Annotated in this window: 50 protein-coding genes, 1 other RNA gene and 2 pseudogenes (2 of these 53 running past the window's edge); 23 read left to right on the forward strand and 30 right to left on the reverse strand. The window is 71.2% G+C overall.

Translation table 11 applies throughout. The annotated features are described in order from the left end of the window. A protein-coding gene (locus SY2F82_RS01540) for a BTAD domain-containing putative transcriptional regulator (RefSeq protein ID WP_200417088.1) crosses the window boundary here: on the reverse strand, positions 1-311 show its start. The gene continues 2,971 nt to the left of window position 1, outside the view; only the first 311 of its 3,282 coding nucleotides appear in the window; the start codon lies at positions 309-311; its stop codon lies beyond the left edge, outside the window. 145 nt (positions 312-456) lie between these two features. Between SY2F82_RS01540 and SY2F82_RS01545 the strand changes: the two genes are divergently transcribed. Next, positions 457-1,257: a site-2 protease family protein gene (locus SY2F82_RS01545; protein WP_200417089.1), complete on the forward strand. Its 801-nt coding sequence runs from the start codon at positions 457-459 to the stop codon at positions 1,255-1,257. Here SY2F82_RS01545 and SY2F82_RS01550 read toward each other — a convergent pair. Next, positions 1,247-1,441 (reverse strand): hypothetical protein, encoded by a 195-nt coding sequence (locus tag SY2F82_RS01550; protein WP_200417090.1) that lies wholly within the window; start codon positions 1,439-1,441, stop codon positions 1,247-1,249. The genes SY2F82_RS01545 and SY2F82_RS01550 overlap by 11 nt on opposite strands. An 84-nt stretch (positions 1,442-1,525) precedes the next feature. After that, on the reverse strand, positions 1,526-2,230 hold the full coding sequence (npdG, locus tag SY2F82_RS01555; protein ID WP_200417091.1) for an NADPH-dependent F420 reductase: 705 nt from the start codon (positions 2,228-2,230) through the stop codon (positions 1,526-1,528). Between the two features lie 202 nt (positions 2,231-2,432). Here npdG and SY2F82_RS01560 point away from each other — a divergent pair, with 202 nt between their 5' ends. After that, positions 2,433-3,035, forward strand: a complete 603-nt coding sequence (locus tag SY2F82_RS01560) for a hypothetical protein (RefSeq protein WP_200417092.1) — start codon at positions 2,433-2,435, stop codon at positions 3,033-3,035. A 191-nt stretch (positions 3,036-3,226) separates the two neighbouring features. Here SY2F82_RS01560 and SY2F82_RS01565 read toward each other — a convergent pair whose 3' ends face one another. Further along, positions 3,227-3,457 (reverse strand): hypothetical protein, encoded by a 231-nt coding sequence (locus SY2F82_RS01565; RefSeq protein ID WP_200417093.1) that lies wholly within the window; start codon positions 3,455-3,457, stop codon positions 3,227-3,229. 60 nt (positions 3,458-3,517) lie between these two features. Here SY2F82_RS01565 and map point away from each other — a divergent pair, with 60 nt between their 5' ends. Beyond that, positions 3,518-4,375, forward strand: coding sequence for a type I methionyl aminopeptidase (gene map / locus SY2F82_RS01570; RefSeq protein WP_200417094.1), 858 nt, complete (start codon positions 3,518-3,520; stop codon positions 4,373-4,375). A gap of 115 nt (positions 4,376-4,490) precedes the next feature. Then, positions 4,491-5,159, forward strand: a complete 669-nt coding sequence (locus SY2F82_RS01575) for a heme oxygenase (biliverdin-producing) (protein ID WP_200417095.1) — start codon at positions 4,491-4,493, stop codon at positions 5,157-5,159. Between the two features lie 10 nt (positions 5,160-5,169). Here the strand turns inward: SY2F82_RS01575 and SY2F82_RS01580 are convergent, their stop codons facing one another. After that, positions 5,170-5,814, reverse strand: a complete 645-nt coding sequence (locus SY2F82_RS01580) for a PhzF family phenazine biosynthesis protein (protein WP_200417096.1) — start codon at positions 5,812-5,814, stop codon at positions 5,170-5,172. Between the two features lie 145 nt (positions 5,815-5,959). On the opposite strand from SY2F82_RS01580, the gene efeO reads away from it, so the two are divergent. From efeO to SY2F82_RS01600, 4 genes are read left to right on the forward strand one after another with little or no spacing between them, the layout of a single operon-like run. Then, entirely contained in the window at positions 5,960-7,102 is a 1,143-nt protein-coding gene (gene efeO / locus SY2F82_RS01585) for an iron uptake system protein EfeO (protein ID WP_200417097.1), read from the forward strand. A 16-nt stretch (positions 7,103-7,118) separates the two neighbouring features. Then, entirely contained in the window at positions 7,119-8,369 is a 1,251-nt protein-coding gene (efeB, locus tag SY2F82_RS01590) for an iron uptake transporter deferrochelatase/peroxidase subunit (RefSeq protein WP_200417098.1), read from the forward strand. 3 nt (positions 8,370-8,372) lie between these two features. Next, a complete protein-coding gene (efeU, locus tag SY2F82_RS01595; protein WP_200417099.1) occupies positions 8,373-9,248 on the forward strand; it encodes an iron uptake transporter permease EfeU in 876 nt (291 codons plus the stop codon). A 46-nt stretch (positions 9,249-9,294) separates the two neighbouring features. Continuing rightward, the gene (locus SY2F82_RS01600; protein ID WP_308437738.1) at positions 9,295-10,206 is read left to right on the forward strand and encodes a hypothetical protein; all 912 of its coding nucleotides are present in this window, start codon (positions 9,295-9,297) and stop codon (positions 10,204-10,206) included. Positions 10,207-10,280: 74 nt separating this feature from the next. On the opposite strand, the gene SY2F82_RS01605 is transcribed toward SY2F82_RS01600, so the two are convergent. Then, positions 10,281-11,012, reverse strand: a complete 732-nt coding sequence (locus tag SY2F82_RS01605; protein WP_200417101.1) for a bifunctional DNA primase/polymerase — start codon at positions 11,010-11,012, stop codon at positions 10,281-10,283. A 164-nt stretch (positions 11,013-11,176) separates the two neighbouring features. After that, positions 11,177-12,187, reverse strand: coding sequence for a small ribosomal subunit Rsm22 family protein (locus tag SY2F82_RS01610; protein ID WP_200417102.1), 1,011 nt, complete (start codon positions 12,185-12,187; stop codon positions 11,177-11,179). 133 nt (positions 12,188-12,320) lie between these two features. Here SY2F82_RS01610 and SY2F82_RS01615 point away from each other — a divergent pair, with 133 nt between their 5' ends. After that, positions 12,321-12,860 carry a L,D-transpeptidase gene (locus SY2F82_RS01615; protein WP_268980365.1) on the forward strand — a complete coding sequence of 180 codons (540 nt, stop codon included), beginning with the start codon at positions 12,321-12,323 and terminating at the stop codon, positions 12,858-12,860. Positions 12,861-12,945: 85 nt separating this feature from the next. Here the strand turns inward: SY2F82_RS01615 and SY2F82_RS01620 are convergent, their stop codons facing one another. Next, on the reverse strand, positions 12,946-14,199 hold the full coding sequence (locus SY2F82_RS01620) for a serine hydrolase domain-containing protein (RefSeq protein ID WP_374707109.1): 1,254 nt from the start codon (positions 14,197-14,199) through the stop codon (positions 12,946-12,948). Beyond that, the gene (locus tag SY2F82_RS01625) at positions 14,112-15,482 is read right to left on the reverse strand and encodes a multidrug effflux MFS transporter (RefSeq protein WP_200417104.1); all 1,371 of its coding nucleotides are present in this window, start codon (positions 15,480-15,482) and stop codon (positions 14,112-14,114) included. The genes SY2F82_RS01620 and SY2F82_RS01625 overlap by 88 nt, the downstream gene beginning before the upstream one ends. A 100-nt stretch (positions 15,483-15,582) precedes the next feature. Here SY2F82_RS01625 and SY2F82_RS01630 point away from each other — a divergent pair, with 100 nt between their 5' ends. Then, positions 15,583-16,341, forward strand: a complete 759-nt coding sequence (locus SY2F82_RS01630) for an SDR family oxidoreductase (RefSeq protein ID WP_200417105.1) — start codon at positions 15,583-15,585, stop codon at positions 16,339-16,341. Between the two features lie 257 nt (positions 16,342-16,598). Here the strand turns inward: SY2F82_RS01630 and SY2F82_RS01635 are convergent, their stop codons facing one another. Next, positions 16,599-17,789: a D-alanyl-D-alanine carboxypeptidase family protein gene (locus tag SY2F82_RS01635; protein ID WP_236041041.1), complete on the reverse strand. Its 1,191-nt coding sequence runs from the start codon at positions 17,787-17,789 to the stop codon at positions 16,599-16,601. A 275-nt stretch (positions 17,790-18,064) separates the two neighbouring features. Then, positions 18,065-19,060 (reverse strand): aldo/keto reductase, encoded by a 996-nt coding sequence (locus SY2F82_RS01640; protein WP_200417106.1) that lies wholly within the window; start codon positions 19,058-19,060, stop codon positions 18,065-18,067. A 165-nt stretch (positions 19,061-19,225) separates the two neighbouring features. On the opposite strand from SY2F82_RS01640, the gene SY2F82_RS01645 reads away from it, so the two are divergent. From SY2F82_RS01645 to SY2F82_RS01670, 6 genes are all read left to right on the forward strand, one after another. Then, positions 19,226-19,771 (forward strand): DoxX family protein, encoded by a 546-nt coding sequence (locus SY2F82_RS01645; protein WP_103840047.1) that lies wholly within the window; start codon positions 19,226-19,228, stop codon positions 19,769-19,771. 24 nt (positions 19,772-19,795) lie between these two features. After that, entirely contained in the window at positions 19,796-20,161 is a 366-nt protein-coding gene (locus SY2F82_RS01650) for a MazG-like family protein (protein ID WP_200417107.1), read from the forward strand. Between the two features lie 61 nt (positions 20,162-20,222). Further along, positions 20,223-21,050, forward strand: a complete 828-nt coding sequence (locus SY2F82_RS01655; RefSeq protein WP_200417761.1) for a PaaX family transcriptional regulator C-terminal domain-containing protein — start codon at positions 20,223-20,225, stop codon at positions 21,048-21,050. 192 nt (positions 21,051-21,242) lie between these two features. Continuing rightward, positions 21,243-22,646 carry a DUF6351 family protein gene (locus tag SY2F82_RS01660; RefSeq protein ID WP_200417108.1) on the forward strand — a complete coding sequence of 468 codons (1,404 nt, stop codon included), beginning with the start codon at positions 21,243-21,245 and terminating at the stop codon, positions 22,644-22,646. A gap of 66 nt (positions 22,647-22,712) precedes the next feature. After that, positions 22,713-24,326, forward strand: a complete 1,614-nt coding sequence (locus tag SY2F82_RS01665; RefSeq protein WP_200417109.1) for an MFS transporter — start codon at positions 22,713-22,715, stop codon at positions 24,324-24,326. Positions 24,327-24,448: 122 nt separating this feature from the next. Beyond that, positions 24,449-24,904, forward strand: a complete 456-nt coding sequence (locus tag SY2F82_RS01670) for an archease (RefSeq protein ID WP_200417762.1) — start codon at positions 24,449-24,451, stop codon at positions 24,902-24,904. A gap of 32 nt (positions 24,905-24,936) precedes the next feature. Here the strand turns inward: SY2F82_RS01670 and SY2F82_RS01675 are convergent, their stop codons facing one another. Both SY2F82_RS01675 and SY2F82_RS01680 read right to left on the reverse strand, forming a co-directional pair. After that, positions 24,937-26,349 (reverse strand): RtcB family protein, encoded by a 1,413-nt coding sequence (locus tag SY2F82_RS01675; RefSeq protein WP_200417110.1) that lies wholly within the window; start codon positions 26,347-26,349, stop codon positions 24,937-24,939. A 254-nt stretch (positions 26,350-26,603) separates the two neighbouring features. Beyond that, the gene (locus SY2F82_RS01680; protein WP_200417111.1) at positions 26,604-26,819 is read right to left on the reverse strand and encodes a hypothetical protein; all 216 of its coding nucleotides are present in this window, start codon (positions 26,817-26,819) and stop codon (positions 26,604-26,606) included. A gap of 520 nt (positions 26,820-27,339) precedes the next feature. Here SY2F82_RS01680 and SY2F82_RS01685 point away from each other — a divergent pair. Next, positions 27,340-29,115, forward strand: a complete 1,776-nt coding sequence (locus SY2F82_RS01685; protein ID WP_236041044.1) for a hypothetical protein — start codon at positions 27,340-27,342, stop codon at positions 29,113-29,115. Positions 29,116-29,176: 61 nt separating this feature from the next. Here the strand turns inward: SY2F82_RS01685 and SY2F82_RS01690 are convergent, their stop codons facing one another. After that, positions 29,177-29,848, reverse strand: a complete 672-nt coding sequence (locus tag SY2F82_RS01690; RefSeq protein WP_236041046.1) for an SMI1/KNR4 family protein — start codon at positions 29,846-29,848, stop codon at positions 29,177-29,179. 722 nt (positions 29,849-30,570) lie between these two features. Between SY2F82_RS01690 and SY2F82_RS01695 the strand changes: the two genes are divergently transcribed. Then, entirely contained in the window at positions 30,571-33,432 is a 2,862-nt protein-coding gene (locus tag SY2F82_RS01695) for a bifunctional glycosyltransferase family 2 protein/CDP-glycerol:glycerophosphate glycerophosphotransferase (protein ID WP_236041047.1), read from the forward strand. After that, positions 33,429-34,562: a glycosyltransferase family 4 protein gene (locus SY2F82_RS01700; RefSeq protein ID WP_200417115.1), complete on the forward strand. Its 1,134-nt coding sequence runs from the start codon at positions 33,429-33,431 to the stop codon at positions 34,560-34,562. Before SY2F82_RS01695 ends, SY2F82_RS01700 begins: the two co-directional genes overlap by 4 nt. A gap of 298 nt (positions 34,563-34,860) precedes the next feature. Here the strand turns inward: SY2F82_RS01700 and SY2F82_RS01705 are convergent. From SY2F82_RS01705 to SY2F82_RS01750, 10 genes and pseudogenes are all read right to left on the reverse strand, one after another. Next, positions 34,861-35,601 (reverse strand): annotated as a pseudogene (locus tag SY2F82_RS01705) (ATP-dependent helicase); the annotation flags it as partial. A 29-nt stretch (positions 35,602-35,630) separates the two neighbouring features. After that, positions 35,631-42,380: a DUF3320 domain-containing protein gene (locus SY2F82_RS01710; protein WP_200417116.1), complete on the reverse strand. Its 6,750-nt coding sequence runs from the start codon at positions 42,378-42,380 to the stop codon at positions 35,631-35,633. Positions 42,381-42,589: 209 nt separating this feature from the next. Next, positions 42,590-43,252: a hypothetical protein gene (locus tag SY2F82_RS01715; protein WP_200417117.1), complete on the reverse strand. Its 663-nt coding sequence runs from the start codon at positions 43,250-43,252 to the stop codon at positions 42,590-42,592. 37 nt (positions 43,253-43,289) lie between these two features. Beyond that, a complete protein-coding gene (locus tag SY2F82_RS01720) occupies positions 43,290-43,400 on the reverse strand; it encodes a hypothetical protein (RefSeq protein ID WP_200417118.1) in 111 nt (36 codons plus the stop codon). A 152-nt stretch (positions 43,401-43,552) separates the two neighbouring features. Continuing rightward, an RNA gene (gene rnpB / locus SY2F82_RS01725) (RNase P RNA component class A) lies at positions 43,553-43,961 on the reverse strand. Positions 43,962-44,091: 130 nt separating this feature from the next. Further along, a pseudogene (locus tag SY2F82_RS39780) lies at positions 44,092-44,871 on the reverse strand (DMT family transporter); the annotation flags it as partial. A gap of 22 nt (positions 44,872-44,893) precedes the next feature. Beyond that, positions 44,894-45,721, reverse strand: a complete 828-nt coding sequence (locus tag SY2F82_RS01735; protein WP_200417119.1) for an AraC family transcriptional regulator — start codon at positions 45,719-45,721, stop codon at positions 44,894-44,896. A 23-nt stretch (positions 45,722-45,744) separates the two neighbouring features. Next, positions 45,745-46,311 carry a Uma2 family endonuclease gene (locus tag SY2F82_RS01740; protein ID WP_200417120.1) on the reverse strand — a complete coding sequence of 189 codons (567 nt, stop codon included), beginning with the start codon at positions 46,309-46,311 and terminating at the stop codon, positions 45,745-45,747. A 101-nt stretch (positions 46,312-46,412) separates the two neighbouring features. Beyond that, a complete protein-coding gene (locus tag SY2F82_RS01745; RefSeq protein WP_200417763.1) occupies positions 46,413-46,922 on the reverse strand; it encodes a TetR/AcrR family transcriptional regulator in 510 nt (169 codons plus the stop codon). Between the two features lie 28 nt (positions 46,923-46,950). Beyond that, positions 46,951-47,364 carry a DUF4260 family protein gene (locus SY2F82_RS01750; RefSeq protein ID WP_200417121.1) on the reverse strand — a complete coding sequence of 138 codons (414 nt, stop codon included), beginning with the start codon at positions 47,362-47,364 and terminating at the stop codon, positions 46,951-46,953. Positions 47,365-47,516: 152 nt separating this feature from the next. Here SY2F82_RS01750 and yaaA point away from each other — a divergent pair, with 152 nt between their 5' ends. Together yaaA and eda are read left to right on the forward strand one after the other, a co-directional pair. Next, complete coding sequence (yaaA, locus tag SY2F82_RS01755; RefSeq protein WP_200417122.1) at positions 47,517-48,317, forward strand: peroxide stress protein YaaA; 801 nt, start codon at positions 47,517-47,519, stop codon at positions 48,315-48,317. 84 nt (positions 48,318-48,401) lie between these two features. Next, positions 48,402-49,094 (forward strand): bifunctional 4-hydroxy-2-oxoglutarate aldolase/2-dehydro-3-deoxy-phosphogluconate aldolase, encoded by a 693-nt coding sequence (gene eda, locus SY2F82_RS01760; RefSeq protein WP_200417123.1) that lies wholly within the window; start codon positions 48,402-48,404, stop codon positions 49,092-49,094. Here eda and SY2F82_RS01765 read toward each other — a convergent pair. From SY2F82_RS01765 to SY2F82_RS01775, 3 genes are read right to left on the reverse strand one after another with little or no spacing between them, the layout of a single operon-like run. Next, positions 49,069-50,274 (reverse strand): bifunctional RNase H/acid phosphatase, encoded by a 1,206-nt coding sequence (locus SY2F82_RS01765; protein ID WP_200417124.1) that lies wholly within the window; start codon positions 50,272-50,274, stop codon positions 49,069-49,071. The genes eda and SY2F82_RS01765 overlap by 26 nt on opposite strands. Positions 50,275-50,317: 43 nt before the next feature. Beyond that, complete coding sequence (locus tag SY2F82_RS01770; RefSeq protein WP_200417764.1) at positions 50,318-51,061, reverse strand: zinc ribbon domain-containing protein; 744 nt, start codon at positions 51,059-51,061, stop codon at positions 50,318-50,320. Next, a complete protein-coding gene (locus SY2F82_RS01775; protein WP_200417125.1) occupies positions 51,058-51,912 on the reverse strand; it encodes a Nif3-like dinuclear metal center hexameric protein in 855 nt (284 codons plus the stop codon). Before SY2F82_RS01775 ends, SY2F82_RS01770 begins: the two co-directional genes overlap by 4 nt. Positions 51,913-52,256: 344 nt before the next feature. On the opposite strand from SY2F82_RS01775, the gene SY2F82_RS01780 reads away from it, so the two are divergent. Continuing rightward, positions 52,257-53,573 carry a hypothetical protein gene (locus SY2F82_RS01780; RefSeq protein WP_200417765.1) on the forward strand — a complete coding sequence of 439 codons (1,317 nt, stop codon included), beginning with the start codon at positions 52,257-52,259 and terminating at the stop codon, positions 53,571-53,573. A gap of 50 nt (positions 53,574-53,623) precedes the next feature. Beyond that, positions 53,624-53,788, forward strand: a complete 165-nt coding sequence (locus tag SY2F82_RS01785; protein WP_200417126.1) for a hypothetical protein — start codon at positions 53,624-53,626, stop codon at positions 53,786-53,788. Between the two features lie 203 nt (positions 53,789-53,991). Here SY2F82_RS01785 and SY2F82_RS01790 read toward each other — a convergent pair whose 3' ends face one another. From SY2F82_RS01790 to SY2F82_RS01800, 3 genes are all read right to left on the reverse strand, one after another. After that, positions 53,992-54,987 carry a 3-oxoacyl-ACP reductase gene (locus SY2F82_RS01790; RefSeq protein WP_200417127.1) on the reverse strand — a complete coding sequence of 332 codons (996 nt, stop codon included), beginning with the start codon at positions 54,985-54,987 and terminating at the stop codon, positions 53,992-53,994. An 11-nt stretch (positions 54,988-54,998) separates the two neighbouring features. Continuing rightward, the gene (locus SY2F82_RS01795; RefSeq protein ID WP_200417128.1) at positions 54,999-56,075 is read right to left on the reverse strand and encodes a Zn-dependent alcohol dehydrogenase; all 1,077 of its coding nucleotides are present in this window, start codon (positions 56,073-56,075) and stop codon (positions 54,999-55,001) included. A gap of 136 nt (positions 56,076-56,211) precedes the next feature. Next, positions 56,212-56,903 carry the 3' portion of a MaoC/PaaZ C-terminal domain-containing protein gene (locus tag SY2F82_RS01800; protein ID WP_200417129.1) on the reverse strand. The gene runs 199 nt beyond the window's last position, so 692 of the gene's 891 nt are visible here — the last part of the coding sequence; its start codon lies beyond the right edge, outside the window; the stop codon is at positions 56,212-56,214.

A 56,903-nucleotide genomic window follows, 5' to 3' on the forward strand; every position in this document is an offset into this window, starting at 1 on the left:
TCGAACCGGTGCAGGTCGACGTCGTCCGGCGCGGCGGCCAGCCGGTAGCCGCCGTCCACGGACTCCACGGCCTCCGCACCGAGCGCCCGGCGCAGCCGCCCGACCAGCGCCTGCAGGGCGCCGGGGGCATCGGCGGGCGGGTCGCCGTCCCACACCTCGTCGACGAGCAGGGTGGCCGGCACGACCCGGCCGGCCCGCAGCGCGAGCACGGTCAGCAGGGCACGCAGCCGCGCCCCGCCGAGGGGCAGCGGCGTGCCGTCGGGGCGAAGTGCCTGGGTGGTACCGAGAAGGCGATAGCGCACGGGGTTCATTCTCTCCGCCACCGTCACCGCGGGTCACGGGGTTTCCGCGCGGCGCGGCGCGGGCACCGGAACTCGGCCCCCGTGGCGAGACGTTTTCCCGCTGCGCCCGGTACGGTCGGGCCGTCGCCGTATGTGTACGAGTTCAGGGAGACCCATGACCACCGCCGCCGCCCGGCGCAGTGACCGCAGGATCAGTCCCGTGTTCGTCGGGATTCTGGCCGTGACGGCGGTCACCGGCTGGGCCACCTGGAGCGGGTTCGCCGAGCAGCCTGGCGTCGCCGTGTTCCTGTTCGTGACGGCCGCCTGGGTGGTCTCCCTGTGCCTGCACGAGTACGCGCACGCCCGCACCGCCCTGCACAGCGGCGACATCTCGGTCGGCGCGAAGGGCTACCTCACGCTGAACCCGCTGAAGTACACGCACGCCCTGCTGAGCATCGTGCTGCCGGTGGTCTTCGTGATCATGGGCGGGATCGGTCTGCCGGGCGGCGCGGTGTTCATCGAGCGGGGCCGTATCCGGGGCCGCTGGCGGCACAGCCTGATCTCGGCGGCGGGCCCGCTGACGAACGTGGTGTTCGCGGCGCTCCTGACGGCCCCGTTCTGGCTGGGCGCGCTGGACGGGGTGCCGCGGGACTTCCGGTTCGCCCTGGCCTTCCTCGCCCTGCTGGAGGTCTCGGCGACGATCCTGAACTTCCTGCCGGTGCCCGGCCTGGACGGCTACGGCATCCTGGAGCCCTGGCTGCCGTACGGCGTCCGGCGCCAGGTGGAGCCGTTCGCGCCGTTCGGCCTGCTGTTCGTGTTCGCGCTGCTGTGGGTGCCGTCCGTCAACAACGCGTTCTTCGACGCGATCGACACCATCCTGAACGGCCTGGGCATCGGCGACTTCGACCGGTACTGCGGTCAGGAGCTGTACCGCTTCTGGCAGGGCACCAACGAGGGCTGCTCGGTCAGCCCGTGACGGACCTCGCCCCGTCCGACCGGCCCGCGCGGCCGCGCTTGAAGTAGTACCAGGTCATGTTGGACGACACGCCCGCGAGCAGGATCCACACGATGCCGAGCCAGCTGCCCTGGACGAAGGAGACGACGGCCGCGGCCACGGAGAGGACGCAGACGGCGAGGGCGTAGAGGGCTAGGCGGGGCATGGGTTCGGCTCTCCTGTCGGGGGACACTGCTCGGAATGCTCGCAATGCTCGGAACTGCTTCGCCGACCAGTGTCCCCCATCGGGTCACACGTCCGTGATCCGGAGACCGGCGTGTGCCTTGTACCGCCGGTTGACGGAGATCAGGTTCGCCACCAGCGACTCCACCTGGTGGGCGTTGCGCAGCCGGCCGGCGAAGATGCCGCGCATGCCGGGGATGCGTCCGGCCAGCGCCTGCACGATCTCGACATCGGCCCGCTCCTCACCGAGCACCATGACGTCCGTGTCGATCTGCTCGACCTCCGGGTCCTCCAGGAGGACGGCGGACAGGTGGTGGAAGGCGGCGGTGACCCGCGACTCGGGCAGCAGAGCGGCGGCCTGCTCGGCGGCGCTGCCCTCCTCCGGCTTCAGCGCGTAGGCGCCCTTCTTGTCGAAGCCGAGCGGGTTGACACAGTCGACGACGAGCTTGCCGGCCAGCTCCTCGCGCAGTGACTCGAGCAGCGGGCCGTGGCCCTCCCACGGCACGGCGACGATCACGATGTCGCTGCGCCGCGCGGTCTCGGCGTTGTCGGCGCCCTCGATGCCGTGGCCGATCTCCTGGGCGGCGTTCTGCGCGCGCTCCGCGGCACGGGAGCCGATGATCACCTTCTGGCCGGCCCGGGCGAGCCGGTAGGCGAGGCCCTTGCCCTGCGGCCCGGTGCCGCCGAGCACGCCGACGACGTGTCCGGAGACGTCGGGGAGGTCCCAGGGGTCCTTGGCGGGGGCCTTGGGTGCACTGTCGGTAGAGGTCATGGGCCGACTCTACGTGCGCCCCGGCCGGCCGCGCCGCTCAGGTGAGGGCCGTCCCGGGATCCGACGGACGGTGCCCTCCGGAGGGCCGGTGGCGGTGGGCGGTGGTGCGTCTGCGGCCGGTGGTCCTGACCCGTCCCCGGGTCGGGGGAATTCAGGGGGAACTCCCGCTTCCCAGGGGCCGTTTGCGGCAGGATACGTGCGTATGGACGCCGTACGGGTCGCCTTGCTGCGGGAAGTGCTCGCCGGGACCGAGTGGCCGGTCGCCACGCGGCGGTTCGCGGGGACGCTGCGCGGGTCCGTGGTGTCGCACGGGGGCGGGCTGCTGCTCGTGGGCACTCAGGACTACGAGCCGTGGCACCTGGCGGCGCACCTGGCCGACGAGGCGGCCTGGTCCGGGACGCCGGAGCTGTCCCCGACGCTGGTGCGGCACGCGGCGCGGGCCTCGGACCCGGCGCACCTGGCGGTGGGGCCGGGACGGCTGTCGGCGGCGCGGCGCGGGGAGACACTGCTGGTGGTGTCGCCCGCCGCGCCGGGGGCGGCGCTGCTGGAGCGGGTCCACGACGCGCGGCGGGCCGGGGCGACGGTGCTGGCGCTGGACGCCGGGGACCGGGACCTGACGGCTCTGGCACACGAGTCGCTGACGGTGCCCGAGGAGACGGATCTGGACCTGGACACGGTGCAGCACCTGGTGAGCGCGGCGGCCGGGGAGAACCGGCTGCCGGCTCCACGGGGCCGCCGCCGCTTCCGGGACCGTCTGTCCCGGCTGGCGGACCAGCTGACGGAGCCGCCGCCGGCGCGGTGGTAGCCGGCGGGAGACCCGGTTGCCCCGGGCGCCGGGCGGTGGGCACCCGCCCGCCCGGAAGGCGGACGGGTGGGGGGCCTCCTGTCTCCGCCGGGCAGCGGCGGAGGCGGTGCGTGAGCCCCGGCTCAGTCCTCCATCCGCTCTGCGCGAGCCCCTGGCTCAGTCCCGATGCCGCTCCGCGCAAGCCACACGGCTCAGTCCCCCTCCCGTTCCGCCGGAGGCGCGTCGTGCCAGCGCGGGTCCGTCTCCCACTCGACGTTCCGCTCCCGTGCCGTCTCCATCGCGTGTTCCGCCTCCTGGCGGGACGCGTACGGACCGAAACGGTCCTTCGCGGGGCAGTCCGGGCCCTCCTCGACCTTCTGGTGGACCAGGCAGTAGTACCACTCGCCCGGCTTGCCGACCGTACGCTTCCTGAACAGCGCCATCGCAGGAGCTCCTTTCGCCACGGCCATGGTCCCGCACGGCCGCTGGATAGACTCGCTGGCATGTCTGGCCAGTCGCTGCTCGTACCAGGAGAGCTCTCTCCCACCCGTTCCGTGCCCGGAAACATCCGCCGCCCCGAGTACGTCGGCAAACCGGCGCCGACCCCGTACACCGGGCCGGAGGTGCAGACCCCCGAGACCGTCGAGGCGATGCGCGTCGCCGGGCGGATCGCGGCGCGGGCGATGGCCGAGGCGGCGAAGATCATCGCCCCGGGCGTCACCACGGACGAGCTGGACCGCGTCGCGCACGAGTACATGTGCGACCACGGCGCCTACCCCTCCACCCTGGGCTACCGCGGGTTCCCCAAGTCGCTGTGCACCTCGATCAACGAGGTCATCTGCCACGGCATCCCGGACTCCACGGTCCTGCGCGACGGCGACATCATCAACCTCGACGTGACGGCGTACATCGGCGGCGTCCACGGCGACACCAACGCCACCTACCTGGTCGGCGACGTCGACGAGGACTCCCGGCTGCTCGTCGAGCGCACCCGCGAGTCCCTCAACCGTGCCGTCAAGGCCGTCAGGCCCGGCCGTCAGATCAACGTGATCGGCCGTGTCATCGAGTCGTACGCGAAGCGGTTCGGGTACGGGGTCGTGCGGGACTTCACCGGTCACGGGATCAACTCGTCGTTCCACTCCGGGCTGATCATCCCGCACTACGACAGCCCGCACGCGACCACGGTGATGCAGCCCGGCATGACCTTCACCATCGAGCCCATGCTCACCCTCGGCACGCACGAGTACGACATGTGGGACGACGGGTGGACGGTGGTCACGAAGGACCGCAAGCGGACCGCGCAGTTCGAGCACACGCTGGTCGTCACGGAGACGGGCGCGGAGATCCTCACGCTGCCGTAGCCACGCCGCACCCCCGGAGCCCGCTCTGTCCACAGAGCGGGCTCTTTCGCGTGGGCCGGGAGCGGATCGCGGGTAGGATTTTGCCGACAGGATGTCGGCAAACCGCGGAGGCCTCATGAACACCCCGGAGACGACCGGCACGGCCTTCTCGGCGCTCATCCGCGCCGCGTCACAGGACGGGCACCGGGAGGCGAACACCTCCGGGTTCATCACCGGACTGCTCGGCGGCAGGCTCGGCGTGGACGCGTACACGCGGTACACGGAGCAGCTGTGGTTCGTGTACGAGGCCCTGGAGTCCGCCGCCGCCCGGCTGGCGGGCGACCCGGTGGCCGGGCCGTTCGTGCGGCCGGAGCTGTTCCGGCTGACCGCGCTGGAGCGGGACCTGGCGCATCTGCGCGGACCCGAGTGGCGGGCGCACCTGGCGGCGCTGCCCGCGACGCGGACGTATGCGAACCGGGTGCGGGAGTGCGCCGAGCAGTGGCCCGGCGGATACGTCGCCCATCACTACACCCGCTACATGGGCGACCTCGCCGGCGGCCAGATCATCCGCGACATGGCCGAGAGGACATGGGGCTTCACCCGGAAGGGCGACGGGGTCCGGTTCTATGTGTTCGACGCGATCCCCAACCCGGCGGCGTTCAAGAGGACGTACCGGACCCTCCTGGACGGCATCCGGGTCGACGACCTGGAGAAGCAGCGGGTCATCGCCGAGTGCCGGCGGGCGTACACACTCAACACGGCCGTCTTCCGGGCGCTGGGCGAGGAGTTCCCACGCAGCGCCTAGGGTCAGCGTGTCAGCGTTCGAGAAACACCCTCCCCCCGACCTCCACCCACCCCTCCGGCTGCGGCGCCGTGAGGATCTGTGAGCCTGCTCCCTGGCGGATGTTGAGCGCGCGGCCGAGTCGGGCCGTGAGCAGGAGCGCTGCCGCCCCCGTCGCCTCGTCCTCCTCGATACCGTCGTCGCGCCCCGGGAAGGCCCGGGCGCGGATCCGGCCCGCCGACTCGTCCTCCCACGCCCAGGCGTAGATCCACTCCCCCGGCGGCGGGACGGCCAGGCCGTCCACCTCGGCGGCCGTCGCGTACTGCCGCAGCGTGCGCGGCGGCGCCCACTCCGGGCGGGCCTCGATCCAGCTGAACTCGCCGTCCTGGCGCGCCCCCGCCACACCGGCCGGAGTGACGAGTTCCGGCAGATCGAGCAGCCAGGCCGTGCCCACGCAGGGGTGCCCGGCGAACGGCAGCCGCAGCGTGGGCGTGTAGATGTCGATGATCCCGCGCTCGGGGTCGTCGACGAACACGGTCTCGCTGAACCCGAGTTTGGCGGCGAACGCCTGCCGCTCGTCCCTCCCGGGCATCAGCGAACCGTCCCGGACGACGCCGAGTTCGTTGCCGTAGCCGCCGCTGGGTCCGCAGAAGACGCGCAGCACGTCGTAGTCAGTCACCGGCGCATTCAAACATCACCCGGGGACGCAGGGCGGAGCCCCGAAGACCCCAGTGAGACCTGAATCACGGTCCGGGTGGGTATGGGGAAGGTAATGCTCAGTTAAATTAGGCAAGCCTCACCGAACCGTTCTTCCTGGAGCCTGCATGCGAGCCGTTCGACTCCCCGTCGTCACCGCCGCCGCCACCGCGGCGGCTCTGACCGCTCTCACCGGATGCACGGAGAAGAGCACCGCTGAGGGATCCGACCGCGCGATCCGGGTGACCGCCACCGACTCGAAGTGCGAGGTGTCCAAGAAGGAGTTCCCGGCCGGGCACGTCGAGGTGGCGGTCGAGAACAAGGGCGCCAAGGTGACCGAGGTGTACCTGCTGTTCCCGGACGACCGGATCGTCGCCGAGCGCGAGAACATCGGCCCCGGCACCAAGCAGACGGTCACCGCCGAGGTGAAGGCCGGCGACTACCAGATCGCCTGCAAGCCGGGCATGACGGGCAAGGGCATACGCCAGACCGTCACGGCCACCGGCGGCGGCAGCGTCGCCAAGCGTGACCCGCGCCTGGACCAGGCCGTGGCCGCCTACCGCGAGTACGCGCAAGCGCAGGCCGACGAGACGATGCCCAAGGTCAAGGTGTTCACCGACGCCGTGAAGGCCGGGGACTTGGAGGCGGCGAAGAAGGCGTACGCCCCCTCCCGTCTCGGCTGGGAGCGCACCGAGCCCGTCGCCGAGTCCTTCGGCGACATCGACCCGAAGGTCGACGTCCGCGAGGACGGCCTCGAGGGCGGCCAGAAGTGGACCGGCTGGCACCGTCTGGAGAAGGCCCTCTGGCAGGACAAGAAGATCGGCGCCGAGGAGAAGGCCCTCGCCGACCAGCTGGTGACCGACCTGAAGGAGTGGCAGGAGAAGGTCGGCACGGCCGAGATCACCCCGACCTCCATGGCCAACGGCGCCAAGGAACTCCTCGACGAGGTCGCCACCGGAAAGGTCACCGGTGAGGAGGAGCGCTACTCCCACACCGACCTGGTCGACTTCAAGGGCAACGTGGAGGGCGCGCAGAAGGCGTACGAGCTGCTCAAGCCGGTCGCGTCGAAGAACGACCCGGCGCTGGCCAAGGAGCTGGACAAGCAGTTCGCGGCGCTGAACGCCCTGCTGGACAAGTACCGCTCGGACAAGGCCTCGTACGAGTTCGTCTCCTACGACAAGGTCACCGAGGACCAGCAGAAGGAGCTCTCGGACGCGGTGAACGCCCTCGCCGAGCCGCTCTCCAAGCTCGCCGCCGCGGTCGTGAAGTAAGCAGGGGGGTAGGGCGATGACCGACATCCAGGGGAGCAGTCCGTCGCGCCGGGCGCTGATCGGCTGGACAGGCGCCGGGCTCGCGCTCGGTGCCGCCGTGGCCGGTGGCGCGGTGGCGGCTGCCAACGCGGGCAACGACGTGGATCCGGCCGCGGCGGAGGCCGGTGGCGCGGTGGAGTTCCACGGCGCCCACCAGGCGGGCGTCGCCACGCCCGTGCAGGACCGGCTGCACTTCGCCGCGTTCGACGTGAAGACCGACGACCGCGCCGAGTTCGTGCAGATGCTGAAGGACTGGACGGCCGCGGCCCGGCGGATGACGGCCGGGCAGGCCATCGGTGAGGGCGCGTACGGCGGGCTTGCCGAGGCGCCGCCGGACGACACCGGGGAGGCGCTGGGTCTCAAGCCCTCGCGGCTGACCCTGACGATCGGCTTCGGACCGTCGCTCTTCGACAAGTTCGGGCTGAGGGACAAGCGGCCCGAGGCGCTGGTCGACCTGCCGAAGTTCCCCGGCGACAACCTGGACAGGTCCCGCACGGGCGGCGATCTGTGCATCCAGGCCTGCGCGGACGACCCGCAGGTCGCCGTGCACGCGATCCGCAACCTGGCCCGCATCGGCTTCGGCAAGGTCGCCATCCGCTGGTCCCAGCTCGGCTTCGGCAAGACCTCCTCGACGACCCCGGACGCGCAGACGCCGCGCAACCTCTTCGGGTTCAAGGACGGCACCCGCAACATCGCGGGGACGGAAGAGGACCGGCTGAAGAAGTTCGTGTGGGTGGGCGACGGGGACGGGCCGGAATGGATGACCGGAGGCTCGTACCTGGTCGCCCGGCGGATTCGCATGAACGTCGAGACCTGGGACCGGACCTCGCTGCAGGAGCAGGAGGACGTCTTCGGCCGGGACAAGCGCGAGGGCGCGCCGGTCGGCAAGGCGAAGGAGCACGACGAGCCGTTCCTGAAGGCGATGAAGCCCGACGCGCACGTCCGGCTCGCACACCCCGATTCCAACGACGGCATCACCATCCTGCGCCGGGGCTACTCCTTCACCGACGGCACCGACGGCCTCGGCCGCCTGGACGCGGGCCTGTTCTTCCTGGCCTACCAGCGCGACGTGCGCAAGGGGTTCATCCCGCTCCAGCGCAGGCTGGCGGCGCACGACGCGCTCAACGAGTACATCCAGCACGTGGGTTCGGCCGTCTTCGCCATCCCGCCCGGCGTCCGGGACTCCGGCGACTGGTGGGGCCGCACCCTGCTGTCCGAGGAGGCGTAGCCCGTGTTCTCCAACTACCTGATCGGCCTGCGCGAGGGGCTGGAGGCCAGCCTCGTCGTCTGCATCCTGATCGCCTACCTGGTCAAGACCGGCCGTCGCGACGCCCTGAAGCCGATCTGGACCGGCATCGGCATCGCGGTCGCCATCGCGCTCGGCTTCGGCTGCGTCCTCGAGTTCGGCTCCCAGGAGCTGACGTTCCAGGCGCAGGAGGCGCTGGGCGGCTCCCTGTCGATCCTCGCCGTCGGTCTGGTGACGTGGATGGTCTTCTGGATGCGGCGCACCGCCCGGCATCTGAGGTCCGAACTGCACGGCAGGCTGGACGCGGCCCTGGCGATGGGCACGGGCGCGCTGGTCGCCACCGCGTTCCTCGCCGTGGGCCGCGAGGGGCTGGAGACCGCCCTGTTCGTGTGGGCGTCGGTGCACGCGGCGAGCGACGGCACCCCGCGCCCGCTCGTCGGCGTCGCCCTGGGCCTCGCCACGGCCGTCTTCCTGGGCTGGCTGTTCTACCGCGGCGCCCTGAAGATCAACCTGGCGAAGTTCTTCACCTGGACCGGCGGCATGCTGGTCGTCGTCGCCGCGGGCGTGCTCGCCTACGGCTTCCACGACCTGCAGGAGGCCGGCTGGGTCCCGGGCCTGACGAGCCTCGCCTTCGACATCAGCGACACCGTTCCGCCGGACAGCTGGTACGGCACGCTGCTGAAGGGCGTGTTCAACTTCCAGCCCGATCCGACGGTCCTTCAGGTCACGGTGTGGCTGCTGTACTTGATCCCGACGCTCACGCTTTTCCTGTCCCCGGTAGGGTTCGCCTCCGGAAAGGGGAAGGTGAAGGTCACTGATGAGCAGGGAGCGCGGGGATCGCAGCCCTCGAACGCTGCGTAGTCCAGGCCGGTTCGCCCTGGCAACGGCGGCGGTGACGGTTCTGTCCGTGACGGCGAGCGGCTGCGTCGTGGTGCACGGCGAGCGGGAGGTCGTACCGACGGCGACACGCGCCGAGGCGGCCCGCGCGCTGACGGACTTCCTCACCGCCTACAACAAGGCGGACAAGACTTACGACCGGTCCCAGGACGCGAGCCGGGTCACCGGTGCGCTCGGCGCCATCGACGGCGGCAAACTGGAGGCCGGCCACAAGACCGATCCGGGCGGCAACCCCGGCCATGTGCCGCTGAAGCTGACCGACGCCAAGTTCACGATCCCGAGGAAGGCCGGCTGGCCGCGCTGGTTCGTCGCCGACACCCGCGCCAACAAGGGCAGCGCGGACGCCCATTGGCTGCTCGTCTTCACCCGCTCCGATGCGAGCAAGGTGTGGGCGGTGTCGTACCTGACGATTCTCGCGCCCGGGGACGTACCGGCGTTCAAGACGGACAAGGACGGCTGGGCCGAACCCGTCACCGCGGACGACCCGGCGCTCGCCGTCCAGCCCCAAAAGCTCAGCACCGCGTACGCGACCTATCTGCGAAGCGGCGGGGACATGTTCGCGCCCGGCCCGCACACCTCGCAGTGGCGCGCCACCCGGCTGAAGAACGCGAGCCAGCCCGGGCTGGCCCGGCAGTACATCGACGAGCCGCTGACGAACGGCGACTACGCCCCGGTGGGGCTGCGCACCACGGACGGCGGGGCGCTGGTGTTCTTCGCCACCCACCACTACGAGAGGCAGACGGCCGCGCAGGGCGTGAACATCAACATCAGCGACCCGAACATCAAGGCCCTGCTGACCGGGGAGGTCAAGCAGTCCCTGACCCTGGAGTACGTGTCGAACCAGGCGGTGCTGGATCCGAGGAAGGGCCCGGTGAAGTTCGTGAGCCGGGTGGAGGGGCTCACGGGGGCCGAGGGGGAGTAAGCCGAGCGGGAGTAACGGGGCAACGGGAGCGGGAGCAAGGGGAGCGACGCGGTGACGGGGGTCTCCGCCGGGGCTCAGCCCCGGTGGGGCCAGCCCGCCAACTCGCTCTCCTCGCCCGCGTACCGCGCGCACGCGTCGGTGAGCACCTCGAGCAGGCTCAGCGGATCCGGCAGCGCGTGCTCGGGCCCCCGTACCCACTCCACGGTCAGCTCACCCGGCAACTGCGCCGGAGGCACCAGCACATACGACCCCCGGCAGTGCCACCGCAGTCCCGGGTGCTCGTCCATCGTCTCGGGGTGGCAGTCCAGTTCGCACGGCCACCATTCGTCCTCGTCCTCGGGCGTGCCGCGGGTCAGCGTGAAGAACAGCATGCGGCCGTCCCCGGTCGTGGCGACCGGACCCACCTCGACACCGGACGTGAGCAGCCGGTCCAGGGCCTTCTCGCCGGCCTCCCGCGGGACGTCGAGCACGTCGTGCACCATCCCGGTGGCGGTGATGAAGTTGGCCTGCGGCTGGTGCCGGGCCCATCGCTCGATCTGCGCGCGGTCCGTGGTGGACTGCGTCTGCCAGGCGAAGGAGACCGGGTGCCGGGCAGGCGTGGGACAGCCGACGCGGTCACAGGAACAGCGGTAGCCGACGGGGTGGGCGGCGGGCGCGAGCGGCAGCCCCGCGGCGGCGGCAGCCAGCAGCATCGCCTCACGGCCGCCGTCGCCGGCGTCCTCCTTGAGACGGGCGGGACGTCGTCCGCGCAGCCACTGGGAGATCCTGCCCTGCACGCTCGTGCGGCGGCCGAAGTCTGCGCTCATCTATCCCCTCGCCTCGCTGCTGTGTCTTGACAGCATGCCCTATGGTCCCACCATCCTGCGCGCCGGGTGACCGGAGCTGCCTGCCGGGACAGGCAGGGCGACGGGTAGGGCGACGGGTAGGGCGATGCCAACTGCGGTGCACCACCAGCAGACATCGCGGCAATTCATCCGGTCTGTCCGTGCGCATCGTCGCGGGGCGCGGGCCAGGCGTCGCCCCAATCCGCGTCGCGGGCGGCCCTGTAGAGAGGACCGTGGCGCTTGGTGACCGTGTCGCGGTGCAGGGACTCGTCCGGGCCGCACAGGTCGAGGAGCACCTGGCCCTTGCGGATCTGGGGGCGCCGGACCACTCGGGAGGCGGCGGGGCGCACCGGGAAACGGGCCGCGGCGACATAGCTGAACTTCTCGTCCTCGTACGCCAGCGAGCCGCCCTTGACCTGGCGGTGCAGTGAGGAACGGCTGACGCGGGCCGAGAAGTGGCACCAGTCCTCGCCGGGAACGATGGGGCAGGCGGCGCTGTGCGGGCAGGGGGCGGCGACGTGGAAGCCGGCGCGGATCAGGCGGTCGCGCGCCTCGATCACGCGGGCGTAGCCGTCGGGGGTGCCGGGCTCGACGATCACGACGGCCTGGGCGGCGGTGGCCGCGGCGTCGACGACGGCGGCGCGGTCGGCTTCGGTCAGCTCGCCGAGGACGTACGAGACCGTGACGAGATCAGTGCTCTCTATGTTGAGCGCCGATCCGATACGAGAGCGGCGCCACTCGGCGGTCTTGAGCGCCGGATGTGCGGCGGCGATCTCCCGGCCGAGCGCCAGCGCGGGCTCGGCCCAGTCGAGGACGGTCACCGGGCGCTCGCCGCCCCAGGTGGCGCTCACGGCCCAGGTCGCGGCGCCGGTACCGCCGCCGACGTCCACGTGGCTCGTGGGCACCCAGCCGGGGACGGCGTCCGCGAAGGCGCCGAGCGCCGCGGACACCGCCTCGAAGGTCGCGGGCATGCGGTAGGCGGCGTAGGCGACGACGTCGGAGCGGTCCCGCAGCACGGGCGCGTCGGTCGGGGTCCGCCCCCGGTAGTTCGCGATCAGCCGGTCCACGGCCTGCGCGGCCTGCCGGGACGGAAGCCCGTCGAGCAGCCGGGACAGGGCGGCACGGAGGGCGTCGGCTGAGGAGTCGGGGGCGTTCACGTGCCGATTCTAGGGCGGTGAGCGGTGCTCGCCTTTCAGAGCGGAGCGCCCGAACCGATGGGGCGATGTCGGCTCGATGGGAGGGATGGGCCGGAATATCCTGACCTGTACAGGAAAGCGATGGTGATCAGAGATGGCCCACCAACGCGAAGTCCCCCGTTCGCGCCTTCATGACGCCGCCCGGCTCGCACTGGCCGGCGTTCTGGCGGCTGTCCTGTCGCTGGGCGCAGGTCCTGCCCAGGCATCCGCGGGCCATGTTTCGACGCTCGACGCGGCGACCCATCGGATGACCGTCACGGATCACGGCCGGACGGTGATGACCTTCAGCGTGAGCTTCGGCAAGCCCGGCTTCCGTACGCCGTCCGGAACCTTCCACGTGCTGGGCAAGGACGCGGTCGTCAGGATGACCTCGTGCAGCGCGAACATCACGTGTGATCCGCACAATCCCAACTACTACGCCCTCATGGTCCGCTGGGCGGTGCGCCTGACCAGCGGCGGTGTGTTCGTCCATGCGGCACCCTGGAACCATGCCATCGGCCGGGCCGACATCTCCCACGGCTGCATCCACCTGAGCACGGCGGACGCCCACCGCTTCTACGACTTCAGCCGGATCGGCGACACAGTGATCGTCAAGAACACCGGCGGCCACGCCGGCAGCGCGAGCGGCCCGTAGATCAGCACAGGGCTGCCGCAGGAGACGGAGCCGGCCGACACCAGCGCTCACACACGAGAGCGGGTCCCTCTCCGGAGAGCACCGCTCACTTGACAGAGCGCCCATCGCTGCCCGGATCACCGCTCACTCCCCGTACCGCCCGAGCCAGCCGGTCGCCCGCCCGTGCCCGTGGCCCGTTGTCCGGCCCCCGGCGTCGCGGATGCACGGTGTTCGCCAGCAGCATCAGGAACGTGTCCGTCGCCGGGTCCAGCACCAGTGAGGTGCCCGTGAAGCCGGTGTGGCCCGCCGCCCCCTGGCCCGCCAGCTCGCCCATGAACCACGGCTGGTCCACCGCGAAGCCCAGCCCCGGCGGGGTCAGCATCAGCTCGACGAAGTCGGGACCCAGGATGCGAGCCGTCCCGTACGAGCCTCCGGCCAGCAGTGTGCGGCAGAAGACCGCCAGGTCCCGCCCCGTCGAGAAGAGGCCCGCGTGCCCGGCCACCCCGCCGAGCGCCCACGCGTTCTCGTCGTGGACGCGGCCCCGCACCATCCCCCGGTCCGCCTTGGCCCACGGCCGCCGCTGGTCCTCCGTCGCCGCCGCGTGAGGGCACGGTCCGAAGCCCGTCGCGGCCATCCCCAGCGGCCGGGTGATCCCGTCGCGGAAGAGCACGTCGAGGCTGCGGCCGGTGACGCGCTCCAGGACGTACTGCAGAAGCAGCGGGTTCAGGTCCGAGTAGCAGTACGCCGTGCCGGGCTCGCCCACCGGCTCCTCCGCCCGCAGCAGCGCCAGCCGCTCCTCCTGCGACGCGCAGTCGTACAGCGGGAGTTCGGGCCGCAGCCCGGAGGTGTGGGTGAGCAGCTGCCGTACGGTGATCCCCGCGTGCGCCACCGCCCGGAACTCCGGAAGGTACGCCCCCACGCGCGCATCGATGCCGAGCGTGCCCCGCTCCAGCTGCTGCACCGTGGCGACCGCCGTGAACAGCTTGGTCAGCGAGGCCAGGTCGAAGGGCGTGTCCACGGTCATCGGCACCCGCTCGTGCGGCGGCAGCTCGACACCCCGGTCGGCCTGCTCGTCGTAGGCGGCGTAGCGGACCGCCCAGCCCACCGCCTCCTCCACGGCGACCACCGGTCCGCGTCCGGCGACCACCACCGCGCCGGCCGCCCAGGGGCGCTCCCCTTCGACGGCGGCGTGGACCTCGCGTACGAGAAGACGCAGTTGCTCCGCGTCGAGCCCGGCCCTCTCCGGGGTGTCGACACGCAGTCTCGGTGCGCTCAGTGCTCCTCCCCCAAGTTCTCGGCTGCGCTCGAGGCGGGGGCACCCCCGCCCTCCGCGCCCGCGCGTGCGGTCCAGGGACGGCACAGTGCCACGAAGCAGGCGACCGCCACCAGTGCGGCCGCCAGTTGGACGACGGCCATCGGGACGGCGGTGTCCTCGCCTGCGACCCCGACGAGCGGCGAGGCGACCGCGCCGATGAGGAACGAGGTGGTGCCGAGCAGCGCGGACGCGGAACCGGCGTGGCGGCGGGTGCGCATCAGAGCCAGTGCCTGGGTGTTGGGCAGGGTGATGCCCATCGCGGACATCAGCACGAACAGGGCGGCGGCGACCGGAGCGAGGCCGACCTCGCCGAGGGTGCCCGTCGCCATCAGCAGCAGCGCGGTGGCGGCGAGGGTGACGACCGTGAGGCCGACCGCCAGGACCTTGTCGAGGCTGACCCTGCCGACCAGGATCTTGCCGTTGACCTGCCCGGCGACGACCAGGCCGACCGAGTTGAGGCCGAACAGCAGGCTGAAGGTCTGGGGGGAGGCGCCGTAGATCTCCTGGATGACGAACGGGGACGCGGAGACGTACGCGAACAGCGCGGCGAAGGCGAAACCGCCCGCGATGGTGTAGCCGGTGAAGACGCGGTCGGCGAGCAGGGTCCCCATGGAGCGCAGGGCGGCACCCACTCCCCCGCCCCCGTGCCGTCCGGCCGGCTCGAGCGTCTCGGGCAGCCGGACCCACACGAGCGCGGTGAGCGCGATGCCGACGAGCGTGAGGACCACGAACACGCCCCGCCAGTCCGTGACGCGCAGGATCTGGCCGCCGATCAGCGGCGCGACGATCGGCGCCACCCCGGAGATCAACATGAGCGTGGAGAAGAACCGGGCCATGGCGACGCCGTCGTACAGGTCCCGGACGACTGCCCGGGCGATCACGATCCCGGCCGCGCCCGCGAGCCCCTGCACCAGGCGGAAGGCGACCAGCGCCTCCACCGAGGGGGCGAGGGCGCACAGCGCGGTGGCGAGGACGTAGACGACGAGGCCCGTGAGCAGCGGGCGGCGGCGCCCCCACTTGTCACTCATCGGGCCGATCAGCAGCTGACCGAGCGCCATGCCGGCGAGGCAGCCGGTGAGGGTGAGCTGCACGGTCGCGGCGGGCGCGTGCAGCGACCTGGTGACCTCCGGCAGGGACGGGAGGTACATGTCCATGGCGAGCGGGGGCGTGGCGGTGAGGGCGCCGAGGAGGAAGGTGACCAGCAGGCCGGTGCGGCGCTGGACGGCGCCCCGGGGGTGCGACGGGGTGCCGGGCGGTGCCGTCTCCGGCTCGGTTATGTGGCTTTCCGGCTGCTTCCTGTCGTGCGTGGTACGTCCACGCTCGAGCATGTGATCCTCCTCGTCGTACGGTCCGCCCCTGATGTTCTCAGCTCCCACCGGTTGGACGGGATGGCGTACCGAGGGTCGGACACGCCTACGCTGCGGGCCCATGACGAACAGGGAGACGAGGATCGCCGTGGTGACCGGCGCCGGTTCGGGGATCGGGCGCGCGGTCGCCGTGGAGTTGCTGGGCGCGGGCTGGGCGGTGGCGCTCGCGGGGCGGCGTGTGGAGACGCTCGAGGAGACGGCCGCGCTCGTGCCCGGGGGCGACACGCTCGCCGTACGGACCGACGTGTCACGGCCGGAGGAGGTCGAGGCCCTGTTCGCTGCCGTGCGTGACCGGTTCGGGCGGCTCGACCTGCTGTTCAACAACGCGGGCACGTTCGGCCCCGGTGGCGTCCCGGTCGAGGAGCTGCCGTACGACGCCTGGCGGCATGTGGTGGACACCAATCTCAACGGCGCGTTCCTGTGCGCGCAGGCGGCGTACCGGCAGATGAAGGAGCAGGATCCTCAGGGCGGCCGGATCATCAACAACGGCTCCGTCTCCGCGCACACGCCCCGCCCGCACTCGGTGGCCTACACGGCGACCAAGCACGCCCTGACCGGACTGACCAAGGCGCTGTCCCTGGACGGGCGTCCGCACCGGATCGCGGTGGGCCAGATCGACATCGGCAACGCGGCGACCGACATGACCGCGCGTATGCGGCGCGGAGTCCTCCAGGCGAACGGGGAGGTGGCGGTGGAGCCCGTGATGGACGTGGCGGATGTGGCGCGCACCGTGCGGCACATGGCCGAGCTGCCGTTGGAGGCGAACGTGCAGTTCGCGACGGTGCTGGCGACGACGATGCCGTACGTGGGCCGCGGCTGACGGATCCGGCGCCCGGGACAGCGTTTTGTCGACAACTCAACTTCCACAAACGGAATAGAAGACTCCGCACCATCTGGGCCCGAGACGGGCTTACGCTGAGCGCATCTACACCAGAGCTTCACACTTGGAGCACTGGGATTCCGTAGGCCACACCAAGGGGGGTGGCAGCCGTTCCGTGGTCCGGCAGGGGGTGGACCTCGCGGGGGACCGCGGGGTACGCGCCGGACCTCGGAACGGCTGCCCAAACTTCGCCCGGATCAACCCCGGTGGCGGCCGTCCTCCGCGGCTCTGCGCCGTCCGCGCCCGCGCCCACGCAGCGCGTAGACCCCGCCGGCCAGCAGCGACGCCGCTGCCCCGGCCCCGCCGATCAGCCCCCACGACGGACCACCGTGCCCCGCGGCGCCCGCCCCATGAGCCGACGCCTGCTTCCCCGGCGCGGGCGCCCCCTTTGCCCCGCCCTCACTGAGGGCCTCCGCCAGGGTGCCCACGGGCTGGACCTTCCCGGCGTGCGCGAAGCCCCAGTCGAGCAGGGAGGCGGTCTCCTGGTAGACGCCGTTGCCGCCGGGCTCGGGGTGCATGACGGTCACGATGAGGGTGCGCCCGTCGCGCGTGGCGGCGCCGGTGAAGGTGTTGCCGGCGTTGCTGGTGTACCCGTTCTTGACGCCGATGAGGCCCTTGTAGGCGCCAAGCCCCCAGGCACCGGTCAGCAGGCGGTCGGTGTTCTGGATCTGGAAGGTCTTCTTCCCACCCGCCGGGAAGTTCGCGATGCGGGTCGAGCAGTAGCCGCGGAAGTCGCCGTTCCTGAGGCCGTGGCGGGCGAACAGCGTCAGGTCGTACGCGGAGGAGAGCTGCCCGGGGTGGTCGAAGCCGTCGGGGCTCATCACGTGGGTGTCGAGGGCCTGCATGTCCTCGGCCCGGGTCTGCATCTCGGCGACGGTCTTCGCGATTCCGCCGTTCATATGGCTGAGGACGTGGACCGCGTCGTTGCCGGAGCGCAGGAAGACACCGAGCCACAACTGTTCGACGGTGTACGTGATTCCGGGCTTGATCCCGACGAGGCTGGACCCGGCGGGGATGTCCGCGAGGTCGGCGTCGGTCACCGTGTAGGTCTGGTTCCGCTCGAACTTCCCCAGCACGGTGTCCGCGAACAGCATCTTCAGCGTGGAGGCGGGGGCGAGCCGCCGATGCGCATCGCACGAGGCGAGCACCTCACCGCTGTCGTGGTCGGCGACGAGCCAGGCGCGGGCGGTGAGCTTCTTCGGCAGCGGGGCGTCCCCCTGCACCTGGACTCCGGCCAGGCCCAGCCGTTCGCCACCGATGACCGGGGACCCCGAGGCGAACGCGGACGCGGGCGCGGCCAGGGCCAGCGGCGTGGCGGCAGCGAGCCCGAGCACGGCGCGCCGCGACAGCCGCGCGTCACACGGGGAAAGCGAAGAGGAAAAACGCACCCCGGGACCGTACAAAGCCCATCCCCTGCGACACGCTCCGGGGCGTTAAAGGCACGGCAAAGTCCGGGTCGTGTCCGGAAAACATCCGTGGCGCAGACCACACCGCTCACCAGGAGTTTCCCGGCAGCACACCGCCAACAGCCGAAAATGCGCCGTCTTGCGAAAAACCGGCCCCGGGCGTCTTTCTCGGCCCTCACGCATTTCTTACTCAGGGCCCCTCAACGCTTTCTCCCCGGCCTGTGCCGCGCCCACGACGGGCGACCGTCCCAGTGCGCTCACCGCCCCAGGATCCGGTCCGCTTCGGCCAGTTGCGCGGCGGTGAGCGGCCCCTTCGCGAGCGCGCCGGCGTTCTCCTCGGCCTGGGCGACCGAGCGGAAGCCCGGGATGGGGACGGTGAGCGGGCTGCGGGCCCAGATCCAGGCGAGGGCTCCCTGGGCGAGCGTGCGTCCGCCGCTGGTGAGGACGTCCCGGAGCGCTTCGACACGCCGCAGCCACTCGGCGTCGGCACCGCCGCCCTCGGTGAAGCCCGGCAGCCACGCGGGCGGCGCATTGCGGATGTCGCCGGCCTCCAGCGTGCGTCCGGGTGTGTGCTTGCCGGTCAGCAGCCCCATGGCGAGGGGGCTGCGGTTGATGCTCGCGAGGTTCGACGCCTCGCACAGGGCGAGGAGTTCGGGCGCGTCCTGAAGGATGTTCAGGCGGTGCTGGACGGCCGCACAGTGCTCCCCCTCGGCGAACACGGCGGCGCGGGCCGGGTCGTCGGTGCTCCACGCGTACGCGCGGATGAGCCCTTCCCGTACGAACTCCTCGCAGATGTCGCGGAGTTCGGCCGCGCGCCCGGGGTCCGCGTCGGACAGGTGCAGCTGGTAGAGGTCGATGTAATCGGTGTCGAGGCGGCGCAGGGAGGCGGTCAGCGCGCGGCGGGCGTACGCCGGTGAGTCGTCGCTGCCGGTGAGCAGCCGGCGTTCCTCGTCGATGAGGTTGCCCCACTTGGTGGCGACGACCACGTCGGCGCGCCGTTTGCCGAGGGCGCGCGCGAGGACGCGCTCGCTGTGGCCGGTGCCGTAGGCGTCGGCGGTGTCGAAGAAGGTGACACCGAGGTCGAGGGCGCGTCGTACGGCCCGTACGGACTCCTCGTCGTCGACCTTCCCCCAGCCCAGGGGCTGTCCGTCGAGGGACGCCCACTCACCTCCGATGGCCCAGCAGCCGAAGCCGAGGGCGCTGACCCGGATGCCGCTTCTTCCCAGTGTCCTGACGTGCTCGATGCTCTCCATGCCGGTGACCGTAGGAGTTGGAGTGCACACGAAGGCAAGCCCTTTCTCGGGTCGCGGTCGCGCCTTTCGCCACCCGAACGGCGTCGTGAACGGGTCGGCCGGTGCGACGGGTGGGACGGTGGGAACGCGGAGGGGAATGTTCCTGTTGCCTGCCAGGGAGTGACCGTGACCTGTTTCGACCGACGTGACGTGGGGCTGTTGCTGCTCAGGCTGGGCACCGGCGCGGTGCTGGCGGCGCACGGCGCGCAGAAGCTGTTCGGCTGGTTCGGCGGGGGCGGACTCGAGGGCACCGGGCAGTGGATGGAGTCCGTGGGTTATCGGCCCGGCAAGCAGAACGCGCTGGTCTCCGGGCTGGTGGAGGCGGGCGGCGGCACCCTGCTGGCGCTGGGCCTCGCGACACCGGCGGCGGGCGCCGCGGTGGCCGGCGGGATGGCGGGGGCGGCTGCCGTGCACGCCCCGCAGGGGTTCTTCGCCCAGAGCGGCGGCCTCGAATACCCGGTGTCCCTCGGCCTGACGGCGGCGAGCCTGGCGGTCACGGGCCCGGGCCGGCTCTCCCTGGACGCGTTGTCCGGTCATGCCTTCAACCGCGACTGGATGGTCCCGGCGGCGTTCGCGGCGACGGCGGCGGGGACGGCGTTGGTGGTCGGGGCGCGGGCCAAGCGGCTGCGGCAGAAGTCGGAGGGCGAGCAGGAGGCGCTCTTCGAGGAGTGACCGTTTCCATGGCAGTCTGCCGGGATGACCGAACAGGTGACGTCCGCGGACCTCTTGACATCGGACTCGAAGCCGGACCTCTGGGAGTCGATCGACCGGCTGCACGCGTGGCTGGACGCGAACCGTGTGCACGACGGCGCCGACGAGCGGCTGCTGCGCGTGCTGAAGCTGTCGGAGGAGGTCGGCGAGGTCGCGCAGGCGGTGATCGGCGCGACGGGCCAGAACCCGCGCAAGGGCACGTCGCACAGCTGGGAGGACGTACAGGCGGAGCTGTGCGACGTGGTGATCACCGCGCTGGTGGCGCTGCGCACCCTGACGCCTGAGGCGCGCGAGGTGTTCACGGCACACCTGGAGGGGGTCAGGGCACGCTCGCTGGGCTCCTCGTCCTGAGTTGCCCCACCAACGCCCAGAGGACTGAAGGTGTGTCAGGAATGACACGGCCTCGTACTGTATCCGCGTGACCACCCCGGCCCTGCGCCCCCAGTCCCTGCTGCTCAGCTTCCTCGGTGACGAGGTGCTGGGCCGGGGGGTGTGCGTGTACACGGGGAGCGTCATCGAGGTGTTCCGGCGCGCCGGGGTGGGCGAGCAGGCCACCCGGTCCACCCTCACCCGCATGGTCGCCCGCGGACTGCTGTCCCGCCGCCGCGAGGGCCGCCGCACGTACGTCGGCCTCACCGACCGCTCGGAGGCGATCCTGCGCGACGGGGAGCGGCGCATCTGGAAGACGGGCGCGGTCAACCGGGACTGGGACGGCACCTGGACCCTCCTCGGCTTCTCGCTCCCGGAGTCCTGGCAGCGTCAGCGGCACGATCTGCGGTCGCAGCTGACCTGGGCGGGGTTCGGGGCGCTGTTCAGCGGGCTGTGGATCGCGCCCGGCGAGGTCGATGTCTCCGGGATCGTCGCCGAACTCGGGCTCGCGGCGCATGTGAAGGTCTTCCGGGCCCGGGCGGACACCGGCACGGACATCGCCGGAATGATCGACGAGACCTGGGACCTGGACGAACTGGCCGGCCGCTACCGGGAGTTCGAGGCGGCCTGGCGGCCGTTCGCGTCGGGCGGCACGGACATCACCGCGGAGGACGCCCTCGCGCTGCGGCTGCGGCTGACCTCCGAGTGGTTGCAGGTGATCCGCAGCGACCCCCGGCTGCCCGTACGGCATCTGCCGGCCGACTGGCCCGCGGTCGGCGCGGAGGAGACGTTCCGGGCGGTTCACGGCCTGCTGGACGCGCCGGCCAGGGACGCGGCGCGGCGGCTGATCGAAACGATTCCGGCGGAGTAGCGGCCCTGCGGGCACGTGACCCCGGCCGCGGCGTCGCGAAGTGATGTTGTGCACTCCATTGACGCCCGCAAGAAATCGGCCCTACATTCCCTGACGTTCAGTGCACTGAGCAATCGGGCCTTCGAGCCTTCCTTCAAGCCTTCGAGCAATCGCACGGTCCCTGCTCCCGAGCCGCCAGACAGGAGCCGACGCATGCGCGCCGCCCGCACTCGTCCCCGTACCCGACTCCGCATCGCCCTCGCCGCCCTGGCCACGGTGGCGTCCGCGACCCTGACCACGCTCCCCGCACCGGCCGCCCAGGCGGATTCGGGAGCCGGCCACCTCACCGGCACCCTCGCCGACGGCGCCACCTGGATCGCGGACGTCCCCGCCCGCTGGAACGGCACCCTCCTCCTGTTCAGCCACGGCTTCGGCCCCACCGTCGCCCAGGACGCCCCCTCCGACGCCGTACGCACCGAGCTGCTCGCCGAGGGCTACGCGATGGCCGGGTCGTCGTACGACCCCCATGGCTCGATGTGGGCCCTGAACAGCGCGGAACGCGACCAGTTCGCCACGCTCGACGCGGTCACCGCGAAGATCGGCACACCGCGGCGCACGCTGTCCGTCGGCCAGTCCATGGGCGGGCTCGTCAACGCGCAGATCGCCCGTGACGGCGCCGGTCGCGTCGACGGCGCGCTCGGACTGTGCGGCCTGGTCGCGGGCGGTAACGACCTGGACGACTACCAACTCGACGCCGAGTACACGATCGCCCGGCTGCTCCTGCCCGGACAGGACGTCGGCCTGGTCCGCTTCGGGTCGGCCGCCGACGCGGCCGCCACCGCGAAGAAGCTCACCGACGCCGTCACCACCGCCCAGGCCACCCCGCAGGGCCGGGCCCGGATCGCGCTGGCCGCCGCCTTCCTGAACCTGCCCGCGTGGGCGCCGGGCGAGACCGCCCCCGCGCCGACCGACTGGGCGGGGCAGGAGAAGCAGCAGTACGCGTGGTTCGCGCAAGGCATCCTCTCCTTCGTGGAGGGCGGCCGGTACGCGATCGAGCAGTCCGCCGGCGGCAACAACTCCTGGAACAAGGGCGTCGACTACGCCCGTCTGCTGGCCGGTTCCGTGCACGCCCCGCAGGTCCTCGCCCTGTACCAGGCGGCCGGCCTGGACCTGCGCGCCGACCTGAGGTCCTTGACGGCGGGCGCCGCGATCACCGCCGACCCGGCTGCCGTACGCACCGCCCAGCGCACGTCCTCCGCCGGCCAGGGCCTGGGCGTGCCGCTGCTGGACGTGCACACCGTCGCCGACAACCTGGTCCCGGTCGAGCAGGAGCGACGGTTCGGCGACCGGGTGCGCGCCGCCGGTGACGGGGCGCTGCTGCGGCAGGCCTACGTCCAGCGCCAGGGCCACTGCACGTTCACCACCGCCGAGACGGTGGCCGCCCTGCACGCACTGGAACACCGCGTCACCACCGGCCACTGGGACGACGCGGCGACGCCGGGGGCGCTCCAGCGGTCGGCCACGGCGCTCGGTCTGGACGGGGCGGCGTACGTCACGTACCGGCCGGCACGCCTGACGGTCGGCCGGGACCGCCCCTCATACCCCACGCAGCCCTGACGTACGGCACCCGCCACCCGGCCTCGCGCCCCGCACCACACCCACCACCGACGTTGGGACCCGCCCATGTCCGACACCTCCGCTCCTGCGACCTCCGCATCGGCTCCCCCGCGTGCGTCGCTCCCGATCGGCACGCTCGTGGCCGGCTGTCTCGCCGTGTGCCTGGCCCAGATCGGCCTCGCCATGCCGGCCACGCTCAACGGCCTGTTCCAGGAACACCTCCACCCCGTCGGCTCCCAGCTGACCTGGATCTCGGACGCGTTCCTGCTGCCCGTCGCCGTCCTCGAACTGTCCTTCGGCGTCCTCGGCGACCTCTTCGGCCGCAAACGGCTCCTGGTCGGCGGCGCCGCGCTGCTGTGCGCGGGCGAGATCGTCGCCGCGAGCGCCTCCGGCATCCACCAGCTGTGGGTGGGACAAGCCCTGGCCGGCCTGGGCGCCGCCGCACTCTTCCCCACCTCGCTCGCCATGATCGCCGCCGGCACGCACACCGGCCCCCAGCGGGCACGAGCCATCGCCGTATGGGCCTCCAGCCTGTCCGCGGGCGGCTTCCTCGCCCCGCTGCTCGGCGGCATCACGGGAACGTACGGCTCGTGGCGCTCGGCGTTCGTCGTGGTCGCGGCACTGGCCGCGATCAGCGCGCTCGTGAGCCTGTGGCTGGCCACCGACTCCAGGGCGCCGGAGGGCCGCTCACTCGACGTCGGGGGCCAGATCACCATCGGCATCGGCCTGTTCGCACTGCTGTACGCGGTCATCCAGGGGCCGACGGACGGCTGGGGGTCCACCCCGGTGGTCGTGGCGTTCGTGATCGCGACGGTGTTCATCGGCCTGTTCGTCTACGCCGAGAGCCGAGCCCGGTCGCCCCTGCTCCGTCTGGACCTGTTCCGCAACCGCTCCTTCGCGATCGCGTCGGTCGTCGCGGTCGTGGGCATGTTCAGCTTCCTGGGCACCGCCTACGCGGCGAGCATCCGGCTCGGCCCGATCCAGCACCAGAGCCCGATGCGTACGGCGTTCGCGTTCCTGCTGCTCAACGCCATCACGCCGGTCCTCACTCCACTGACCTCGCGGCTGCTGCACCGGCTGCCGGCCCGGGCTCTGCTCACCGCCGGCCTGGCGCTGATCGCGGCGGGCGACTTCCTGGCGGCGGGGCTGGACGTGGGCGACGAGAACCTGACCTCCCTGATCCTGCCGCTGGGTCTGGTCGGCATCGGCTTCGCCTTCACGGTGTCGTCGATCACCGCGACCGCCGTCAACACGGTCCCGGTGCCGCTCGCGGGCATGGCGAGCGCGGCCACCAACCTGCTGCGCGACTTCGGCTTCACGCTGGGCCCGGCCGTCATCGGCGCGGTCGCTCTGAGCCAGGCCGCGTCCCGGGTGACCTCCTCGCTGGCGACCTCGTCCTCGCTGAGCGCGGAGTCGAAGGCGGCGGCACACGAGGTGCTGAAGGAGGGCGGCCCGCTCGCCCTCAACTCGGTACCGCCCGCTTCCCCGCCCGGCGCGGCCCGCTCCTACGTCCTGGACGCGCTCGGCCACGGCTACTCGATCGGGTTCGTGGTGTGCGGCTCGGCGGCCCTGTTCTCGGCACTGCTGGTGGTGACGGCCCTGCGGGGGCGTACGGCGGAGGAGAGCGCGGCGGAGCCGGAGGGGGACGGGAAGGAACGTGCGGTGCTCGCCACGGGGTGAGGCGGGCGACGGACGTTGTCGCGAGGCCCTGGGGCCGCTCCAGCGCCCCAGGGCCTCGCGTCGGCAGCAGAGCGACGCGGCGAAAGCCGATTGACTGTGTCCCAAGGGGGCACACGATGGACATGGTCGGCGACACGGACGACGACAGGTCGATGCGTCGGCAGGGTTCGAGCGGCCACCGAACGGTGCCGCACACCGCCGATGTACGGATCGAGGCGTGGGGAGTGAGCCGGGAGAGCTGCCTGGCGGAGGCGGCGACCGGCCTCGTGGACTGCTTCGCGGACCTGTCCACGGCACGTCCCACCGCCGTGGAGCGCGTAAGACTGGCCGAGAACGACGACGACGATCTGCTGGCCGCGCTCCTCGAGGAGGTCGTCTACCGGCTGGAGGTCCACGGCCAGGTGCCCGTGGACGTGGAGGCCGAGTCCGACGACGACGGGCTCGAGGTGCGGCTGACGGTCACCGGGCTGTCGGACGTGGAGATCACCGGCGCCGTACCGAAGGGCGTGTCGTGGCACGGTCTGCACATGGGCCCGGACCCGTACGGCTGGTCGTGCACGGCGATCGTGGACGTGTGAGCAGCCGTCGACCTGGGGTTCATGGTTGAGGCTCAGCCCTTGACCACACCGAGCGGCACCAGACGGGCGACGATGCGGCACAACCCGGCACTCTCACTCGCCGCCACGACCTCCCCGACGTCCTTGTACGCCTCAGGGGCCTCGTCGGTCAGGCCGCGCCAGGAGAGCGGACGCACGGCGATGCCGTCCCGCTCGAGCCTGGCCCGCAGCTCCCTGCCGGTGATCGAACGGGCGGCCTGGTGGCGGCTCATCCTGCGCCCCGCACCGTGGCAGGTGGAGAAGAAGGCACCTCCCCCGGCCACCCCCGCCAGGACATACGAGGCCGTTCCCATGGTCCCGGGAATCAACACGGGCTGCCCCTGCTCGCGAAGGTCCTCGGGAAGCTCGGGATGCCCGGGCGGAAACGCCCGGGTGGCGCCCTTGCGGTGCACGCACAGCCGACGCCGCCGCCCGGCCACCTCATGGGTCTCGAGCTTGGCGAGGTTGTGCGACACGTCGTACACGAGGGACAACCGGACGTCGGCGGCGCGGCGGAGCACCCGCCGGGCGGCTTCGGTGAGCAGCTGGCGGTTGGCGCGCCCGTAGTTGGCGGCGGCTGCCATGGCACCCAGATACGCCTGCCCCTCCGGCGAGGTGACCGGGGTGCAGGCCAGCTGCCGATCGGGCACGGCGATGCCGTACCGGGTCATGGCCCGGTCCATCGCCCGCACATGATCGGTACAGATCTGATGACCGAGCCCGCGCGACCCGCAGTGGATCATGACGGTCACCTGCCCGCGGGCGATCCCGAAGGCGTCGGCGGCCGCCTGGTCGTACACCTCGGCGACCTGCTGCACCTCGAGGAAGTGGTTGGCCGACCCCAGACTCCCCACCTGCCCGAGCCCCCGCTCACGGGCCCGCCCGCCGACCTGCCCGACATCGGCGTCACCGACCGCTCCACGGTCCTCACACCGGGCAAGATCCCGTTCCTCACCGTGCCCCTGCTCAACGGCATAACGGGCTCCGCCCTCCAAGACGCGTTCCAGCTCCCCCGGGCCGCCGGGCTTCCACACGCCGCCGGGTCCCGCGCCGCGCGGAATGGCCCGGTCGAGCCCGTCCATGACGGCGTCCAGGGCGGGGGCGAGCTGGGCGCGGTCACAGTCCGCGGCCAGCAACCGCACCCCACAGGAGATGTCGAACCCCACCCCTCCCGGCGACACCACCCCGCCGTCCTCGACGTCGGTCGCCGCGACACCCCCGATGGGAAAGCCATAGCCCCAGTGGATGTCGGGCATGGCGTACGAGGCGACGACGATGCCCGGCAGCGTGGCCACGTTGACGACCTGTCCCAGCGCCTGCTGCGCGTCGCTCAGCAGGGCCCGGGAGGCGAAGACGACGCCCGGGACGCGCATGTCACCGTGTCGTTCGATGCGGAAGCGGTGGGGGGCTTCTTCGAGGAGGTCCATGGTGGTCTCCTGCGAGGTGCGGTGCGGAGGCCCGCCTCTTGCACTCCGGGTACCCAGGCCCGCGACTGCCTTCGCGTCCCGCCGTCTCCGGCTCACCCGTCCGCGCGCCGATCGCCGACCGCTCCCCGAACCCACCCCTGGGTACCCGCCGTCCGGCGCACCGCCCCTCTTCAGCTGCCCCCAGCGCAATTCGTCAGTGCCGCCCTTCCCTCCGCTTCGTCCGGTTCTGAAAGCAGTGGAGAAGATGCAGATCATCAGAGTCTGCTCCCGGACCGGTAGCCGTCGACGAGGGCAGTTCGTTCGTCAGACGCTGCCGCGATCGTCGGCTCATGGATGAGTGGGTTGATCAGGTCGACGAGCCGGACCAGGTATCTGCCGTAGTGCTTCGCAGTGAGGCGGTCCATCCGGGCCGGCTGCACCGGATCGCCGGAACGTTGTGCCGTGATCGAGATGGGCGGATCCTCGTCCATCGACGGTCCCCGCAAGCGTCTCGGTTCTCTTCACTGGCGAGCCCGCAACCGCATCCGTGCCCGTCACTTTTGGCATCCTTCTGACCGCGTCCCCGCACACCAGCCAGTCGCTCGTCACCCGGGCCTGACCGGTTCATCGATTCAGGGTCGGGTGAGTGGGCCGGAAGCGAAGGTGCCGTCGGTTCGGCGCGGACGGGATTCCCTGGTGGCTCATCTCTTTCTCTGACCGCTCAAACCGTGACCCTGGTCATGGTTCTCACGCTTGGGACCTGGTGGGGTTCGCACTGTTGTTCCCACAGAGAGGTCACAGGTTGTTACCCCCACCAGAAAAAGACGACGCATAGCCCTCGGCACGATCCTCGCGGTCGTCCTCGGATCCGGAGCCACCGCCACCAGCTACGCGGCCGGCTCCGACAACCCACCACCTGTCCACGGCCCCGGCTCACGGGCAGTCGCAGCCGCTGCCCCGAACACACCCAACGCACCAGAAGCGGGCCCGCCGTTCACGAAGACGAACGGCGTGTGGCAGGTCGACACCACCACTCCGACATTGCGCAACACGGTCACTGCCACCAGCGGCCACAAGACCACGGCAACCTTCGAGGTCCACACCACCGATTCCACCGGCAAGCCGACCGCTACGGTGGTCAAGCTGACCGACGCCAACCAATGGGGTGTCCTCGTCTCCGGCGAGGTGGACGCGGGCAAACCGGCCTCCGTCGCGGTCCCCGCCGGCAAGCTCAAGGAGGGCGTCACCTACGCGGTCCGCTCGTCGGGGTACGACGCCACCAGCAAGGTCTACGAGAACGACTGGTCCCCGTACTCCACCTTCAAGATCAGCGTTCCTCCGGCCGAGAAGCCGTACGTCACCTTCCCGGCGCCGCAGGCCACCTCCACCATCGACTCGGTTGCGCAGACTCCGAGAGAGTTCGGGCGCACCGATCCCGGCCCGATCCAGGGCGTGCGTAGCAAGGACGCCGGCCGGAAGTGCTCTTCCCCGGACTCCAAGGGCCGGAAGGTGTGCATCGAGATCAGCCGTGATGCGCCGACTCCGGAGGATGCAGCTGTTGCCAGGAAGGCGACGAGGAACACCCTCCGAGGCGCCGATCTCGTCCCGTGGTGTGCCGCGAAGCCGGACGGCAAGGACTACATGAACCGGACCGAGGCCTGCCTGAAGAGCGTCGGCTACGCGACCTTGATTTTCGTCGACGCCGACGAACTGCCGAAGTTCGGGACCGCCACCTTCGCGCTGTCCCAGCAGATCAAGCTGTACAACAAGGCGTCGGACACCGGCACCCAGCGAGCGGAGTTCGATCAGCAACTCACCGCGATTCCGACGCACATCGACGAGGCCACGGAGGGCGTTCACCTCACGTGGCAGGCGTCCGACAACTGCAAGGACTGCACCAGCTCGCAGGTCCAGTGGTCGAGCGACGACGGCCTCAACCACACACCGCACTGGACAGTGGGCCAGGTCGGCTCCCAGTACGCCATGACCGCGAAGCAGCAGACGATCTGGAACGGCACCGGCAAGGAGCAGTTCGACCTCGGCTGGAGCCTCCTCGGCTCCGTCGACGCCGGAGAGGCGCACGCCCAGACCAGCCTCGGCACCAGCGGTGACGTCCGCGTCCGGGAACTTGCGCCGCGCTGCGACGACATCGCCGGAGGCACCATCAAGACCGGCTGCGTCTTCCCGTTCTTCAAGCCCACCTGGACGGTCGACACCAACCTGTACCCAGCGGCCGGCGCCTACTACTGGCTGGTGCAGCAGAAGCTCCCATCCCACCCGGGCAGCCCGCAACTCGACTCCCTCGTCACCTACCTCGGCCCCGGCAACAACGCCGACCCGGACGGCGGCGACTGGACCAACGACGACAGCCGCGAGATCGTCTGCCCCACAGGGGCGAACGGCTTCAAGCCGAATCCTGCCACTCCCGACGGGTCGTGCGACGAGTACGCGCCCGCAGCCACGTACCAGAGCGGCGGCATGCCGAAGGGCCCGAACCAGGTCGGTTCCGGGAAGGAGTGCGCACAGCTGTACACCAAGCCGATGACCGGCGGCACGTGGGGACTCTTCGCAGAGAACCGCGATGGCTACACCGGCCCGAAGTGGAACGAGAAGTGTGGTCGTGCTTCCGTGCCGACCGATCAGAACACGGGCGCCTTCCGCAAGTTCGGGATCAACTTCGTCCCGCAGATGCGGCTGCTCGACAAGGACGGGTTCTTCATCAGCGATCCCGGCTTCGAGCACTGCAAGAACGCCGACACGGTCTGCGCGTGGAAGAAGGTCGGCTGACCTGACCGTTTGACCGAAGGATCCTGTGGCCGAAGCACCCCGTGGTGCTCCGGCCACAGTGCTATGCGATGCGTGTCCAGTCCGGGTCCCGCGGATGCCCCGGACTGTCCCACACCAGAGCCTGGTCGACGAGACCGGGCACCTTCTTGTCCTGGTGTCCGTCCGCGTACTCCACGCCACGGTTTTCGTACAGCGCATCGGCGACTTCGATGAGGTAGTCGGCGAACGACGGCCACACGCCCAGCCTGGGGATGCCGGCCTCCTCGAAGGTGCCGATCCGTCCGTAGCCGGGTCCCGGGGTGCAGTCCGTGAACAACCCGTACAGGCCGCTGCGGTCGGTAGCGGCGAAGGCGAGATACCGCATCGCGGGATCGACCGGCATGCCGATGGTGTGGGGGCCTTCGTCCCAGTACGGCAGATGTTGTACCGGAGGGATCCCGTGCTTCCTCGGCAACAGCCAGGCCGTTCCCTGCCCTTGGAGCGGAAGCCCGGTTTCGGGTTCGGGTGTCCAGCCGAAGTCGGCAGGGTGGCCAGTGCCGTTGCGGAGGCGGTAGAAGGCCTTGAGTCCCGGTGGGATGGTGAGGTCGAGTTCCTGCTCGACCGCACGGATGTCGGCTTCCGGAGCGGGTGGCGGAAGCATCCGGTGGGAACGCGGAGCGCTCTCCCTCAGCCACGCTTCGATCCTCGCCCAGGCGCCCGCTACGGCCTCTTCCTGCTGTCGGTCGTCGGTCATACCCGCGACCCTACGGTCCCCCTGCGCGTGCAATGCCTGCATCCGGACAACGCCGCTCTCCCGGAACCGTTCACGCCCCTCCCATTCAACAAAAACCGCTCAGCGCGACTGGATAATGCACGCCGAATGCGGTGAGGGGCTCTGGAGCGCCCCGGCGACGAAGGCCGGCGCTTCTCGGCGTTCCGCAGCCTCAGCCGCGCGCCGGCGGCATCCTGACGTCGTGCCGCGGGAACGGCATCCGGCGCCTGCCCCGCCGCCTCCTGGATCGGACGGGGGCGGGCGCTGGAGGCGCGGGCCGGAGCAGCAGGAACGGTCGGACGGACCTTCCCGGAGTCGAGGATCGGCGTACCGGTGTCGACACTGGTCACACCGATGCCCGCCTGGTCCCGAGCCTCGCTCGCACGGCCCGGCGCCGCTTCCGCACGCGGCTCTCGCCCGCGAGGGGCAGGCCCTTTTTCATGCTGCGGGAAGGCGGGGATTCACGGCGGCTCGGTGATCATGTACTGCCGACCGGCGCCTGCCCCGGCGAATGATTATGGAACGATAGGGTTCCTGCCACATGAACGCAAGCACAACCTGCACAGCGGATCGCGTGTCTCGCGCCGAGACACATGCCCGGCCTTTCCCCTGGTCGTGCCCAGGAACAGGCTAAGATCCCGAAAGCCATACGAGAGGTGGCCGTGTCGATAGTTACCCCGCAGTCAGGCGTCGAATCGGAGGACGTGCCCGACATCAGTGTCGTGGTGATCGTCTACAACGATGCCCAGCGCCTGCCTACCGCCGTGCGGTCGGTTCTCGACCAGACGCTGGGGAACGTGGAGGTCGTCATTGCCGACGACTGCTCCACCGACGACTCCTACGAGGTCGCGTGCTCGCTTGCCGCCACTCATCCCGGCCGTGTCCGGGCGATCCGGCTGGAGGAGAACAGCGGCGGCTGCGGTGAGCCCCGCAACCAGGGCATCGCCGTCGCCCGCGGGCGCTACGTGATGTTCCTCGACAGCGACGACACCCTGGATCCCAACGCCTGCCGCAACATGCTGGAGGCCGCCGACCGCACCGACGCCGACCTGGTCTCCGGCCTGTGCGTCCGCGTCCACACCGACAGCCGGCACGACAAGCGCGTCCCCTGGTACCCGTGGCTGTACCGGGAGACCCGCACCCTTGAGTCGGTGGCGGAACTGCCGGATCTGATGGTCTTCGACACCCTTTCGACCAACAAGTGCTACCGGCGCTCCTTCCTCGTCGAGGGCGGCCTGACCTTCCCCCGCGGCATCCACTACGAGGACCTGCTGTTCTCCGCGCAGGCCTACCTGGCGGCGCGGCGCATCACGCTGATCCCGCAGACCATCTACTACTGGAACGTCGTCGAGAAGACGCAGGCGAAGTCGATCAGCAACCGGCGTCACGAGATCAACAACTTCGCGGACCGGGTCGAGATCCACCGTCGGATCGACGCGATCCTGGACCGGCTCGGGCACGACGAGCTGAAGCTGCGCAAGGACATCAAGTTCCTCAAGCACGACCTGGTGCTGTACCTGCGCGACCTGCCCTTCCTCGACGACGGCTACCGCCACCTCTTCGCCGAGCTGGCGCGCGGCTACATCCAGGACTTCCCGCAGGCGGCCTACGACGAGTTGGACCGGATCCACGCCATCTGTGCCTACCTGCTGCTGCGGGAGGACTGGCCCAACCTCATGCCGGCGATCGACACCCTGATCAACCGGAACAAGATCTCCACCCCGCTCGTCGTGCGCGACGGCCGGGTCTACTGGTGCGACGAGCACCTCGACGATCCGCAGAGCCGGGCCGTGATGGATGTCACCTCGCTGGGTCTGCACGCCAAGCCGCTGGACGCCATGGTCCTGCGCAATCTGCTGACCGGTTACGAAGTGCACGGCGGCGACGTGACACTGTCGGGCGGCATCGTCAACCCGCTGCACACCATCGCCCCCGAGGCACGGCTCACCGCCCAGCTGGAGTTCCGGGCCCGTCGCCGCAGCCTCCAGACCTTCCACTTCCCCGTGCAGGACGTACGGCACGAGGGCGACGTCATCAGCTGGCGCGCGGACGTCCCGCTGGAGCGCCGGCTGCGGCCGCTGGGCATCGTGGACGAGGTCTGGGACGTCCGGCTGCACCTCACCGCGGACGGCAAGCGCACGACCAGCCGACTCACCGTCGGCACCGTCGACCTGGAGAACGCCGGCCTGGTACCGGTCCGTCCGCGACTGAGCCGCTTCACGGCCGACCGCATGCAGGCGCACGCCTCCGCCAAGGGCCACCTCGCCCTCAAGCTCACCCAGGAGAGCAAGGCCGCCCGCGACGGACGTGCCCTGGTCGACCGCCACATGCACGGCCGACCCGCCCGCGCCGCGAAGAGCGCCTACCGCTCCCTGCGGGCCGTGCACCGCGATCTCAACTCCGGCGAGCGCAAGATTCAGATCTACCGCCGGATGCTGCGCCTCCTGCCGGTCCGCAAGGGCACGGTCGTCTTCGAGAGCCACCTGGGCCGGCAGTACAGCGACAGCCCGCGCGCGATCTACGAGGAGCTGCGCCGGCGCGGCGCACCCATCACGCCCATCTGGTCGCACGCCGGTGAGAAGCCCAAGGGCTTCCCCGACGACGTCCAGCTGGTGCGCCGGTGGTCGTGGCCGTATCTCAGGGCGCTCGCCCAGGCGGAGTTCTGGATCGACAACCAGGGCTTCCCGCTGCGGCTGCCCAAGCGGCCGGAGACGACGTACATCCAGACCTGGCACGGCTCGGCACTGAAGCGGATGGGCTTCGACGAGCCCTCCCTGCGCGTGACGTCCGAGCAGGAACAGCGCCTCTACCAGGAGGCGCTGAACCGCTTCGACCACTTCGTGGTGCGCAGCGAGCACGACGTGCGCACCCTGGCCCGTGCCTACCGCATTCCGGACGAGAAGCTGCTGCGCACCGGCTACCCGCGCAACGACGCCCTGGTGCGGGCGGCTCAGACCCCGGAGACACAGGATCCCGCCGTGCGAGAGCTGGCCCAGCGGCTCGGCATCGCGCCGGGCAAGCGGGTGGTCCTGTACGCGCCCACGTTCCGCGCCAACCGGGAAGGCCGCCTGCGGGAGTTCGAGTTCCCGTTCGACGTCGAGCGCTTCGCCGACCGCTTCGGCGAGGACTGCGTCCTGCTGGTGCGGGCCCACTACCTGAACCGGCTCGCGCTGCCGCCGTCGGTGGCCGGGCGGGTGATCGACGTCACCGACGAGCCGGACGTCACTCCGCTGATGCTGCTCGCAGACGCACTGATCACGGACTACTCGTCGGTCATGTTCGACTACGCGCTGCTGCAGCGCCCGATCCTCTTCTACGCCTACGACTGGGACGAGTACGCGGGCGACGTCCGCGGCACCTACTTCAACCTGCTCGACGAGGCACCGGGTCCGGTGGCCCGGACCGAGGAGGAACTGTTCACGGCCGTGGCAGAGCTGGACGAGGCCGCGTCCCGGTACGGGGCGCAGCTGAAGGAATTCGTGGACAAGTACGGTGAGTACGACCGAGGCGACGCGGCGGCACAGATCGTGGACCGCTTCTTCGGTGACGCGAGGGAGGCCCGATGACCCGGCGTGACATCTTCTTCGTCGGCAACGAGGTCAACGAGCTCGGCGGCGTGGGCCGGTGGCAGATCCAGATGGCCCGCCTGCTGGCCGAGCGCGGCCACCGGGTGAAGGTCGTCGGCATTGCGCCGCCGCACGCGCCCATGGAGTTGAACGACCCGCCGTTCGAGACGGCGACCCTGTACGCCCGCCGACCGCCGAGCCGCCCCAAGCCGCGGCTCAAGCTCGGCCGGCTGGACCCGGCCGTCCGCCGCGCCGAGGGACACATGCAGGCGGCCGCCGACAAGCTCACCCGGATGTTCCGGGCCGCCGGGCCGGGCGCGGTGATCATCGTCACCCAGGTGTGGGCGATGGAGTGGGTGGCCCTCGCCGACACCGCCGGGCACACCGTCATCGGCATGAGCCACGAGGCCTTCGAGACGTCCAAGAAGTCCTCCCGGTTCGAGCGGGTCAAGACGTACTACAAGGACGTCGACCGGCTGCTGGTGCTCACCCAGGAAGACGCCGACCGCTGGGCCGTCGAGGGCATGAACAACGTGGGCTTCATGCCGAACCCGCTGCCGCTGACCCCGACGCAGGAGACGTCCGAGCGCACCGAGAAGGTGGTCCTGAGCGTCGGCCGGCTCTCCCACGAGAAGGGCATCGACATGCTGCTCGACGCCTGGGCCGAGGCCTCGCGCCAACAGCCGGGGTGGGTGCTGCGCCTGCACGGCACCGGCGACCAGGAGGCCGCCCTGAAGCAGCGGTGCGCCGAGCTCGGCCTGGAGGACTCGGTGGACTTCGCCGGGCAGACCGACGACGTGCCCGCGGCGCTCAGGAAGGCCTCGGTGTTCGCGCTCTCCTCCCGCGGTGAGGGCTTCCCGCTGGCCCTGCTCGAGGCGATGGCCTTCGGCCTGCCGTGTGCCGCGTTCGACTGCGCGCCCGGCGTCCACGAGATCATCACCGACGGCGAGGACGGACTGCTGGCCCGACCCGGCAACACCACCGAACTCGCCGAGCGGCTGGTGCGGTTGATGTCGGACGAGGAGCTGCGGGAGACGATGGGCGAGAAGGCCCGCCGATCCGTGCAGCGCTACTCCCCCGAGCACATCACCGACCGCTGGGAAGAGCTCTTCGCCTTCCTGGAGAGGTAGGCCCTGCCGGGCTGCCTCGGGCCGCGCCGCCACGCGGCAAGCCGCTGAAACAGGGAAAGGGCCTCCGACAGGGTCGGAGGCCCTTTCCCGAACAAGGCCGCAGACAGGCGGCAGACGAGTCGGGCTGTACGCCGGGGACAGCTGCGCAGTTCGTGAAAGTAGCCTCTGAACCTTTTCGCGTGGCCAGAAACCATGCACAAACGAGTGCACATCGACCAGGACGGGGCTCCGGAGCGCATAGCCCATGTCCAAGATCCGGGTCAAGGCCCGACCGGGGGGGCGAGCCTCCTCCGCCTTGTCAGTCGCCGGCCACGATTCTCACCGGCTCCTCCAACACGGCCCGCGCTCCTTGCACATCGGCGAACCGCGCGGCGAGGGTGGCCTCTGCAAGGCGTGCCGGCAGAGCCTCCGCGAATTTGAGTCCTTTCACCGCCCGTTCGTCGACCTCCGGCAGGCAAAGCTGTTTCGGCACATCCTTCATTGCCTGCTTCCAGGTCTGAGGAGTGGTGTCCTCCCTCAGCCGGATCCAGCAGTCATTGACACGCTGGGCAGGTGCCGCCACTGAGCCCAGTGACGCTGCCAGCGTGGCGTTGGCACGATGTCCAGCCCAGGTCCACCACCGCAGATATCCACCAGAGCCTCGGGCGACGAGCGTTCCCCCTGGATGCACGTGCTCCAGGAAGTGATCCCTGGCCTCGACAAGGGCCGCCAATGCTCGCTTCGTGAGAACCACGTCGGGATCCGTTCCGAGGAGTACCTCGCGTACGGCTCGGGCGAGCTCGAAGGACGTGATGCGCTCGAATCCGAAGCCGCTCCACTTCGCCTTGCCGCCACCGTCGACGGGTTCCACAAAACAGCGCTTGCGCTTCCAGTCGATGTACGTGACCAGCCAGCTCCGGCCTGCGAGGAGCCTGCGCGGGCCCTCGATCCTCTCCGTGAGGAGGTCGGGGTCGGTCTTTCCGATCTCCGTACGTCCCTGCATCACGGTGAACTGAGGCGGGGCCGTGAACACGGCGGTCAGTCCCATGAAATGCCTGTGGACGAGCAGGGAGTACCCGCCGTAACGGCTCAGGCACCCTCCGCAGGCATCAGGCCGCCCTCCGACTCCACGACAGTCCCGTCGGCGATCAACTTGTCGATGTCGGCCGTCAGCGCGTCCCGGATGTCGGATCCGAGCCGCGCCCACCCGAAGAACCGGGCCGCCTCCCGCAGCAGGTCCTCCCGCTGCACTCCCGGCCCCTCCTCGATCACATTCCGGATCACCAGCTGCCGCTCCGGTGCCGGCACCTCACCGACCCGCCGACTGCACCGTTCCGTCGGCGTGCGCGCGTACTCCAGCTCCCGGCCGGGACGGTCGTAGGCAGTGCCCATGCGGACGACGATGCCCCGCCGCACCAATCGCTTCAGCGCCCGGCCGATCCGGTCACGTACGACCTGGCCGGCCCGTCCGACGCCCCATGCCAGGCGGACCCGGGTGAAGATCACCTCTTCCTCGACAGGGCCCTCCACGTCGATGACGCACTGGGCCACGTCCGCCACCACGTCGATGGCGTCGGGATCCTGCAGCTCCAGCACCCCCAAGCCCCGTCGACGGCTCGCCCTGTTCCGCACCTCGACCAGCAGGTCGAGGTCAACGTCCTGGTACGGGCGGCTCCAGGCCGCCGGCCCGGCGTTCACGGCCACGAACTCCACACGGGGAGGCTGCGCGCCGACCAGGTCAGCCGTCCCCTCCTCGGAGTCCACAGCCGTCGGCTCCCCCACTGCATCCGCCGACCCGCCGCCTTTCCCACCACCGGCAACCGTCACCGTGTGCGGATCCTCGGCGCACGCCGCCTCCACCGCCGCCCGCAACCGTGCCATCGCGTCCCGCCGGTTCCGGTACCAGTCAGTGCCCCAGATACGGTGGAGCCGCCAGCCGAGGTCTCGCAGGACGGCCTCGCGGAGCCGGTCGCGGTCGCGGGCCGCGCGCGAGGAGTGGTACATGGCGCCGTCGCACTCGATGCCGAGGGCGTACGTGCCGGGTGCGGCGGGGTGCCGTACGGCCATGTCGATACGAAAACCGGCGACGCCCACCTGCGGCTGGACCGAGTAGCCCCAGTCGCGCAGGACGTCGAGGACCTCCTCCTCGAAGGGGCTCTCCGGCGCCGCGTCCGGGTTGGCGGCCTCGGTCTGGAGGATCTGCGGGCCGTGCTGGGCGTACTGCAGGTACCGCTTGAGGTGCTGCACGCTCTTGTTGCCGCTGTCGGGCAGGTCACCGCCGTAGAAAGAGGCCACAACCTCCATGCGGCGGCGGGCGCGGGTCACCGCCACGTTCAAGCGCCGCCAGCCGCCCTCCTTGTTGATCGGGCCGAAGGACGAGCGCAACTTGCCCTGCTGGTCGGGGCCATAACCGATGGAGAGGATGATCACGTCTCGCTCGTCGCCCTGGACGGTCTCCAGGTTCTTGATGAAGAAGCCGTCGAGCCGGTCCTCCGTGAAGAAGCGGTCGAGGTCGGGGCGGGCCAGCCTGGCCTTCTGCACCGCCTCCTCGATCGCCTCCGCCTGCGCCTTCGACAGCGCGACCACGCCCAGGGTGAGGCCGGGGCGGGTTTCGAAGTGGTGGATGACGCGCTGGGTGACCTTGGCCGCCTCGCCAGGGTTGTCGCTGCGCCCACCGCGGTCGTAGACACCGTCCGCCTTGAAGAACTCCACGCCGATGTCCGGGCCGTGCTCCAGCGCGCCCGGGAACGTCACCATGGAATCCTCGTAGAACTCGTGGTTGCTGAAGGCGATCAGGTTCTCGTGCCGACTGCGGTAGTGCCAGCGCAACGGCATGCCGCGCAGCACGCTGTTGCCCCTGCACAGGTCGAGGATGGACTCGTAACTGTCGACGGCCTCCTCGTCCCACTCGTCGTCATCGTCGCTGTCGCCGCCCGCGCTGAAGAACGAGGTGGGCGGCAGCTGCTTCGGGTCGCCCGCCACGATGAGTGCTTTGCCTCGGTAGACGGAGTTCACCGCGTCCTGCGGCAGAACCTGGGACGCCTCGTCAAAGATGACGACGTCGAACTGGAAGTCGGACGGCAGGAACTGGCTTACCGTCAGCGGGCTCATCATGAAGCACGGCTTGACCAGCCGTACCACGTCCCGAGTCTGCTTCAGCAGGTGCCGTACCGGCATGTGCCGCCGCTGCAGCTCGGCCTGGCGGCGGATCACCGCGGCCTGCCCCACCGTCGTACGACGCGGGCGGCGAGCGTTGCACGCGGCGATGACCTCGGCGTGCGCCGCCGCCACCAGGGCCTTGTCGGCCGACTGGAACCGCTCCACGAGCTGGTCCCGTTCGACGGCCCGCATCGGCTTCAGCCGTGCGTCGACGGCGAGCTGGTGCTCGACCCATGCGGTGAGCACCGCACGCTCCACGGCGGCGGGGAAGTCCTCGGCGGAGACGTCACGGCCGGCGAGCTGGTCGGGCAGACCGTTCAGGTGATACCTGCGCAGCACCGTCAGCGCCTCGGCGCAGGTCGTCCATGCTTCGGGCCCGAACGGATCGCGGTCCAGGCGGGAGAGGACCGACCCGGCGGCAGCGAGCGACTCACCGAGTTCCTGCCGTAGCTCCTCTGCCCGCTCGGGCTCGAAGTACCCGACGAGCGCGTCGCGCTGGCGGCGCCAGTCCTCGTCGCGGGCGGCAAGGGACGGGTCGGCGGATGCCGTCAGCATCGTCCGGGCCGCCGCCTCCGACAACGGCCCGGAGATGCCGCCGTGAGCCGTGCGGCGGACCTTCTGCGCCCAGTCCAGCGCGTCGAGTACGGCGTCACGGTCGGTGTTCGTGCCGTGGTAGAGAGCGCCGAGGAGGTTCCGGTAGGCGGTGTCGTTCTCGGCGAAACGGGACTCCGCGGCGCGCGCGGACACGACTGCGGTCACCGCGTCCCGGGCACGGGCCAGGGTCAGGCCGGTGCTCTCGTCCATGACGCGGGAGACGGAGTGGATGAGGTCCGCCGCGTCCTCGAAGGGATCCACATGGGCACGCAGCCAACCCGCCGCTTGGTCCAGGGGGCGAGCGGCGAGCGCCGGGCCGACGGCGGAGAGGTGTGATTGCTGGATGTACTCCTGCCAGTGGTCCAGCTCGTCGCGGATCTGCTCGGTCTGCAGGAGAAGGTCGCGCGGTTCGGGACGGCCGTCGGCCAGCACGTCCGCGAGGCGGGTACGACGCTCGGCGTCGGCGAGCGTCGCCGGTGCCAGCCGTTCGACCAGGTGCGCGGCTTCCAGCGCACCGCACAGGGCCTCGGTGTCGGGATGTCCGTCCGCGCTGTACCGGCCCAGCAGATCGGGATGCTCCGTCGAGTACGGGCCCGGCTGCCGGCGGGTCATGTCCAGAGCTCGGCGCAGGAGGTCACTTAGGGGCTCGTAGCCCGCCACTCTGCTCGGAGCGGCCTCGTGCAGGTCCCCCGTCTCCGTGTCCAGCCCTCGGTACCACGGTCCCAGGAGCCGGCGGTCGGTCATGGCCTCGGCCGCGAACTCCGTCGTCTCGCGCTGGGCGGCGTGGGCGACCGTGACCGCCGATCGCGCGGAGGCGAGGGTGTGCTCGGAGCCGGGGCCGTCGTCGCGGCGGCCCACCGAAGCCACGGTGTCCAGCAGCGCGATGCCCTGGCGCAGCGGGGTGAGGTGAGCGCGGAGCCACTGGGCGGCGTCACCGAGCGGCTGCTTCGTCAGCTCGGCCGCGTACGGCACGAGGAAGGGGCGGGTCAAGTCCCTCTGCGATTGCGCGAGTTCGGCGCGTAGGGATGCGCTCTGGTCCACCAGGTCCTGCTGGGTCTCCCGGCCGTCGCACACGTGCGCGGCGAGAAGGCCCCGGCGATACGGGTCCGCCACGGTGTGCGGTGCCAGCCTGTGGACGGCCTCAGCATGCGTCAGCGCCTTCCGCAGGGCCGGGACGTCGGGCAGTTCTGTGCCCCTGTAGCGGCCGATCAGTTCGGCGTGGTCTGCAGCGAGAGACCGCAGTCGCTCGTGCGCGGCGTACCAGGCGTCGGCCAGGGCCAGCTTGTCGTACAACTCGCCGCGCCACGAGCCGCCGTGCGTGAGCCGGGCGATGACCCTGCGGTCTGCGCGAACACCGCTGGAGAGCAGTCCGGCGAGTCCATGGCGTCCCTCGGTGAGTCGGCGCACGACGTCAGGGAGTTCCGGCGTGGAGACGACTGCCGGCAGGAAGGTGTCACGCGCCGCTTCCTCGGCAGCTGCCAATGCATCGGCGGCCGAGGAGATGTCGGCGACGGCCGCCTGGACCAGTGGCAGCACGTGGGGGTCCAGCCAGGCTTCGAGAGCGCGCTCGGCCGCGGCGGCGGAATCGACGAGGGTGACCAGGTTCTCCGCCTCCGATGTCGACTTGGGCCGGTCACAGCCGAGGCGAGCAGCCATCGAGTCGGCTCGATGGGCGGCGGCTTCGAGCGTGTCGGCCAGAGTCGCGAAACAGGACTCCAGCTCCACGGCCTCTCGTCCGGTCAGTGCCGCGATGTCGACCCCGGGTGGCTCCAGCTCCCCGAGTGCCTGCTCGTTGGCCGGTCGCTCGGCGCTGATGTCCGCATGCAGGTCGGCCCACCGTGGTCCCGCCTGGGTCATGGCGAGGGCCTGAGCGGACAGCACCTGTTCCTTGCGGGCGAAGAACCCCGTGAGGGCGTCCGCGATGGCACGCACGGCCGCTTTTTCCGCCTGCGCCGCCCCGCCGGGGACCAGCCACGACGCGAGCGGCCGATGCGCGGTACCCGCCACCACGACCACCGCGCACAGGTTTCGCGCTTCTTCGATACCACCCGGCTCGGCAAGTCCCATGGTGTGGCTGATGCCCATGAGGGTCTGATGAGCGCGTTCCAGCCGACCGGCGGTGGCGTCGAACTCGTCGGCGAGCCCGCGAGCCCGCTCCTCGGTGAGTCCAGTGGGGTCGAGCCCGGCCGGTGACAGGGCCGAAAGCGCCTGCTCGGCCCCACCCGGTTCCGCCGTGAGCCGGGTGGACAGTTCCCGCCAGCGTTCACCGACCGCCGAACGGGCGGCAGAGCCTGCGCGATGGGCTTTGCGGAGCTCCGCGATGAAGGCATCGACCGGAGCGTCGACGACGTCTGCGAAAGCGTCCGTCGTCAGCCATGTCTCCGGTACTGGGCTGCGGGAGTCGAGCAGCCGAAGGAGTGCGGCCAGGCGGTCGATGCCGGCCTGGTCGGTGGCAGCCGCCCCCTCGGGTGCGAGGTCCCGGTACCGGTCGACGGCCGCCGCGAGCCCGTCCCGCGCGGCCTGCGCCTGCTGGAGCGCGGGCCGCGGATGCGGCATGCCCGAGCGCAGACGGCGCCACGGAAACGAGGGATCGGCGACGGCTGCCCAGGAAGCGGAAATGGCCTTTGTCGCCTCAAGGATCAGTCGCAGATCCTCGGCGCTGAGGCTTTGAGGGCGGAACGCAGCGGTCTCGTCCGACGCCGTACCGTCGCCCGGGGTCAGAAACGCCACGGGCGCGTCCGACAACTGGCCCACCTGGCCGATCACATCGTGCAGCGTCCGTCCCAGCGGTCCACGTACCTCGTTCATCGCCTCGGCGTAAGCACTCAGCGCGAGGCGCAGCTCCCGGGCTTGCGCCACGGTCTGTTGCGACAACTGTGGGGCTCGCGGCTCCTCGGCGAGCGCGCGTCCCAGTTCTTTGGCGACGGCCTTACGGCTTGTGTTGTGGCTGTGCAGGGCGAGGGCGTACGAGTCGAGGCCGACGGAGCGCAGCCGATCGAGGACGACGTCGAGGGCCGCCGCCTTCTCGCTCACGAAGAGCACACTGCGGCCCGCGTGCATCAGCGCGGCGATCATGTTCGTGATCGTCTGGCTCTTTCCGGTGCCGGGCGGGCCGTCCAGGACGAACGAATGACCGGCCACGGCCGCGGCGACGGCCTGGCGCTGCGAGGCATCGGCGTCGAGCACCAGTGGGCTGTCCTCGGGCGGGCTCAGTTCGTCGATCCGGTCGAGGTCGATCTCCTCGAAGTCGAAGCGGTCGGACGCGAGACCTGATTCCGCGCCGAGCGCCATCGCCCGTACCAGGTCGCTGCCCAGCACTCGGTCCTCGTTGTCCAGCAGGTCCTGGTACATCGACTCCTTGTGGGAGGCGAACAGTGCCGCCACGACACGGTCGGTGACCTGCCAGCCGCTCTTGCCCGCGACCGCGTGCGTGGCGGCGGAGAGGACGGCGGGCAGGTCGGTGGGGTCCAGTTGGGTGACGGACGTCCAGTCGATGTGGAACTGCTCCAGCTTCACCTTCAGGGCGGGGTTGTGCCGTGGCTCCTCTTCATCGTTGGCTCGCAGGCGGATCCGGCCGTTCTTGGTGCGCTCGAGGAGAACCGGAAGCAGCACCAAAGGGGCGTCACTGCCTGTCTCGGCCCCGTCCTCGCGCCAACGGAGCATTCCGACGCCGAGGTTGAGGGTCCACAGGCCGTAGTCGTTGAAGAGCTGGGTGGCCTTGCCGCGAAGGTTGGCGATCGAGCGCAGGAGGGCGGGGGCGGTGGTCTTCTGGGTGACGATTCCCTCGGCACCGCCGAAGACGTCGGCTCGCCCTCGCACATCAAGCGCGGCGCCGTGGGATTCCTCCACCGTCTCATCGGCCCCGGGCTCCTCGTCCGGCAGCGGTGCGAAGTCCCAGCCCCGGTCCAGGCCTTCGACGAGCTGCTGCGCCGACGGATAGGAGATCTCCAGGGTGGACGCCTTGGTGACACGGAAATTGAGAAGGCGGTTGCGTCCACTCAGGTCCACCAGGGAGGTTCGCCATCCCGCCAGGATCGTCTTGAGCCGCTGGAGTTCTTCACCGCCGCAGCCGCCTGGATTCGTCACGCTGGTCCCCGCTGGTCGTCGCCTGTGGGCCAACGGAGCATCGCGTCGTCGGCAGCAGTTCCGCCGACAACGCAAAGAGCGGCCATGGGCGTTCGTGCCGTCCCGGTGGCCGCGTAAGTCCCGCTGATCCCCCCTCGACACGGAATTCTACGTTCAACACTCCGTTGCGTGAAGTGCTGATTACATAGGACTACGGATCGGATCGGCGGTCACTGCTGGGATCCCTCACGTTCGACCCTCAGCTCCTTCAGGAACAACGAGGGAAGCACAATCCACTCCGTGGCCCGGTCCACGACCTCCACGGTCCTGCCATCCAGTGAAGGCGTCTGCTTGGGGTCCTCCATCGGGCACAGCCACCACAGACCATGGGGGGTGTCGGCCGGCCGACGGGCGGACTGCTGGAGGGAGACAAGGAGTTCGTGACCGCCACCGTCGAAGTAGCGGGCGATCAGGCCGGAGTTGTGGACGAACAGCACCGTCTTCGGCCCGGTCCTCTCCGCCAGCTCCTTCAGCCGTTCCGTGAGCCTGGCGGTGACCCGCTGGACGTACGAGCGCAGCCCGGGCTTGAGTTCGCCCGACTCGGTGAATGCGGCGTCCGCGCGCAGGACCTTCGACCAGTCGGTACCGAGTTCGTCCGCGAGGGCTCGGAAGAGGGTCAGGAACTCGGCGTTGAGGTCCACCGGCAGGACACCGAACTCCGCGGCCAGCAGCTCTGCCGCGCCCGGCAGGTCGACGCCCTTCAGGGTGAGGGCGAGGAAGCCGCCCCGCGCGGCCGCTGTGGCCAGCTTGGCGCGGACGACCGCCCGCGGGTCGCGCCCGGAGGCCGCCGCGGCCTGGGCTTCGGCGACCATCACGCTCGGCTCGGTCCACATGTGCGTCGGGCGTCGATGTGGCGCCGACCACGGGGGATTACGCGGCCCGTGGCGGCTGGCACGCCGGTCGGGTCAGGTGCATGCACTGCTTGCCGTCCACGCCGCGCAGCAGCTGGTCGTAGGCCTTCTCGACGCCGGAGCGGCCCACGATCGCGCCGGACGGCAGGTCGGGCCTTCACCGCGCGTCGTCGGGGCCCGGGCCACGGGAACGCGCGGGAACTCCCAGGTAGAAGCGGGAAGTGCCTCGACACGGGAAAAGACCCTGACTAGAAAAGAAATCCCAGTTCAGGGCCTTGATGGCAGACGAGTCGGGCTGTACGCCGGGTTCTGTCCCGAGAGGCCCTCGCGGGCCTTTCGGTGACGGCCATCCATCTAGGACCGGCGTTGCCGCCGGTCTCGTGCGGTCTACCCGCGGACTCGGGCGGGCCGCCCTCGATCGTCCGCGCAGAGCACCTTTCACAGTGCTCCTTTTGACCTTGCTCCGGGTGGGGTTTACCTAGCTGCCCAGGTCACCCTGGGCACTGGTGGTCTCTTACACCACCGTTTCACCCTTACCCGACGCCTGAGCGCCGGGCGGTTTGCTTTCTGTGGCACTGTCCCGCGGGTCACCCCGGGTGGCCGTTAGCCACCACCCTGCCCTGTGGAGCCCGGACGTTCCTCGGGGAGCACCCCCGTCAGGGGGACTCCACGCGGCCGTCCGCCCGGCTCGTCTGCCGTGTGGACCATGGTACCGGGCGCGGCGCCCGCTTCGGTGCCGTGGCCACGGCCGGGCCCGCCGTCGCGAGTACCGAGCCTGCCAGGATCAACGCGAAGGCGATCATGATGCCTGCCGTCAGGGGCTCGTCCAGCAGGGCCGCGCCCGCCGCGACCGCGACGGCCGGGTTGACGTACGTGATCACTGTCGCTCGGGTCGGGCCCGCTTCCTTGATCAGTTCCAGGAAGGCGACGAAGGCCACGGCCGTGCAGAGGACGCCCAGACCGGCCAGGGCGGCCAGGACCTGGGCGGAGGGGAGGGTGGTCGGCCAGGTGGCCGCGGCAGCGGGGGCGTAGACCAGGGCCGCCAGCGTCAGGCAGGGTGCGATGAGCTGGAGCGTGGGGACGTCCTTGAGGTGGCGGGCCGCTATCAGCGGTGCGGTTGCGTAGCCGACGACCGTCAGCAGCACCTCGGCCAGGGAGCGCGCGTCGCCGCCGGTCAGGTGCGGGGCCGTGAGGACGCCGACGCCGGCCAGGCCCAGCGCCAGTCCCGTCAGCCGTCGTACGCCCAGGCGCTCCGCGTCACCGACGAGCCGGGCCGCGACCACGCCCACGATCGGGACGCCCGCGATCAGCAGGCCCGCCGTGGAGCTGGACAGGTGCCGCTCGGCGTCGGTCAGCGTGAGCCAGGGGCCGATGATCTCGATGCACGCGAAGGCCAGCATGGGGCGCCAGTGGGTCCGTACGACCCGGGTGAGGTTCCCTTGCCGTACCGCGAACGGGAGCAGGAGGACGGCGCCCAGTGCGCAGCGCGTGAACACCACCATGGTCGGGGACACCGCGTCCACCGCCACTTTGATCATCAGGTAGGGGATGCCCCAGATCACTCCCATGAGGGAGAAGAGGAACCAGCCGCGTGCAGTCATGCGGTGAGTGTGAGGCCCGGCCTCAGGCCGCGTCTTGAACGCTGTTGCGGTACGCCGCCGGGGTCACCCCCAGCACCCGGCGGAACCAGCGCGTGAGGTGCGCCTGGTCGGCGAAGCCGACCAGCGGGGCGACCTCCGCCGGGCGCAGGCCCGTCTCCAGCAGGCCTCGGGCCCTCGCGACGCGGTACTGGGCCAGCCACGCGTACGGCGGCAGACCCAGCTCCGTGCGGAAGGCGCGCAGCAACTGGTAGCGGGACATGCCCAGGTCCGCGGCCAGGCCGGCGAGAGAGGGCGGGGCGAGGAGTTCGTCGGCGAGGCGGTCGCGGACGGCGCGGGCGACCGAGGCGGCGCCGGGGATCGTGTCGGGTACCGGGCGTGCCGTGGAGTGGCGGCGGGCCAGGGCCGTGAGCAGCCACGGGAGGCGGGACTCGGCTTCCAGTGGGTCGGGGCAGACGCTGAGTTCGGTGTGGGTGGCGCACAGGGCGGCGACCAGTTCGGGGTCGTCGAGGAGTGGTTCGCGGAAGTGGGGCAGGCCGCCGAGGATGCCGTCGGAGAGGAGGGCGGGGTCGGCGTACAGGGCGCGGTAGGCGTAGCCGTCGGTGGTGGTGGCGGGGGCGCCGGTGTGGGTCTCGCCGGGGTCGAGGACGACGATGGTGCCGGGACCGGTGCGGATGTGGCCGCCGCGGTAGTCGATGACCTCGGAGCCGCCGACGCAGACGCCGATGGTGAACTCCTCGTGGGCGTGCGGGGCGTAGCGGTGCTGGTCGAAGCGGGCGGTGAGCAGGTCGAGGGGCGGGCCGCCGGTGCCGAGCCGTGCCCTGGTCCACGTGGCCTGTTCCCGTACGCCCATCACCCACCCCCGGGTCGATGGGATCAGAGGAAGTCGCCGGTGTCCAGTTCGAAGGCGAAGGGCTCCGGGAGAGCGAGTGGTTTGCCGAGGGGGCGGGTGCAGTGCTCGGGGTAGTCGTCCTTCTCCGGGTCGCTGAACAAGGTGATCGACGACGCCTCGCGGTCGGCCAACAGGTACAGCGGGATGCCGCCACGGGCGTAGCAGCGGCGCTTCGCCTGACGGTCGGTGTTGGGCCTGGTGGACGTCACTTCGAGGACCATGGCGACGCCGTCACACGGCATCCACGGGTCCGCGCCTCGATAGAGCCGCAGCTCAGCGGGGGCGAACGTGCCGTCGGGGATCACATGGTCCTTCGGGCAGCCGCACTTCAAGCCCTTGTTCCCGGAGAAATCCATGTCGGTCCGGGACCGCCTGATCACCTGCTTCACGATCTGGCTGATGCAGTCCTCGTGGTCCCCGTCCGGTGGCGGCGTCACGACGATCTCCCCCTCGATCAGCTCCGCCCGGAAGCCCTCCGGGGTGTCCAGGGCGAGAAAGCCCTCCAGCAGGACGTCTTCCTGCGTGAGCGGCTCATGGGCCATGGCGGTCATGTCACGCCCCTCCTTCGGTCGCTCACCGGAATGGGACATCGGCTGATCACCTGGCCGTGAGATCGGGAACCGTTCCTTCGATCGTGGCACACGATCCTTGTTCAGGGGTGCAGAGCCTGCAGTCCCCGTTTCCACGCCGCCTCCAGGTCCGCGTCCTGTGGAAACCGGCCGTGGATCTCCAGGATCACCATGCCGTGGGCGAAGGCCCAGGTGGACCGGGCGAGGTCGAGGTCGCCGGCGCAGGCGCGCAGCAGCGGCAGCGCTGCGCGGTCCTCGAGTCCGGCGGGAAGGGACGCGCGGGGCAGGGGGCGCTCGGTGGCCAGGCGGTACAGGTGCGGGTGAGCGAGGGCGTACGTGCGGTACGCCTCCGCCAGCGCCTGGAGGGAGCCGGGGGCGCGGGTCTCGGCGGCCTCCAGTGCCTCGGCCGACTCGTCGAGCATCTGGGCGATCAGCTCCACCTCGACGGCGTGTTTGTCGGGGAAGTGCTTGTAGAGGGAGGGGGCCTTGATGCCGAGGTGGTCGGCGAGGGTGCGCATGGTGAGCGCGGCGGGCCCGGAGTCCTCCAGGAGGGTCCGGGCCGCCGCGACGATCTCGCGGGCGCGGGGCGACAGGTGCGCCCCGGCTGTGGGGGCCGGTCGGTCAGCCACGCTGGAAGCCCTCCCTGGTGCGCAGTCCGTAGCCGAGGGCGCGATCGTACGAGATGTGGGCGAGCCAGCCGCACAGGGCGGCGAAGGCGGGGGCCCAGGCGAAGGGCGCGACCATGTACAGCGCCATGAGCGTGAGCGGGACCAGCGCCCGGTGCATGGCGTTGTAGTACGGCACCGCGCGGGGTGCCAGTTGCCCCTTAGCCATGCGGGGCGCCTGGTCGAGGGCGACCAGGAAGGTCAGGTCGGGCAGGACGAGGAAGACCAGGGCGAGGGTGCCGGCGGCCCAGCCGTGGTTGACGGCTTCGAGGACGGCGAAGGCGGACCAGAAGATCGCGTTCACGAGCCAGGCTGTACGACGGACGACGCTGAGGGCGGAGTGGGGGGACGCGGTGCCGGCCGTACTCATGACTGCCTCCCGGGGCGGTCGGGCGTTGAGCTAACGCCGTTAGCCGCGAAGTTAAGGCGAACGGCGTTAGCCGTCAAGGGTCGACGCCCGATGTGGACGCCGCTCCCCGTAACCTGGCGCGAGCACCACCACCGGCCCCAAGGAGAAGACCCGTGCTCGTCCTGTTGCCGCCCTCCGAAGGCAAGGCGCCCTCCGGACGCGGTGCCCCGCTGAAGCTGGAGTCGCTGTCCCTGCCGGGGCTGACCGCCGCGCGGGAGGCCGTGCTCGGGGAACTCGTCGAGCTGTGTACGGGGGACGTGGAGAAGGCGAGCCAGGTGCTCGGACTCAGCGAGGGACTGCGCGGCGAGGTCGCGAAGAACGCCGGGCTGCCGACGGCAGGAGCGCGGCCCGCCGGGGAGATCTACACCGGTGTGCTGTACGACGCCTTGGACCTGGCCTCCCTGGACACTGCCACCAAGCGGCGCGCGGCCAGGTCGCTGCTCGTCTTCTCCGGGCTGTGGGGCGCCGTCCGCGTCACGGACCGCATCCCCTCCTACCGCTGCTCGATGGGCGTGAAGCTGCCCGGGCTCGGGGCGCTCGGCGCGTACTGGCGGACGCCGATGGCCTCCGTCCTGCCCGAGGCGGCCGGCGACGGTCTGGTGCTCGACCTGCGGTCCTCCGCGTATGCGGCCGCATGGAAGCCGAAGGGCGAGGTGGCCGGGCGTACGGCGACCGTGCGGGTGCTGCACTCCCAGGTCGTGGACGGGGTGGAGAAGCGGTCGGTCGTCAGCCACTTCAACAAGGCGACCAAGGGGCGGATCGTCCGCGCCCTGCTGACGGCCGGGGTCGCGCCCAAGGACCCGGCGGAGCTGGTCGAGGCGCTGCGGGACCTGGGGTACGTGGTGGAGGCCGAGGCGCCGGGCCGGGCGGGGAAGCCCTGGTCGTTGGACGTGGTGGTGACCGAGATCCACTGATCGGCCACGCCCGGGCAGCGTGTGGCGTTGCAGCATGCGCAATGGCCTTTGCGCATGGTGTCATTCGTCGGCAGGATGACGGCCATGACCTCGCCCCTGCCCTCGTCCCCTGCGCCGTCAGCCGCGCCCTGCGCCCATCCGGTGCTCGATCTCGCGCCCGTCGTCCCCGTGGTCGTCGTCCAGGACGTCGCCGACGCCGTGCCTCTCGCTCGGGCGCTCGTGGCCGGTGGGCTGCCCGCGATCGAGGTGACGCTGCGTACCCCGGCCGGTCTTGAGGCGATCCGGGCGGTGTCGGGTGAGGTCGCGGGCGCGGTCGTCGGGGCCGGGACCGTCATCACGCCGGAGCAGGTGGCGGACTGCGTCGCGGCGGGTGCGCGTTTCCTGGTCAGCCCTGGGTGGACGGATGGGCTGCTGGCGGCGATGCAGGGCTCCGGGGTGCCGTTCCTGCCGGGGGTGTCGACGGCTTCGGAGGTCGTGGCGCTCCTCGAGCGCGGCGTGCGGGAGATGAAGTTCTTCCCGGCGCAGGCGGCGGGTGGCACGGCGTTCCTGAAGTCGCTCGCCGGACCGCTCCCCCAGGCCCGCTTCTGCCCGACGGGCGGCATCGGACCGGCGAACGCCCCGGAGTACCTGGCCCTGCCCAACGTCGGCTGCGTCGGCGGTACCTGGATGGTCCCCGAGGACGCGATCGCCGGGCGGGACTGGGCGCGGATCGAGGGTCTCGCCCGGGCGGCGGCGGGGCTGTGGCGGCCGGTCAGCGCAGGTGCGACGTGTCGTTGAGGAGGCGCAGGCTCGCGTTGCCGTCGGCGTAGTACGCCACCGCGGACAGGGACGCGGCGGACAGCTCCATGCGGAACAGGGCCTCGGGCGGTGCGCCGAGCGCGAGCCGGACCAGCGTCTTGACGGGCGTCACGTGGGAGACGACCAGGACGGTGCGGCCCGCGTGGGAGGCGAGCAGCTTGTCCCGCGCCACGGCGACCCGGCGGGCGACGGCCGCGAAGCTCTCACCGCCGCCGGTGGGTTGGGCCTCGGGGTCGGTCAGCCAGGCGTTCATGTCGTCGGGGTACCGCTCGCGGACCTCGCCGAAGGTGAGGCCCTCCCAGGCGCCGAAGTCGGTCTCGCGCAGTCCGTCCTCGATGCCGACCTCCAGCCCGAGGCGGGCTGCGACGACACCTGCAGTCTCACGACAACGGGCGAGAGGCGAGGAGACGACGGTCTGCACGGTCCCGCGTGCGGCCAGCACGCCGGCGACCAGTTCGGCCTGCCGTCGGCCGACCTCGGAGAGACCCGGGTCGCTGCCCCCACTGCCGGAGAACCGCTTCTGCGGGGTCAGCGGGGTCTCGCCGTGCCGCAGCAGTACGAAGGTGGTGGGGGCGCCGAGGTCGGGCGGCGGCGCGGAGGCGACATGACGAGCGGCCCGGATGTCGGCCGCCTCCCGCTCGGACGGGCCCACGGAAGCCTTCGCCGAACCCGCGGGAGCCTCTCGCCCGGGGCCCGTGGCGCCACCGGAAGCCGGCTCCGCCGTCGAACCGGACGGTTCCCAGCGCTCGCCCCGCGCCCCCGCGTCCATCGCCTCGTTGGCGAGACGGTCGGCGTGCTTGTTCTGCTCGCGCGGGATCCACTCGTAGGTGACCTGCTCGGGCGGGAAGACCGCGGCCGCCTCCACCGCCAGGGGTCTCATCGCCGGGTGCTTGATCTTCCAGCGGCCCGACATCTGCTCCACGACCAGCTTGGAGTCCATCCGCACCCGCACCCGCGCGCCCGGGTCCAGCTCGTGGGCCGCGCGCAGCCCGGCCAGCAGTCCCCGGTACTCGGCGACGTTGTTCGTGGCCGTGCCGATGAACTCGGCCCGTTCCGCGAGCGTCTCGCCGCTCGCCGCGTCGCGCACCACGGAGCCGTAGCCCGCGGGCCCCGGGTTGCCCCGGGAACCGCCGTCCGCCTCGACGATGAACTCCCGCACGCCGTACGCCTCTTGTCGAACCTCTATGGCCTCTGGCCGCCTCTTACAGACCGGACTCCGCCGTGCGCACCAGGATCCGGCGGCAGTTCTCGCAGCGCACCACCGTGTCGGGCGCGGCCTTGCGGATCTCGTTCAGCTCGGTGATCGCCAGTTCCTGCCGGCAGCCCTGGCAGGTGCGCTGGTACAGCTTGGCGGCGCCGATACCGCCCTGCTGCTCGCGCAGCTTGTCGTAGAGCTTGAGCAGGTCCGCCGGCACCGACGCCGAGACGACCTCGCGCTCCTTGGTCACCGACGCGACCTCGCCGTCGATCTCCTCGAAGGCGGCGTCCCGGCGCGCCGTCGCGTCGTCGATCTTCGACTGGACGGAGGCGACGCGCTCGGTCAGCTCCGCCACCCGCTCCTGCGCGGCCTCGCGGCGCTCCATCACCTCGAGGACGATGTCCTCCAGGTCGCCCTGCCGTTTGGCGAGCGAGGCGATCTCGTGCTGGAGGTTCTCCAGGTCCTTGGGCGAGGTGATCGCACCGGAGTCGAGGCGCTGCTGGTCGCGGGCGGCGCGCTGGCGCACCTGGTCGACGTCCTGCTCCGCCTTGGTCTGTTCGCGGGCGCAGTCGCTCTCCTCGGTCTGCGCGGCCACCAGCAGGTCGCGCAGCTGGACGTGGTCCTTGGTCAGGGCCTCGATCTCGGCGTGCTCGGGCAGGGACCTCCGCCGGTGAGCGAGCTGCTGGAGGCGTACGTCGAGGTCCTGGACGTCGAGGAGGCGGATCTGGTCGGCGGGCGCGGCGTTCAGTTTGGGGCTCCCGTTGAGCTAGAGGTGGTGGACGCCGCGTGGGCGGTCCAGGGGTCGGTGACCGTCTTGGAGACGTGGACGCGAAGGTCCCATCCGTGCCGGTCGGAGATCTCGTCGAGCTGGGCTGCGGCCAGCTCGCACCAGGGCCATTCGGTGGCCCAGTGCGCCGCGTCGAGCAGCGCGAGAGGACTGTGGGCGCGGGCTTCGGAGGCCGGGTGGTGGCGCAGGTCCGCGGTGAGGAAGGCGTCGACACCCGCCGCGCGGACCGCGTCGAAGAGGCTGTCGCCGGAGCCGCCGCTGACGGCGACCGTGTGCACCACCGCCTCGGGGTCGCCGGCGACGCGGATGCCCTGCGCGGTGGCGGGCAGCCGCTCGGCGGCGCGGGCGGCCAGCTCGCGGACGGTCAGCGGGTGGTCCAGCTCGCAGACGCGGCCGAGGCCCCGCCGGCCTTCCGGGTCGGTGGCGTCCGGCACCAGGGGGCGTGCGACCCTGAGGTCCAGCGCGCCGGCCAGCGCGTCGCTGACGCCGGGGTCGGCGGTGTCGGCGTTGGTGTGGGCGACGTGCAGCGCGATGTCGTTCTTGATCAGGGTGTGCACGACACGGCCCTTGAAGGTGGAAGCCGCCACCGTCGTCGTACCGCGCAGATAGAGCGGGTGGTGGGTGACCAGCAGGTCGGCGCCCAGCTTCACCGCCTCGTCGACGATCTCCTGGACGGGGTCGACGGCGAAGAGAACCCGGGAGACCTCCTGGTCCGGGTCGCCGACGACCGTGCCGACCGCGTCCCAGGACTCGGCCCGCTCGGCGGGCCACAGGTTCTCCAGCGCGGCGATGACTTCAGACAGACGGGGCACGGGGAAAAGGCTACCTGGCCCGGGGCGGTGACCCATCGGTCGCGGGTCGTTCCGGCGGGCAGGCGGGAGCGGCTCGTACGATCCGGCCTCCCGGACGTACGAGCCGGCTCCCCGTCCAGACGTCCTCCAGACGTCGTCCGGCCGTCGTCCAGTCGTCGTCCCGGTCGCCGTCCGGTCGTGCTGAGGTGGTGAGTTGGCCGCACGCGCGCCCCCTTGTGCAGCACAACCGCCCCCGTTTATTCACAGGAATCCCCGCACCGACACCCTTACGTGTGAAGCGACGGCCGGGGGATGTCACGCCTGTGCGTACGAAAACTAGCTTCGTCGCCGGAGGTGACCGAATGATGACGGCCTGTGCCTTCACATCCGCCACGGCGAACGGCCCCGAAGGGGCGCCCGGGCCCGGATGCGTGATCACCGCGGACGGTTCCTACGCGGCGCGTCTCGCTCTGGACGGCGCGTCCTGGTACCCGGAGCGCTGGACCCTGGACGGCCCGGAACCGTACGCCGTACCGCTGCCCGTCAACCAGCCCGAGGAGCCCGGCACCGAAGTGCAGCCGTTGGCCGACGGACGGGTGCTCGTCCACCGCGTCGCGGCCCGGCGGCGGCACACGTTCTCGCTGCTGTACCCGACCGGGCCGGGGACCGGGGAGCGGCTGCTGGGCGCGGTGGAGTGCCCCGCGGAGGAGACTCGGCTGCGGCTGCTGCCGCCCGCGCCGACGGGGGACCGCGCGTTCGCCCTGGAGGTGGGTGCGGGGACGAGCGCGGTGTGGCTGGTGGCGGGCGGCGCCAGGGGGCCCGAGCGGGTGGCCGAGGTGCCGGGCCGGTGCTCGGGCGGGGTGTGGCTGGACCGCACGGGCCGGTTGCTGGCCGTGGACCGTACGCCGCCGGACGGGGGTCCCACCAAGACCGTGGTGGTCGATCTGGAGCGGGACGGCGAGGTGTCGCCACTGCTGCAGATCGCGGACGGCAGCAACGACCGGCTGCTGCTCGCCGACGCGGACAGCGGCCTGCTGCTGATCCGCTCGGACGCGCCCTCACCGGGCCAGGAGCGGCTCGGCTGGGGTGTGTTGGGGAGCACGCTGCCGGTGCGTTTCCCCGAGTGCCTGCGACTGGACCGCCCGACGACGCCGTTCGCCATTCAGCCGGGGCAGGCGTTGACACCGGAGAGCTGCGCGGTGGCGCTGCGCATCGACGGGCCGGCCGGCAGTTGGGTCGGGGTGTGGCGCCCCGCGGACCGCCGGGTGCACCAACTCGCCGCACCCACCGGGTGGTTGGCGGGGGCCGGGCTGTGGACGCGGGACGGGGTGCTGCGGCTGCCGTACGCGACGGGTGCCGTGCGGTGCGCGGTGGCGCTGCTGGAGGTGCCCGGCGCGACGGTCGCCGCATCGGCCCGGGAGACGGGCGCCGCGATGGCCCGGGAGACGGATGAACGGCCGGTCCCGGTGCCCCCGGAGCCGTCCGTGACGCGACCGGTCACGTTGCAGCAGGCGCTGTCGCCACGGCGCGCCGAGGCGGCCCCGGCCCCCCTCGTGTGGATCCGCAAGAGACAGGCACCGGTGGGGAATAAGGACGGGTCTCCTGGGCACGCGCAGGGCCAGGGCGGCAGCCGCAGCACGACACCCCCGGCCCCCGGCACGGCTGTCGTTGCCGCCCGTTAGACTCGCCCGGCTGTACGAACGATCATGTTGTGACGGGGTGGACACTTCCGATGAACGACACCAGCACCACACAGCCTCTGTCTGCCGAGGCCCAGGAGATCCCGGGGCACGGCAAGCACCGCGGTCCGGTCTCCGCCGAGGACCACGAGGCGGCGCCGCACGGACGGCACCGCAAGCCGTCCGGCCAGCAGCAACAGGCTGGCACAGCGGCCTGAACCGCCTCCGCTGCGTGATGTGAGGTCCGGCAGCCGCCGTACCCCGCCGGCTGCCGGGTCTCTTCGGCCCCGCCCGTCGCCGCGACGGGCGGGGCCGTTGTATACGGGCGGGGCCGTTGTATGACGGGAAAAGTCGCCCCCACGACGGGAGAGGTCCCCCCACGACGGTAGACGTCGTCGCACGGCGCCCTCACCCGACCCCTTCAGCGATCCCCCGACGCCCCCTCGTGCCGCAGCCCCAGCACCTCCACCGCCGCGAACGTCTCTCCCCGCGGCCGCTCGGCGTAGTGCGGGGTGAGCAGTGCGTCGAGTTCGTCGTATGTGAAGGCGTCCTGCTTGGTGTCGAACTTCACCCCGACCCGTGGCCGTTCGACGATCGCCACCATGCCGCCGTGCACGACGAGGAGCTGCCCGTTGACCTGCGCGGCGGCGGGTGAGGCCAGATAGCCGACGAGGGGGGCGACATGCTCGGGCGCGAGCGGGTCCAGGCCGTCGTCCGGTGGTTCCGAGCCGGCGAACACGTCCTCGGTCATACGGGTCCGGGCGCGCGGGCAGATCACGTTCGCGGTGACGCCGTACTTGGCGAGGGCGAGCGCCGTCGACGTGGTGAGGCCGACGATTCCGCCCTTGGCCGCCGCGTAGTTGGGCTGCCCGGCCGAGCCCGCCAGGAACGCCTCCGAGGACGTGTTGACGATCCGCCCGTACACCGGCCCGCCCTCCGCCTTCGAGCGGGCCCGCCAGTGCGCGGCGGCGAAGCGGGTGGTGTTGAAGTGGCCTTTGAGGTGGACCCGGATCACCGCGTCCCACTCCTCCTCGGACATGGAGAAGACCATGCGGTCGCGCAGGATGCCCGCGTTGTTGACGAGGATGTCGAGCTTGCCGAACTCCTCGACGGCCGACTCGACCAGCACACGGGCCTGTTCGAAGTCGGACACGTCCCCGTCGTGGGCGAAGGCCCGGCCGCCGGCCGCGCGGATCTCGGCGGCGACCGTCTCGGCGGGGGTTGTGGAGGCCTCCCCGGAGCCTCCCCCAAGCTCGCGGCTTCGCTCGAGCAGGGTGGACCCCCATCGCCCCGGCTGCCCGTGGTCGTTGACGACGACGGCCGCGCCGAGCCGGGCGACTTCCAGCGCCTCGGCCCGGCCGATTCCGCGTCCGGCGCCGGTGACGATCGCGGACAGCCCCTCAAGTGGCAGTGACATGCGTCGCGTCCTCAGATCTCGATGCACGTACGCAGGGCGGTGCCGGTACGCATCTGGTCCAGCGCTTCGTTGATGTCGGACAGCGGCACCCGGTGGGTGATCAGCCCCTCCAGGTCGATGCGACCCGCCCGCCACAGGGCGATGGTGCGCTCGTAGGAGCGCAGCACGTCGCCGCCGCCGTACAGGGACGGCAGGATCCGCTTCTCGTCGAAGAACAGCTCGAACATGTTGAGTTGCAGGAAGTCGTCCATGGCGCCCGCGCCGACGATCACGAGCGTGCCGCCGCGCCGGGTGTTCTCGTACGCCGTGCGGGCCGTGGCCGACTTCCCGACCACCTCGAAGACGTGGTCGAAGCCCTCGCCGCCGGTGACCAGCTGTTTCGTGTCGGGCAGCTCGTCCGGTGACACGGCCCTGGTGGCGCCGAACCTCAGCGCCGCCTCACGGCGCGAGGCGACCGGGTCGACGGCGACGATCTCGGCGGCGCCCTTCAGCCGCGCCCCCTGGATCGCGGAGATGCCGACGCCCCCGCAGCCGATGACCGCCACCGAGGAACCGGCCTCCAGATCGGCGGTGTTGAGCGCCGCGCCCAGCCCGGTCGTCACCCCGCAACCGATGAGCGCGGCGATGTCGAACGGCACGTCGTCCGGGATCGGGACCGCGCAGCCCGCGTCGACGACGACCTCCTCGGCGAAGGTGCCGGTGCCCGCGAAGCCGAAGACGTCACCGCCGGGGCGCCTGAAGTTGGGCGTGCCCGCGTTCATGAACCCGGCCAGGCACAGCTCGGTCTGTCCGCGCCGGCAGGCGGGGCAGGCACCGCAGGCCGGCAGCCAGCACACGACCACCCTGTCCCCCGGCTTCACACGGCTCACCCCCTCGCCGACCTCGAGGATCTCCCCCGCGCCCTCGTGGCCGGGCACGAACGGCCCCGGTTGCGGCAGCACCCCGCTCATCGCGGACAGGTCCGAGTGGCACAGCCCGGTGGCGCGCACCCGGATCCTGACCCTGCCGGGGCCGAAGCCCGTCGCCTCGACATCGTCGAGGACCTCCAGCTTGTCCTGGCCGATCTCGTGCAGTACGGCTGCGCGCATGGTGCGGCTCCCCTCGAAGGCTCAGTGGCACAGGAGTGTTCGGCGACTCGGTGACTCGGGACTGCATGGACCGATCGGTGACTCGGCACGGCTTGGACCGATCGGTGACTCAGGAGTGCGTGGACGGCCCGGCGGCTCAGGAGTGCTCGACGACCGTGTCGGCGAGGACCGGCGCATCGCCCCGCTCGACCGCGGCCACCGTCACCCGCACCACGCCCTGCGCCCCATGCGCCCCCTCCGTCCCCCTCGCCCTCCGAGACCACATGCGGATGCGCAGGGTCTCCCCCGGGTACACCACCCCGGCGAACCGCGTGGCGTACGCGCGCACACGGGTCACGTCGCCGCCGAGCAGCGTGTCGACGACGGCCTTGAGCGTCATCCCGTAGGTGCACAGACCGTGCAGGATGGGCCGCTCGAATCCGGCGAGCTTGGCGAACTCCGGGTCGGCGTGCAGGGGGTTCCAGTCGCCGGAGAGGCGGTAGAGCAGGGCCTGGTCCTCACGGACGGTCCGTTCGACGACCTGGTCGGGCTCGCCCGTGGGCGCATCCAGCCGGGCGGAGGGGCCGCGGTCACCGCCCCAGCCGCCTTCTCCCCGTACGAAGATCTGCGCGTCGTTGGTCCACAGCGGGCCGTCGGCATCGGCGACCTCGGTGCGCATCACCAGGACCGCCGCCTTGCCCTTGTCGTACACGGCGGCGATACGGGAGGTCGCCGTGGCGCTGCCCTCGGCCGGGATCGGGCGGTGGATCGTCAGCGACTGGCCGCCGTGCAGGACGCGGGCGAGGTCGACGTCCACGCCGGGCATGGACAGACCGCTGATCACGCCCG

The sequence above is a fragment of the Streptomyces sp. Y2F8-2 genome (genome assembly GCF_014905555.1).
Taxonomy (GTDB): Bacteria; Actinomycetota; Actinomycetes; order Streptomycetales; family Streptomycetaceae; genus Streptomyces; species Streptomyces cynarae.

Excerpts from the sequence above, each read along its gene's own strand:
- SY2F82_RS01545 (WP_200417089.1), top strand. The coding sequence starts at position 457 with ATGACCACCGCCGCCGCCCGGCGCAGTGACCGCAGGATCAGTCCCGTG.
- SY2F82_RS01550 (WP_200417090.1), bottom strand. The coding sequence starts at position 1,441 with ATGCCCCGCCTAGCCCTCTACGCCCTCGCCGTCTGCGTCCTCTCCGTG.
- npdG (WP_200417091.1), bottom strand. The coding sequence starts at position 2,230 with ATGACCTCTACCGACAGTGCACCCAAGGCCCCCGCCAAGGACCCCTGG.
- SY2F82_RS01560 (WP_200417092.1), top strand. The coding sequence starts at position 2,433 with ATGGACGCCGTACGGGTCGCCTTGCTGCGGGAAGTGCTCGCCGGGACC.
- SY2F82_RS01565 (WP_200417093.1), bottom strand. The coding sequence starts at position 3,457 with ATGGCGCTGTTCAGGAAGCGTACGGTCGGCAAGCCGGGCGAGTGGTAC.
- map (WP_200417094.1), top strand. The coding sequence starts at position 3,518 with ATGTCTGGCCAGTCGCTGCTCGTACCAGGAGAGCTCTCTCCCACCCGT.
- SY2F82_RS01575 (WP_200417095.1), top strand. The coding sequence starts at position 4,491 with ATGAACACCCCGGAGACGACCGGCACGGCCTTCTCGGCGCTCATCCGC.
- efeO (WP_200417097.1), top strand. The coding sequence starts at position 5,960 with ATGCGAGCCGTTCGACTCCCCGTCGTCACCGCCGCCGCCACCGCGGCG.
- efeB (WP_200417098.1), top strand. The coding sequence starts at position 7,119 with ATGACCGACATCCAGGGGAGCAGTCCGTCGCGCCGGGCGCTGATCGGC.
- SY2F82_RS01605 (WP_200417101.1), bottom strand. The coding sequence starts at position 11,012 with ATGAGCGCAGACTTCGGCCGCCGCACGAGCGTGCAGGGCAGGATCTCC.
- SY2F82_RS01615 (WP_268980365.1), top strand. The coding sequence starts at position 12,321 with ATGGCCCACCAACGCGAAGTCCCCCGTTCGCGCCTTCATGACGCCGCC.
- SY2F82_RS01625 (WP_200417104.1), bottom strand. The coding sequence starts at position 15,482 with ATGCTCGAGCGTGGACGTACCACGCACGACAGGAAGCAGCCGGAAAGC.
- SY2F82_RS01630 (WP_200417105.1), top strand. The coding sequence starts at position 15,583 with ATGACGAACAGGGAGACGAGGATCGCCGTGGTGACCGGCGCCGGTTCG.
- SY2F82_RS01640 (WP_200417106.1), bottom strand. The coding sequence starts at position 19,060 with ATGGAGAGCATCGAGCACGTCAGGACACTGGGAAGAAGCGGCATCCGG.
- SY2F82_RS01650 (WP_200417107.1), top strand. The coding sequence starts at position 19,796 with ATGACCGAACAGGTGACGTCCGCGGACCTCTTGACATCGGACTCGAAG.
- SY2F82_RS01660 (WP_200417108.1), top strand. The coding sequence starts at position 21,243 with ATGCGCGCCGCCCGCACTCGTCCCCGTACCCGACTCCGCATCGCCCTC.
- SY2F82_RS01665 (WP_200417109.1), top strand. The coding sequence starts at position 22,713 with ATGTCCGACACCTCCGCTCCTGCGACCTCCGCATCGGCTCCCCCGCGT.
- SY2F82_RS01670 (WP_200417762.1), top strand. The coding sequence starts at position 24,449 with ATGGTCGGCGACACGGACGACGACAGGTCGATGCGTCGGCAGGGTTCG.
- SY2F82_RS01675 (WP_200417110.1), bottom strand. The coding sequence starts at position 26,349 with ATGGACCTCCTCGAAGAAGCCCCCCACCGCTTCCGCATCGAACGACAC.
- SY2F82_RS01680 (WP_200417111.1), bottom strand. The coding sequence starts at position 26,819 with ATGGACGAGGATCCGCCCATCTCGATCACGGCACAACGTTCCGGCGAT.
- SY2F82_RS01690 (WP_236041046.1), bottom strand. The coding sequence starts at position 29,848 with ATGACCGACGACCGACAGCAGGAAGAGGCCGTAGCGGGCGCCTGGGCG.
- SY2F82_RS01700 (WP_200417115.1), top strand. The coding sequence starts at position 33,429 with ATGACCCGGCGTGACATCTTCTTCGTCGGCAACGAGGTCAACGAGCTC.
- SY2F82_RS01715 (WP_200417117.1), bottom strand. The coding sequence starts at position 43,252 with ATGTGGACCGAGCCGAGCGTGATGGTCGCCGAAGCCCAGGCCGCGGCG.
- SY2F82_RS01735 (WP_200417119.1), bottom strand. The coding sequence starts at position 45,721 with ATGGGCGTACGGGAACAGGCCACGTGGACCAGGGCACGGCTCGGCACC.
- SY2F82_RS01740 (WP_200417120.1), bottom strand. The coding sequence starts at position 46,311 with ATGACCGCCATGGCCCATGAGCCGCTCACGCAGGAAGACGTCCTGCTG.
- SY2F82_RS01750 (WP_200417121.1), bottom strand. The coding sequence starts at position 47,364 with ATGAGTACGGCCGGCACCGCGTCCCCCCACTCCGCCCTCAGCGTCGTC.
- eda (WP_200417123.1), top strand. The coding sequence starts at position 48,402 with ATGACCTCGCCCCTGCCCTCGTCCCCTGCGCCGTCAGCCGCGCCCTGC.
- SY2F82_RS01780 (WP_200417765.1), top strand. The coding sequence starts at position 52,257 with ATGACGGCCTGTGCCTTCACATCCGCCACGGCGAACGGCCCCGAAGGG.
- SY2F82_RS01785 (WP_200417126.1), top strand. The coding sequence starts at position 53,624 with ATGAACGACACCAGCACCACACAGCCTCTGTCTGCCGAGGCCCAGGAG.
- SY2F82_RS01790 (WP_200417127.1), bottom strand. The coding sequence starts at position 54,987 with ATGTCACTGCCACTTGAGGGGCTGTCCGCGATCGTCACCGGCGCCGGA.
- SY2F82_RS01795 (WP_200417128.1), bottom strand. The coding sequence starts at position 56,075 with ATGCGCGCAGCCGTACTGCACGAGATCGGCCAGGACAAGCTGGAGGTC.